The 45,614-nt window shown below is 67.4% G+C and carries 40 protein-coding genes and 1 pseudogene; 19 read left to right on the top strand and 22 right to left on the bottom strand.

What is annotated here, in order from left to right; genetic code table 11:
- Positions 1-81 precede the first annotated feature (81 nt).
- The 5 genes from DMX10_RS23600 to DMX10_RS23620 form a co-directional block, all read right to left on the bottom strand.
- Positions 82-1,383, bottom strand: coding sequence for a DUF4350 domain-containing protein (locus DMX10_RS23600; protein WP_111263373.1), 1,302 nt, complete (start codon positions 1,381-1,383; stop codon positions 82-84).
- A complete protein-coding gene (locus tag DMX10_RS23605) occupies positions 1,380-2,981 on the bottom strand; it encodes a DUF4129 domain-containing protein (RefSeq protein ID WP_111263374.1) in 1,602 nt (533 codons plus the stop codon). The genes DMX10_RS23600 and DMX10_RS23605 overlap by 4 nt, the downstream gene beginning before the upstream one ends.
- Positions 2,968-3,945 carry a stage II sporulation protein M gene (locus tag DMX10_RS23610; RefSeq protein ID WP_111263375.1) on the bottom strand — a complete coding sequence of 326 codons (978 nt, stop codon included), beginning with the start codon at positions 3,943-3,945 and terminating at the stop codon, positions 2,968-2,970. Before DMX10_RS23610 ends, DMX10_RS23605 begins: the two co-directional genes overlap by 14 nt.
- A complete protein-coding gene (locus DMX10_RS23615) occupies positions 3,942-4,679 on the bottom strand; it encodes an RDD family protein (protein ID WP_111263376.1) in 738 nt (245 codons plus the stop codon). The genes DMX10_RS23610 and DMX10_RS23615 overlap by 4 nt, the downstream gene beginning before the upstream one ends.
- Positions 4,680-4,769: 90 nt before the next feature.
- Entirely contained in the window at positions 4,770-5,522 is a 753-nt protein-coding gene (locus DMX10_RS23620) for a hypothetical protein (RefSeq protein WP_111263377.1), read from the bottom strand.
- A 181-nt stretch (positions 5,523-5,703) separates the two neighbouring features.
- Here DMX10_RS23620 and sbcB point away from each other — a divergent pair, with 181 nt between their 5' ends.
- The gene (gene sbcB / locus DMX10_RS23625) at positions 5,704-7,134 is read left to right on the top strand and encodes an exodeoxyribonuclease I (protein WP_111263378.1); all 1,431 of its coding nucleotides are present in this window, start codon (positions 5,704-5,706) and stop codon (positions 7,132-7,134) included.
- An 82-nt stretch (positions 7,135-7,216) separates the two neighbouring features.
- Here sbcB and mvaT read toward each other — a convergent pair whose 3' ends face one another.
- Positions 7,217-7,594 (bottom strand): histone-like nucleoid-structuring protein MvaT, encoded by a 378-nt coding sequence (gene mvaT, locus DMX10_RS23630; protein WP_111263379.1) that lies wholly within the window; start codon positions 7,592-7,594, stop codon positions 7,217-7,219.
- A gap of 309 nt (positions 7,595-7,903) precedes the next feature.
- On the opposite strand from mvaT, the gene purU reads away from it, so the two are divergent.
- Genes purU through DMX10_RS32995 form a run of 3 tightly spaced genes read left to right on the top strand, consistent with a single transcriptional unit; the run spans position 7,904 to position 9,390 of the window.
- A complete protein-coding gene (purU, locus tag DMX10_RS23635; RefSeq protein ID WP_111263380.1) occupies positions 7,904-8,755 on the top strand; it encodes a formyltetrahydrofolate deformylase in 852 nt (283 codons plus the stop codon).
- Positions 8,756-8,783: 28 nt separating this feature from the next.
- The gene (locus DMX10_RS23640; protein ID WP_111263381.1) at positions 8,784-9,203 is read left to right on the top strand and encodes a CBS domain-containing protein; all 420 of its coding nucleotides are present in this window, start codon (positions 8,784-8,786) and stop codon (positions 9,201-9,203) included.
- Positions 9,204-9,213: 10 nt separating this feature from the next.
- Entirely contained in the window at positions 9,214-9,390 is a 177-nt protein-coding gene (locus tag DMX10_RS32995) for a hypothetical protein (protein ID WP_021218046.1), read from the top strand.
- A gap of 25 nt (positions 9,391-9,415) precedes the next feature.
- Here DMX10_RS32995 and DMX10_RS33725 read toward each other — a convergent pair whose 3' ends face one another.
- Positions 9,416-10,180 (bottom strand): methyl-accepting chemotaxis protein, encoded by a 765-nt coding sequence (locus tag DMX10_RS33725; protein ID WP_371921724.1) that lies wholly within the window; start codon positions 10,178-10,180, stop codon positions 9,416-9,418.
- 90 nt (positions 10,181-10,270) lie between these two features.
- Positions 10,271-11,293, bottom strand: a pseudogene (locus tag DMX10_RS33730) (cache domain-containing protein); the annotation flags it as partial.
- Positions 11,294-11,411: 118 nt separating this feature from the next.
- Here DMX10_RS33730 and DMX10_RS23650 point away from each other — a divergent pair.
- A complete protein-coding gene (locus DMX10_RS23650) occupies positions 11,412-12,902 on the top strand; it encodes a helicase HerA-like domain-containing protein (protein WP_111263383.1) in 1,491 nt (496 codons plus the stop codon).
- A gap of 69 nt (positions 12,903-12,971) precedes the next feature.
- On the opposite strand, the gene DMX10_RS23655 is transcribed toward DMX10_RS23650, so the two are convergent.
- The 8 genes from DMX10_RS23655 to DMX10_RS23685 all read right to left on the bottom strand — a co-directional run bounded on the left by DMX10_RS23655 (position 12,972) and on the right by DMX10_RS23685 (position 21,418).
- On the bottom strand, positions 12,972-14,444 hold the full coding sequence (locus tag DMX10_RS23655) for an inorganic phosphate transporter (RefSeq protein WP_111263384.1): 1,473 nt from the start codon (positions 14,442-14,444) through the stop codon (positions 12,972-12,974).
- 154 nt (positions 14,445-14,598) lie between these two features.
- Positions 14,599-14,796, bottom strand: a complete 198-nt coding sequence (locus DMX10_RS23660; protein WP_111263385.1) for a hypothetical protein — start codon at positions 14,794-14,796, stop codon at positions 14,599-14,601.
- A gap of 312 nt (positions 14,797-15,108) precedes the next feature.
- A complete protein-coding gene (gene mapR, locus DMX10_RS23665; protein ID WP_111263410.1) occupies positions 15,109-16,518 on the bottom strand; it encodes a GntR family transcriptional regulator MpaR in 1,410 nt (469 codons plus the stop codon).
- Positions 16,519-16,595: 77 nt separating this feature from the next.
- Positions 16,596-18,014 carry a cytochrome c oxidase accessory protein CcoG gene (gene ccoG, locus DMX10_RS23670; protein ID WP_111263386.1) on the bottom strand — a complete coding sequence of 473 codons (1,419 nt, stop codon included), beginning with the start codon at positions 18,012-18,014 and terminating at the stop codon, positions 16,596-16,598.
- A gap of 185 nt (positions 18,015-18,199) precedes the next feature.
- A complete protein-coding gene (locus DMX10_RS32830) occupies positions 18,200-18,358 on the bottom strand; it encodes a hypothetical protein (protein ID WP_158545623.1) in 159 nt (52 codons plus the stop codon).
- An 86-nt stretch (positions 18,359-18,444) separates the two neighbouring features.
- Entirely contained in the window at positions 18,445-18,981 is a 537-nt protein-coding gene (gene nudE, locus DMX10_RS23675) for an ADP compounds hydrolase NudE (RefSeq protein ID WP_111263387.1), read from the bottom strand.
- 146 nt (positions 18,982-19,127) lie between these two features.
- Positions 19,128-20,258: a helix-turn-helix transcriptional regulator gene (locus DMX10_RS23680; protein ID WP_111263388.1), complete on the bottom strand. Its 1,131-nt coding sequence runs from the start codon at positions 20,256-20,258 to the stop codon at positions 19,128-19,130.
- Positions 20,259-20,371: 113 nt separating this feature from the next.
- A complete protein-coding gene (locus DMX10_RS23685) occupies positions 20,372-21,418 on the bottom strand; it encodes a Rieske 2Fe-2S domain-containing protein (RefSeq protein ID WP_111263389.1) in 1,047 nt (348 codons plus the stop codon).
- A 182-nt stretch (positions 21,419-21,600) separates the two neighbouring features.
- Here DMX10_RS23685 and DMX10_RS23690 point away from each other — a divergent pair, with 182 nt between their 5' ends.
- The 6 genes from DMX10_RS23690 to ribB all read left to right on the top strand — a co-directional run bounded on the left by DMX10_RS23690 (position 21,601) and on the right by ribB (position 26,492).
- Complete coding sequence (locus DMX10_RS23690; protein ID WP_111263390.1) at positions 21,601-21,933, top strand: hypothetical protein; 333 nt, start codon at positions 21,601-21,603, stop codon at positions 21,931-21,933.
- Positions 21,923-22,561: a Dabb family protein gene (locus DMX10_RS23695; RefSeq protein WP_111263391.1), complete on the top strand. Its 639-nt coding sequence runs from the start codon at positions 21,923-21,925 to the stop codon at positions 22,559-22,561. Before DMX10_RS23690 ends, DMX10_RS23695 begins: the two co-directional genes overlap by 11 nt.
- 14 nt (positions 22,562-22,575) lie before the next feature.
- Positions 22,576-23,550 carry an NADP-dependent oxidoreductase gene (locus DMX10_RS23700; protein ID WP_111263392.1) on the top strand — a complete coding sequence of 325 codons (975 nt, stop codon included), beginning with the start codon at positions 22,576-22,578 and terminating at the stop codon, positions 23,548-23,550.
- Positions 23,551-23,647: 97 nt separating this feature from the next.
- A complete protein-coding gene (locus DMX10_RS23705) occupies positions 23,648-24,463 on the top strand; it encodes an SDR family NAD(P)-dependent oxidoreductase (RefSeq protein WP_111263393.1) in 816 nt (271 codons plus the stop codon).
- A gap of 11 nt (positions 24,464-24,474) precedes the next feature.
- Positions 24,475-25,401 carry an alpha/beta hydrolase gene (locus DMX10_RS23710; protein ID WP_111263394.1) on the top strand — a complete coding sequence of 309 codons (927 nt, stop codon included), beginning with the start codon at positions 24,475-24,477 and terminating at the stop codon, positions 25,399-25,401.
- On the top strand, positions 25,401-26,492 hold the full coding sequence (ribB, locus tag DMX10_RS23715; RefSeq protein ID WP_111263395.1) for a 3,4-dihydroxy-2-butanone-4-phosphate synthase: 1,092 nt from the start codon (positions 25,401-25,403) through the stop codon (positions 26,490-26,492). Before DMX10_RS23710 ends, ribB begins: the two co-directional genes overlap by 1 nt.
- 526 nt (positions 26,493-27,018) lie before the next feature.
- Here ribB and surE read toward each other — a convergent pair.
- From surE to DMX10_RS23735, 4 genes are all read right to left on the bottom strand, one after another.
- A complete protein-coding gene (gene surE / locus DMX10_RS23720) occupies positions 27,019-28,008 on the bottom strand; it encodes a 5'/3'-nucleotidase SurE (protein WP_111263396.1) in 990 nt (329 codons plus the stop codon).
- Positions 28,009-28,137: 129 nt separating this feature from the next.
- Positions 28,138-29,517 carry a DUF1329 domain-containing protein gene (locus tag DMX10_RS23725; RefSeq protein ID WP_218281336.1) on the bottom strand — a complete coding sequence of 460 codons (1,380 nt, stop codon included), beginning with the start codon at positions 29,515-29,517 and terminating at the stop codon, positions 28,138-28,140.
- A gap of 84 nt (positions 29,518-29,601) precedes the next feature.
- Positions 29,602-30,978 carry a DUF1329 domain-containing protein gene (locus DMX10_RS23730; RefSeq protein WP_111263398.1) on the bottom strand — a complete coding sequence of 459 codons (1,377 nt, stop codon included), beginning with the start codon at positions 30,976-30,978 and terminating at the stop codon, positions 29,602-29,604.
- 23 nt (positions 30,979-31,001) lie between these two features.
- Positions 31,002-32,639: a DUF1302 domain-containing protein gene (locus DMX10_RS23735; protein ID WP_111263399.1), complete on the bottom strand. Its 1,638-nt coding sequence runs from the start codon at positions 32,637-32,639 to the stop codon at positions 31,002-31,004.
- A 234-nt stretch (positions 32,640-32,873) separates the two neighbouring features.
- Here DMX10_RS23735 and DMX10_RS23740 point away from each other — a divergent pair, with 234 nt between their 5' ends.
- Both DMX10_RS23740 and DMX10_RS23745 read left to right on the top strand, forming a co-directional pair.
- Positions 32,874-34,631 (top strand): FAD-dependent oxidoreductase, encoded by a 1,758-nt coding sequence (locus tag DMX10_RS23740; protein ID WP_111263400.1) that lies wholly within the window; start codon positions 32,874-32,876, stop codon positions 34,629-34,631.
- A gap of 68 nt (positions 34,632-34,699) precedes the next feature.
- Positions 34,700-35,578: an SDR family NAD(P)-dependent oxidoreductase gene (locus DMX10_RS23745; RefSeq protein ID WP_111263401.1), complete on the top strand. Its 879-nt coding sequence runs from the start codon at positions 34,700-34,702 to the stop codon at positions 35,576-35,578.
- A 1,004-nt stretch (positions 35,579-36,582) separates the two neighbouring features.
- Here DMX10_RS23745 and DMX10_RS23755 read toward each other — a convergent pair.
- Positions 36,583-37,707: an LLM class flavin-dependent oxidoreductase gene (locus tag DMX10_RS23755; protein WP_111263403.1), complete on the bottom strand. Its 1,125-nt coding sequence runs from the start codon at positions 37,705-37,707 to the stop codon at positions 36,583-36,585.
- A gap of 323 nt (positions 37,708-38,030) precedes the next feature.
- Positions 38,031-39,215 (bottom strand): flavin-dependent monooxygenase, encoded by a 1,185-nt coding sequence (locus DMX10_RS23760; RefSeq protein ID WP_111263404.1) that lies wholly within the window; start codon positions 39,213-39,215, stop codon positions 38,031-38,033.
- Between the two features lie 438 nt (positions 39,216-39,653).
- Here DMX10_RS23760 and DMX10_RS23765 point away from each other — a divergent pair, with 438 nt between their 5' ends.
- From DMX10_RS23765 to DMX10_RS23790, 6 genes are all read left to right on the top strand, one after another.
- A complete protein-coding gene (locus DMX10_RS23765; protein ID WP_111263405.1) occupies positions 39,654-40,160 on the top strand; it encodes a flavin reductase family protein in 507 nt (168 codons plus the stop codon).
- A gap of 7 nt (positions 40,161-40,167) precedes the next feature.
- Positions 40,168-41,844 carry an FAD-binding protein gene (locus DMX10_RS23770; RefSeq protein WP_111263406.1) on the top strand — a complete coding sequence of 559 codons (1,677 nt, stop codon included), beginning with the start codon at positions 40,168-40,170 and terminating at the stop codon, positions 41,842-41,844.
- Positions 41,841-42,599 (top strand): glucose 1-dehydrogenase, encoded by a 759-nt coding sequence (locus DMX10_RS23775; RefSeq protein WP_111263407.1) that lies wholly within the window; start codon positions 41,841-41,843, stop codon positions 42,597-42,599. Before DMX10_RS23770 ends, DMX10_RS23775 begins: the two co-directional genes overlap by 4 nt.
- Before the next feature lie 12 nt (positions 42,600-42,611).
- Positions 42,612-43,670 (top strand): ferredoxin--NADP reductase, encoded by a 1,059-nt coding sequence (locus DMX10_RS23780; protein ID WP_111263408.1) that lies wholly within the window; start codon positions 42,612-42,614, stop codon positions 43,668-43,670.
- A 289-nt stretch (positions 43,671-43,959) separates the two neighbouring features.
- On the top strand, positions 43,960-44,733 hold the full coding sequence (locus DMX10_RS23785; RefSeq protein ID WP_111263409.1) for an SDR family NAD(P)-dependent oxidoreductase: 774 nt from the start codon (positions 43,960-43,962) through the stop codon (positions 44,731-44,733).
- Positions 44,734-44,800: 67 nt separating this feature from the next.
- Positions 44,801-45,614, top strand: an 814-nt coding sequence (locus DMX10_RS23790; RefSeq protein WP_146603055.1) for an AMP-binding protein, incomplete at its 3' end; no start/stop codon positions are given.

The raw sequence follows: 45,614 nt of genomic DNA on the forward strand, positions 1-45,614 counted from the left end.
GGGCTTCGGGGGTGACGTCGGAAAGGTCCAGGTTCAGGCCTTCGGCTTCATCGTTGATCGGCTGATCGGGCGTCTGTTCGCTCATAGGGCATTCCTGAGGCTTTGCAGGTGGGCGACCTGGCGGGTGAATTCGGAGGCGCTGAGGCGCTGCTTGGGCAGCGGCCGCATGGCCTGGCTGATGGCGGCGGTGGGCATGCGGGTCAGGCGGCTGAGCACCTGCCACTGCTCGGCCACGCCGAGTCGTTCGAAACCGGGGTGACGGCGCCGCGCACGGCGCAGGATGTCGCGCTGCAGGCCCTGCAACAGCACGTGCTTGCCACTGCGGCGCAGGAGGAAGTCGGCGCTGGCGCGCAGGTGTTCCTCCAGCTGGCGACGCGAACGGCTGGCAGGCGCCAGTTGCGGCCCCTGGCGGCGACCGACGTGCCAGAGCACCAGGGCGATGAGCAGGGCCAGGGCCACCAGGGCCTCGGGGAAGTTGCGCCAGAGCAGTGCCGGGAGGTCGTCGCGTTCGGCCCTGTAGAGCAGCGTCACCTCGGTGTCCTGGGTCAGGTACCAGAGCAGCCAGGCGTTGTCGTGGCTGACGATGTTGCGGTTCTGCCAGATCCAGCTGTCGGTGAGCACGGTGATCAGGCCGTCGCCATGATTCATCTGCAGCATGTGGGTGGCGTTGGCGCTGTTGGCCCAGGCATGGGCGCGGTCTTCGCTGTCGTAGAGGTGGAAGCCGGTGTCGAAGTCGATGTACGCCGGCGCGTCCTCGTTCTCCAGGTAGAGCTTGGTCAGCTCGGGGTAGCGGTCTTCTTCCTCCGGCTCGGCGTCGGCCTCGGCCGGGGCTTCTTCCTCGGCCTGGGCCTGTTGCGGGTCATCCTCGGCCGCGTCGGTCTGGGCGTCCTCCTCGGTGGCGGCGTCTTCCTCGCCCTCGGTCGCCTCGCTCTGCTGGGCGTCCTCGCTGTCTTCCTCGTCGAGGTCTTCGGTCTCGAACTGCTGGATGCCGAGGCGATCCAGCAGCAGGTCGCCGCTCTCGCCTTCGTCCTCGTCGTACAGGGCTTCGGCGACGAACAGCACGTGGCCGCCGTGGGCCGCCCAGTCCAGCACGCGATCGGCCTGCCGCGGGGTCATGCGGCTGCGGTCGGCGAGCAGCAGCAGGGTATGGCCGGGGGCGGGCAGGTCGGCGAGGACCTCCAGGCCATCGGCGCGGCTGACCCTGAGCCCCTGCTTGCGCAGGAAGCTCTCGGCGGCGAGGTAGTCGTTGAAACGCGCCTCGGGCGAGGGGCCGTGGGTAAGGGTTTCCTGGTACGGCTCGATCTTGTTCAGCAGCCAGATGAGGAACAGGCCGAGCAACAGGACGATCAGGGCACCGAAGATGAAGCCGCCGCGACGGGTCATGCGCTGGCTCCCTTGGCGATCAGGCGGCGCCAGCCCTCGCAGAGGCCGCGCTTGAGGCTCTCCGGCGGCAACTGGTGGCCATAGGCGAGGTTCTGCCAGTGACGGGTGAGGACCTGGGCGAAGCGGGACAGCTCTTCACGCTGCAGGTTCTGCACCATGCGCAGCATTTCGCCTTCGGTGTGGGAGCCCTTGAGCGGCAGGCGGAAATCGTGGAGCAGGTGGCTGAGCAGCGCGCGGTAGAGCAGGCCGAGGGCCTCGCGCGGGTGCTCGGCCCAGAGCCGCTCGGCTTCGCTGGCGACGTCGTCTGGCAGGCTCTCGGGGGCGACTTCCAGGCCGAACAGCTGCAACGGCGCCTCGCGACGCCTGCGTTGGGGCAGGCCGATGCTGCCGACGAAGGTGGAGAGCCACTCGCGGTAGCGCCAGATGATCAGGGCGAGGAGGCTGATCAGCAGCCCCCAGAGCACGACCTTGATGATGAGCGCCAGCCAGGAGGTGCTGTTCCAGAGGTCGGCCAGCTTGAACAGGCCCTTGATGAAGTTGGTGAGGCTTTCCGCGTCCTCCTTGGAAAGCTCTTCCTTCTTCTTGTCCTTGGCGTCGGTGTCGGGGAAGCGCCAGCGGGTCACCGTCTCGCGGTTCTCGAAGGGGGGCTCGTCGAGCAGCTTGGCGATGCTCTCGCTGGCGGCCTGGCTGCTCAGTTCCTGGTGAGTGAGGCGCGGGGCGTCGGGGCCGTTGGGGTCTTCGACCGGGAGCGGGCAGCTGCCGGCGCCTTCGGCGGCCAGCACCGGCTGGGCGGGCAGGGCGGTCGCCAGGACCACGCCCATGCCCAGCACCAGGGCGTAGGCGAGGCCGGTCAGGCGCTGGCGCAGGCGGCGGAACACCAGTTCGATGTCCCAGGCTTCGAGTGCGGTGCGGCGGTTCAGGTAGAGGGTGAAGCCGCAGGCGACGTAGACCGGTTCCCAGATCATCAGCACGAAGAAGTACAGGCTGTTGGACAGGTGCTCCATCCACACCCAGTCGCCTTCGGCCTGCTGCAGCAGTTTCTGCCAGTCCCAGTCGGCCACCACCTGCTGCGGCAGCATCAGGTAGAGGAGGGTGATCAGGCCCATCCACAGGGCGGTTTCCAGGTGCATGCCGATGACGGTGAGCCAGGTGGCGCCGCCGGCATCGCGCTGGCCGAGGACCACCAGGCGCTGGCTGCGGGCCGCGCCGGAGAGGCCTTCGAGTTGCATCACCGGCATGTCGAAGCTGCGCGTGGGGCTGAAGCGGCGCCAGGTGAGGCTGGCGATCAGCTGTGGCTTGAGCAGGCGCGGGTAGGCCTTGAGCGCCTCCTTGAGCGTCGGCGTGTCGCCGAACAGCGCGCGGGAGAGGATGTACAGCGGCAGCCGCTCGAAGGCGGGCTTGAGCAGCCAGAAGACGAACATCGCCCAGCCGGAGTAGTTCCACAGCAGCAGGCTGAGCAGGAGGAACACCGGCAGGGTGATCAGCGCCCAGCTGGCCATGAGCAGGCCCATGTGGCGCCGGGCGAGCAGCACGCCGAGGTCCATGGCTTCCCAGGCACTGCGCGGGCGGATGGCGACGCTGGCATCAGTCAGGCGCATGGCGACTCCGACCGGCGAAGCAGAAATAGCTGCCCACCAGCAGCCACAGGCCCGCGCCCACGATGTACTTCACCTTGGGCGTGGTGAAGGTCATGGACGACCAGTAGGCCTCGATGAAGGCGGCGATCAGCAGCATGAGCATGGCGCCGGCGATCAGCTTGACGCTGTGGGTGGCGGCCAGGCGCAGGGATTCGGCGCGGGTCATCCGCCCGGGGGCGAGCAGCGACCAGCCCAGCTGCAGCCCGGCGGCACCGGCGAAGGTGATGGCGGTGAGCTCGAAGGCGCCATGGCCGATGACGAAGGACCAGAAGGTCTCTCCATAGCCGACCTGGGTCAGGTGCCCGGCGACGGCGCCGATCATCAGGCCGTTGAAGAACAGGAAGAACAGGCTGCCGAGTCCGAAGAGCAGGCCGCTGGCATAGGTCTGAAAGGCGATGCCGATGTTGTTCATGATGTAGTGGCCGAACATCATCCAGTCGTCGCCGGAGTCGCGTTCGCTGGCGCCGATGCGATGGGCGTCGGGCTCGTACATGGATTCCATCTCGGCCACCTGGTCCGGCGGCACCACGCTGTAGACGAGGTCTGGGAATTGGTGCACCAGCACGCCCATCACCGCCAGGCTGACGTAGAACAGCAGGCTGGCGATGAGGATGCTGCGCCACTGCTCGCGGACCAGGCGCGGGAAACCGCCGAGGACGAAGCCGAGGATCTGCGCGCCGAGGTGGCTGCGGTGGCGGTAGAACTGCTGGTGGCCGCGCATGGCCAGTTGCTGCAGCTGGTCGATCAGGTGGCTGCTGTAGCCACGCTCTTGGGCCAGCGCCAGTTGCTGGCAGAGGTGGCGGTAATCGGCGGCGAAGCCCTCGCAGGACTTGGCGTCGGCCTTGCCGCGCTCCAGGGCCTCGAGCTGGGCGCCGAAGCGTTCCCAGTCGGCCTGGTGGCGACGTTCGAACAGGCTCTGTTTCATGGACTTCCCAGTAGGCTCCTGGCGATGCCGTTGAGGCGGGCCTCGGCCTGTTCGGCCGGGACCTCCAGCGGCTCGGCGAGGATGCCCGCGAGCTCGGCGCGGCGACCGCTGGAGAGGCCGGCCTGGCGTTCGGCGTAGCCGAGGATGGCGCGCTGCTCGGCGAGGCTCAGGATGAAGGGCGCGCGTTGTGGCTCGGCGTCCGGCAGTTGCGGGCGCGAGGGCTTGTCCTCGCGGTACACCACCAGGGTGCCGGCGGCGAGGTCGCCGAGGCGCTTGAAGGCGGGGTGCATCAGTGTGCTGAGGATGCCCAGGGCATAGCCGAACGGCAGGATGTCGACGAAGCGCAGCAGGTTGCGCACCAAGGAGGAGGACCAGCCCACCGGCGTGCCGTCGTCGTGGACCACGCGCAGCCCCATCAGGTGCTTGCCCGGCGAACGGCCCTGGTTGAGCACCTCGAACAGCACCATGTACCACCAGGTGACGAGGAAGGTGACGATCAGCCCCAGGCCCATGCCGAACTGCCCGAGCAGCAGGAACACCGAATACAGCACCAGCAGCAGGATGCCGCGGATCAGCAGGTCCACCGTGTAGGCGAGGGCGCGGGGCAGGAGGCTGGCGGGGCGCAGCACGAGGTCGATGCCCTCGGGCGTTTCCACCTGGTAGCGGGTGTCCAGGGGGGCGGACTGACCCTGCTCATTTCCATATGGGCTGGTGGTGCGGGACGTCGATGTCATGGGTCGACTGCGTTGGGGAAAGCACGATGCTAGCGGAGCATCACTTGGCGAGGCAACCGACCCGCCGGTGGCGGGTCGGCACTAAGCGGATCACTGCGGCGGGGGCCGCACGCCGAAGATGGTGCGGTAGAGGATGCCGACCGCGATGATGAACATCGGGAAGGTCCAGATCAGGCCGATGCCCAGCGGGATCATGCTGAGCAACATGATCAGCGACAGCACCAGCATCAGGCCGAAGACCTTGAACCAGCGCTGGGTGATGGCCTTGCGCGAGGCTTCCAGGGCTTCCCAGGGCGACAGCTTGCGCTCCATCGCCAGGGGCAGGGCGAGCATATAGGCGATGGCCAGGTAGAAGCCGGGGATGAGCAGCAGCAGGAAGCCGATGTAGATCAGCACCGCCATCAGGATATTGAGGATGAACAGCGGTACGAACAGGTTGAAGTTGCTGAACAGCTCGTTGAAGTTCAGCGGCTGGCCGGCCGCCTGGCGGATGCCCAGCAGGTAGATGCCGCCGAGAACCGTGGCGCAGAGGCCGGAGCCGATGACGCCGCCGATGAAGGAAAGCACCGTGGCGGCGAGTTCACCGGCCATGCCGCCGATGAAGCCCAGGACCAGGCCGAGCAGTGTGGCCAGGACCTGGCTGGCGACACCGTAGACGATCATGCCGCAGACGATCATGCCCTTGGAGCCCTTGACCCGCTGCCAGGACTCGCTGATCACATCGCCGATATTGAAGTCGTAGCCACGGGCCAGGGCGGCCTCGATGCTCAGTTCGCCGCTGTCGACTGTTTCGACCAGGGCGCTCTGGGGCGCGGAATAGGGGTTTTCGGGGGTGCCTTGCATGGTCGCTTCCTTGTGAGTCGGTGCAGGAGGCTCAGGCCCGGGGCGGGCATGGCGCGAGCGCGATATTTTCTGGTTTCGGCAGGACGAATTCAATCGGCTGCGTCACTGTTTGGCGAATTGGCGGGCGCCGGCCCCGGCCGTCCGGGTGATAGACTCCGGCCCCTTGGCCATAGGAGGCAGCGTGACTTCCAGCATCTTCTGGTACGACTACGAAACCACCGGCATCAATCCGCGTTGCGACCGCCCCATCCAGGTGGCGGGCATCCGCACGGACGAGGCGCTCAACGAGATCGAGCAGCCGCTGAATCTCTATTGCCGGCTCAGCGACGACATTCTTCCCCACCCGGGCGCCTGTCTGGTCACCGGGATCCTTCCGCAGACCCTGCGCGAAAAGGGGCTGGACGAAGGCGAGTTCATCACCCGCGTGCACGCCGAGTTGTCGCGACCGGGCACCTGCGGCGCGGGCTACAACACCCTGCGTTTCGACGACGAGATGACCCGCTACAGCTTCTACCGCAACTTCCACGACCCCTATGCGCGGGAGTGGCAGGGCGGCAACAGCCGCTGGGACCTCATCGACACCTTGCGTACCGCCTACGCCCTGCGCCCGGAAGGCATCGAGTGGCCGACCGAGGAGGGGCGTGTGTCGCTGCGCCTCGAACGCCTGACCGCCGCCAACGGCATCGACCATGGCCAGGCCCACGACGCCCTTTCCGATGTGCGCGCCACCATCGCCCTGGCGCGCCTGGTGCGGGACCGGCAGCCGAGGTTGTACGACTTCCTCTTCCAGTTGCGCAGCAAGCACAAGGTGCAGGAGCAGATCCGCCTGCTGCAGCCGCTGGTGCATATATCCGGTCGTTTTTCGGCGGCACGGCATTACTTCTCCGTGGTAATGCCGCTCGCCTGGCATCCGAAGAACCGCAATGCATTGATAGTCTGCGACCTGTTATCGGATGTATCGCCGCTGCTGAACCTCGATGCGGAAACTCTGCGACGTCGCCTCTATACAAGGCGCGATGAATTGGCGGAGGGCGAAGTGCCGGTGCCGTTGAAACTCGTGCATATCAATCGTTGCCCGGTAGTGGCCCCGCTTAGTGTCCTGCGGGCGGCGGACCAGCAGCGCCTGCAAGTGGACTTGGCGGGGATTCAGGAAACGGCGCGACAACTTGCCGAGTTGCGCACGCAGTGGCAGGACAAGTTACCGGTCATTTACGCGGAGGACGCCTTTCCCGGAACCGAAGATCCGGAGCAGCAACTCTATGACGGTTTTATTGGTGATCGCGACAGGCGACTCTGCGAGCAAGTGCGAAATGCCGAACCGCTTCGCCTGGCGCGTGAACCCTGGCCATTCGATGATGTGCGTTTACCGGAGTTGCTCTTCCGTTACCGCGCTCGAAACTTCCCGGACACTTTGTCACCTGCGGAACAGGAACAATGGACGGCATTCTGCAGAAACCGGCTGGTTGATCCGGCCCTGGGCGCGCCCACTACCCTGGCGGCGTTCGATCAGGCCGTGCAGGAGCTGAGCGCGGGCGCCACGCCCGCCCAGTCGGCGATACTCCAGGCCTGGGCGGAACACGCCGCCGTATTGCGCCAGCGCTACCGGCTATGAAGGGATGCCCCTTTGCAACAAGGGGTTATTCCGGACAATAAAAAACGCCAGCTTTCGCTGGCGTTTTTCGTTCCGTTGGCAATTAGCCCAGCAGGGTGGCCCAGCTTTCAACGGTGTCGGCGCCCCACTTGGCTTTCCACTCTTTCAGTGTCTTGTGGTTGCCGCCTTTGGTTTCGATAACTTCGCCGGTGTGCGGGTTCTTGTATTGCTTGACCTTGCGGGCGCGTTTGCTGCCAGTGGTCTTGGCGGCAACACGCGGGGCCTTGGAAGTTTTGGAGTCCGGATCGAGCAGGGCGATGATATCGCGCAGGGACTTCTGGTATTCGCCCATCAGGGTGCGCAGTTTGCCTTCGAACTCCAGCTCTTTCTTCAGCTTGTCGTCTTGCGACAGGTTCTTCAGGCGCTCTTGCAGTTCTTTGATGGCTTCTTCGGTGGCGCGGTATTCGTTGATCAGCGACATGTCTGAGTCCCTTGGTGAAAATGGTGTTGGCGGCGGTGACTTGAATGTCAGGGATAATAGTCAGCGCGCTAATACAAGTAAACAGCGGGAAAAGTTTTGTCGGGATTATTTTCCCGACAGGCCGTTGTTTGAATTAATGCGCACTGTCCGAATCGATCGATCCGGAGGTTGGAACTTGCGTGCATCGGGGCCGCCCTCCGAGTTGGGACGATGGGGAGCATGCGGTGACGGGAAGTTCACGGGGCAGCTGAAGTTTTCACGGTGTGTGGATAGAATGGCCGCCTTTGCGAAGTATCTGGAGTTTCCCCCATGCGCACATTTCGTCTGGTGATCGCCTGTCCGGACGGCGTTGGCATCGTAGCCAAGGTCAGTAATTTCCTGGCTACTTATAACGGCTGGATTACCGAGGCGAGCCATCACTCCGACACACAGAGTGGATGGTTCTTCATGCGCCACGAGATTCGCGCCGATTCGCTGCCCTTCGACCTGGAGGGTTTCCGCCAGGCCTTCGCGCCCATCGCCCGTGAGTTCTCCATGGAGTGGCGCATCACCGACTCCGCCGTCAAGAAGCGCGTCGTGCTGATGGCCAGTCGCGAGTCCCACTGCCTGGCCGACCTGCTGCACCGCTGGCACAGCGGCGAGCTGGATTGCGAGATCCCCTGCGTGATCGCCAACCACGACGACCTGCGCAGCATGGTCGAATGGCACGGCATCCCGTACTTCCACGTGCCGGTGGACCCGAAGAACAAGCAGCCGGCCTTCGAGCAGGTCTCGCGCCTGATCGACGAGCACAAGGCCGACAACGTGGTGCTGGCGCGCTACATGCAGATCATCCCGCCGGACCTGTGCCAGAAGTACCGTCACCAGGTGATCAACATCCATCACAGCTTCCTGCCCTCGTTCATCGGTGCCAAGCCTTACCACCAGGCATCCCTGCGTGGCGTGAAGCTGATCGGTGCGACCTGCCACTACGTCACCGAGGAGCTGGACGCCGGCCCGATCATCGAACAGGACGTGGTGCGCATCAGCCACCGCGACAACATCGAGGACCTGGTGCGCCTCGGCAAGGACGTGGAGAAGCTGGTCCTGGCCCGCGGCCTGCGCTACCACCTGGAAGACCGCGTGCTGGTGCACGACAACAAGACCGTCGTCTTCGACTGATCGCGTAACAGGAACAAGGAACGATCCCATGCTCAAGTCCGTCCAGGTTCGTGACTACATGACCCATCACCAGGTGAGCTTCCGGCCGGACACCGACCTGTTCCTGGCCATCGAGCGCTTGCTGGAGCACCGCCTGAGCAGTGCCCCGGTGGTCGACGGCCAGGGCCACCTGCTAGGCATGCTGTCCGAGTCCGACTGCCTGCGCGGCATCCTTTCCGGTGCCTACTACGATGCCGTAGGGGGCGTGGTGGGCGCGTGCATGCAGGCGCAGCCGGGGAGCGTTTCCCCGGACGAGGACGTGGTCGATGTCTGCCAGCGCTTGCTGCGCGAGCAGCATGAGGCCTTGCCGGTCGTGGAAGGCGGTGTGCTGGTGGGCGTGCTCAGCCGTCGTGACGCCTTGCGCGCGATCAAGGCCTTCGCCCAGCACGATGCCGGCCGCCCGACCTAGGAGCTTGAGCATGTCCGACCCTCTCGACCGCGCGACATCGAAAGCCCCGCCCACCCTCGGCGAGGGATGCGTGCGGCGCTATGACCCCGAGGCGCTGGACGAGGAGGACGGCACCGACTTCCCGGATGCCGAGGCCCTCTGGAAGCAGATCCAGGACGAAGCCGACGAAACGAAAAAGGCGCCTTGAGGCGCCTTTTTCATGCCCGCGCGGTTCAGATGCGGAAACTGTCCACCAGGTGCTTCAACCGGGCAGCCTGCTGCTCCAGGTCGGCGCAGGCGCGCAGGGTGGCCTGGAGGTTCTCCACGCCTTCCTGGTTGAGCATGTTGATCTCGTTGATGTCCATGTTCAGCGACTCCACCACCGAGGTCTGTTCCTCGGTCGCGGTGGCCACGGACTGGTTCATCCCGTCGATCTCGCCGATGCGCTGGGTCACGCTGGAGAGGCGCTCGCCGGCGAGGTTGGCGATGGTCACGCTCTCCTCGCTGTAGCGCTGGCTCTCGGTCATGGTGTTGACCGCCTCGCGCGCGCCCACCTGCAGCTCCTCGATCATCTTCTGGATTTCCTGCGCCGACTCCTGGGTGCGGTGGGCGAGGTTGCGCACCTCGTCCGCCACCACCGCGAAGCCCCGGCCGGCTTCACCGGCACGGGCGGCTTCGATGGCGGCGTTGAGCGCCAGCAGGTTGGTCTGCTCGGAGATGCCCTTGATGACCTCGAGGATCTGCCCGATGTTCACCGTCTTGCTGTTCAGCGTCTCGATGTTGCCGCACGAGGCGCGGATCTTCCCGGACAGGTCGCTCATCGCCACGATGGTCTTCTCCACCACCTGGCGGCCGTCCTCGGACTGGTTGCGCGCATCGGACGCCTGGTGCGAGGCATCGGCGGCGTTGCGGGCGATCTCCTGGGCGGCGGCGCCCAGCTCGTTGATCGCCGCAGCGACGCTGTTGGTGCGCTGGGCCTGCTCGTCGGAGTTGCTCATCGACGAGTTGGAGGCCGACAGCACCAGCTTGGCCACTTCGTTGACCTGGCGCGTGGTGGCGGAAACCTCGCGGATGGAGGCGTGGATGCGCTCGACGAACCGGTTGAAGGACTGGGCCAGCTCGCCGAACTCGTCCTGGGAATGCACCTCCAGGCGGCGGGTCAGGTCGCCTTCGCCCTGGGCGATGTCCTGCATGGCGCGGCCCATCAGCAGCAGCGGCTGCATCAGCACGCGGATCAGCATGCCCAGCAGGGCGATGATGATCACGACGGCCACGACCGTGACGATGATCGCCGAGGTGCGGAACTCACGCAGCATCGAGAACGCCTCGGCCTTGTCGATGGACAGGCCGATGTACCACTTCACCGTCGGCAGGCCCTTGATCGGGGCGAAGGTGAGGATGCGTGCCTCGCCGTCCAGCTCGGCCTCGGAGAAATCGGTGCTGATGCGCGGGGTGTTCTGCGGGTAGAGATCCGCCAGCTTCTTCATCACCAGGTCCTTGTTGGGGTGGACCAGGATGGTGCCGTCCTCGCTGACCAGGAAGGCGTAGCCCATGCCCTGGAAATCCAGCGAATTGACGATCTGCTGCAGCGTATCCAGGCTCAGGTCGCCGCCGACCACGCCCTTGTCCCCGGCGGGGGTGGCGATGGTCATGATCAGCGCGCTGGTGGCGGCATCGATATAGGGCTCGGTCAGCGTGGTTCCGCCGGCGGCCATCGCGTCCTTGTACCAGGGGCGGGTACGTGGGTCGTAGCCTTCCGGCATGGCGCTGTCCGGGCGCATGGTGAAGGAGCCGTCCGAGCTGCCCAGGTAGGTGAAGGCGAAGGTCGAGGCCAGCACCTTCTGCTCCAGCAGCGAGGTCACGGACTCGGCCTCGGCATGCCGGGCGATGTTCTGCGCGACGTTCTCCACCAGCAGGATGCGGCCCGAAAGCCAGTTCTGGATGTTGCTGGCGGTCACGTCCCCCATTTCCCTGAGGTAGCTTTCAAGATCCTCGCGGATCGCATTCCGTTGCAAGTAGTCGTTGTAGAGCGTGAAGAGCGAGAACGCCGCTATCACTACCAGAGAGGCTGCCAGCAGGATCTTGTGGCTGAACTTCAGGTTCTTGGTCATGTCTTCTTGCGTCCGATTGAGGCAGGTACCAGTCTTGGCGGGCCACCGGTTTTTTATGAACGGATCCGGCGTTGAACACTGTGTCGGTAAAGAACCAGTAAAGCTTGAGGATGGCGAGATGCCTGCATCCAGATCGATAATTCTTGGCGCTGACCCCTCCGGTCAGCCGATCACCCAGGCGTTGCGCCTGGCCAACCGCCACGGCCTGGTCGCGGGCGCCACCGGAACCGGCAAGACAGTGACCCTGCAACGCCTCGCCGAAGCCTTCAGCGATGCGGGCGTGGCGGTCTTCGCGGCCGACATCAAGGGCGACTTGTGCGGCCTCGGTGCCGCTGGCGAGCCCCAGGGCAAGATCGCCGAACGCATCGCCTCGATGCCCTGGCTCGAACACCAGAGCAAGGCCTACCCGGTGACGCTCTGGGACGTTGCCGGCAAGAGCGGCCACCCGCTGCGCACCACCCTCAGCGAAATGGGCCCGCTGCTGCTGGGCAACCTGCTGGAACTCACCGACAGCCAGCAGGCCGCGCTCTACGCCGCCTTCCAGGTGGCCGACCGCGAGGGCCTGCTGCTGCTCGACCTCAAGGACCTGAAGGCGCTGCTCAACCACCTGCGCGAACACCCCGAACTGCTCGGCGAGGACCGCGCCCTGTTCGCCGGTGCCTCCGCCCAGGCACTGCTGCGGCGCCTGGCGACCCTGGAGCAGCAGGGCGCCGATGCCCTGTTCGGCGAGCCGGCGCTGCAACTGGAAGACATCCTCCACCCCGACCGCGACGGTCGTGGCCGCATCCACCTGCTCGATGCCAGCCGCCTGGTGCACGAGGCGCCGAAGGTCTACGCCACCTTCCTGCTCTGGCTGCTGGCCGAACTGTTCGAGCAGCTGCCCGAGCGCGGCGACGCCGAGCAACCGGTGCTGGCACTGTTCTTCGACGAGGCGCACCTGCTGTTCAACGACACGCCCCGGGCCCTGCAGGAACGCCTGGAGCAGGTGGTGAGGCTGATCCGCTCCAAGGGCGTTGGCGTCTATTTCGTCACCCAGTCCCCTGGCGACCTGCCCGACGAGGTGCTGGCCCAGCTCGGCCTGCGCATCCAGCACGGCTTGCGCGCCTTCACCGCCAAGGAGCAGAAATCCCTGCGCGCGGTCGCCGACGGCTTTCGTCCCAACCCGGCCTTCGACAGCCTCAGCGTGCTCACCGAGCTGGGCATCGGCGAAGCGCTGGTGAGCACGCTGGAGGAAAAGGGCACGCCGGCCATGGTGCAGCGCGTCGCCATCGCGCCACCGCAGTCGCGCATCGGGCCGCTCAGCGAGACCGAGCGCGCCGAGCGGGTGCGCAGCTCGCCCCAGGCCGGGCGCTACGACAAGCCGATCGACCGTGAGTCCGCCTACGAGATCCTCAGCGCCCGCGCCGCCGAGGCACCGGTCGCTCCCGAGGCCAAGGGCAAGGCCGGGCCCGCCGATCCGGACCCGGGGTTCGCCGGTGCCGCTGGCGAACTCCTGGGCAGTCTCGCCAGCCAGGCGATGAAGACCGCCGTGCGCCAGGCGGCCAACCAGCTGGGCCGCCAACTGGTGCGCGGCCTGATGGGATCGCTGCTGGGGGGCAAACGCCGCTAGTGCCCGCCAACCCGGGGGACACCGCAACGAAAAGGGCGCCCGTAGGCGCCCTTTCTTATAGCGGGGGGATCAGACGAAAAGCTTGGTCGAGATCCAGAACAGCCCAGCGGCCAGGGCCATGGAGGTGGGCAGGGTCAGCACCCAGGCCAGCAGGATGTTGCGCACGGTGCCGCCCTGCAGGCCGCTCTTGTTGGCGACCATGGTGCCGGCCACGCCGGAGGACAGCACGTGGGTGGTGGAAACCGGCAGGCTGTAGATGTTGGCCAGGCCGATGGCGGCGGCGGCGGTGATCTGCGCGCTCATGCCCTGGGCATAGCTCATGCCCTGCTTGCCGATCTTCTCGCCGACGGTGAGTACCACGCGCTTCCAGCCGACCATGGTGCCGATGCCGAGGGCCAGGGCCACCGCGATGATCACCCAGAAGGGCGCGTATTCGGTGGTGGCGGTCAGGTCCTTGCGCAGCTTCTCCAGGTCCGCCTTCTCGCGGGCCGGCAGGTCGGAAAGCTTGCCCACCTTCTTCGCGGTGTCGTCCAGGCAGAGCAGGTAGCGGCGGGTCTCGACGCGGGTTTCCTCGCTCATGTCGGCGTAGCTGGCGACGCCCTTGAGGTTGGTCAGCAGGCCATCGATGGTCGCTTCGGTCTGCTTGGGATCGCAACGGAACGCCTGCGGCATCTCGCTGGGGGTGGCCTTGCCCAGGGCCAGCATCTCACCGAGGGTGTCGTTGTGGCGCTGGTAGAACTGGCTCAGGTGGGTGGCCGCGTCACGGGTGCGTTCGATCTGATAGGTGGTGCTGTTCAGGTCGAGCACGAACTTGGCCGGCACGATGCCGATCAGCACCAGCATGATCAGGCCGATACCTTTCTGGCCATCGTTGGAGCCGTGCACGAAGCTCACGGCCATGGCCGAAAGCACCAGGACCAGGCGGTTCCAGAAGGGCGGGTGCTTCTTGTCGTCGACTTCCTTGCGGGTCTCCGGGGTCTTGTGCATCTTCGACGCCGGGTACAGCCACTTCAGCGACAGCAGCAGCAATGCCGCGACCATGAAGCCGGCGGCCGGCGAGAAGATCAGCGACAGGCCGATATCGATGGCCTTGCCCCAGTTCACGCCTTCGCCCAGCGGCAGGTCGCTGATCAGCGCGTTGGCCAGGCCGACGCCGAGGATCGAACCGATCAGGGTGTGCGAACTGGAGGCCGGGATACCGAAGTACCAGGTGCCGAGGTTCCAGGTGATGGCCGCTGCCAGCAGCGAGAACACCATGGCCAGGCCGTGGCCGGTGTTGACGTTGATCAGCAGCTCCACCGGCAGCAGGTGGACGATGGCGTAGGCGACGCCGACGCCGCCCAGCAGCACGCCGAGGAAGTTGAAGATGCCGGAGAGGACCACCGCGCGGTAGGGCGACATGGCCTTGGTGTAGATGACCGTGGCCACCGCGTTGGCGGTGTCATGGAAACCGTTGATGAACTCGAAGGTCAGGACGAATGCCAGGGCGAGCAACAGGCTCAGCACCAGCCAGGCATCAAGCCCGCTGAAGAGATCGAACATGAAGGTTTAGTGACAGGCTGGTTAGGGGGCGCGAATTATGCCAGAAAACCGGCCCGCGCCCAGCGTCCGACCGCTGATCGGTATCGGTTACCACTGCGTCACGGCAGCGCAGCCCAGTAAATCAGGGCCATGCAGGGCATTGTTCGAAATCGTTTCAGCTGTCCTGGCCGAGTTCTTTCTCGATTTTCTGGATTTCGCGCTCGAAGGCCTGGTCCTGGTAGGTGGGGCGCTTGCGCCAGGGTTTGCGTTCGGGTTCGGGCTGCGCGGCATAAGTGGTCACTTCGCCGCCGTAAACATCCTTGTAACGTTTTTCCTGGCGCTCGAGTTCGGCGCGCAGTTCGTCTTTCGTCACGTATTGATCCGCTTGGTCTGAATAATGGGTCTTGAGTTTCCGGCGATGGAGGGCGCGGGGGCCTTCTGCAACTTTCGCCTGTCATGGACTTGGGCCGGACGGCCGTTCCATTTTCTTCAGCGACCATCCCGGTCGGCTTTCATGCACCACCGAGAGCCAGGCGCATCGCGCCTTTGCGCAACTAAGCCGGATAACTTCGGAGGGGCGGCGAAGTATATAGGGAAACTCACCAGAAGCTCTATCGAATAGAAAGCCGAAGGCACGACGAGTTCAACTTTCGTTGCACTCGCCGTGCACGTCCCTGGTGCATGTTCAGAGGCTGCGGATGATGCGTCCGAGCGTTTCCATCGCCTGTTCGCTGCGTGTCGTCCAGGGGTGGCCGTAGTTCAGGCGTGCGCAATTGCTGAAACTCCGGGTCGCCGAGAAGATCGGCCCCGGCGCGATGCTGATGCCCTGGGCGAGCGCCAGCTGGAACAGGCGCAGCGAGTCCACCTGCTCGGGGAATTCCAGCCAGAGGAAGTAGCCCCCGTCCGGACGGCTCACCCGGGTCTGCTCCGGCAAATGGCGGGCGACTGCGGCGAGCATCGCGTTCTGCTGGCTTTCCAGGGCGTAGCGCAGGCGCCGCAGGTGGCGGTCGTAGCCGCCGTGCTGCAGGTAGTCGGCGATGGCCGCCTGGGCCGGGACCGAGGCGGAGATGCTGGTCATCAGCTTCAGCCGCTCGATCTCCCCGGCATAGCGCCCCCCGGACACCCAGCCGACCCGGTAGCCCGGTGCCAGGCTCTTGGAGAACGAACTGCAGTGCATCACCAGGCCCTCGCTGTCGAAGGCCTTCACCGGCTTGGGCGCCTGCTGGCCGAAGTACAGCTCGGCATAGACGTCGTCCTCGATCATCGGCACCTGGTATTGCTTGAGCAGTTCCGCCAGGCGTCGCTTGCGCGCTTCGGTCAGGCTCGCCCCCAGCGGGTTGTGGAAGTTGCTCATGAACCAGCAGGCCTTGATCGGCAACTGTTCGAGGCTGCGCTCCAGCACTTCCAGGTCGATGCCCTCGCGCGGGTGCACGGGGATCTCCACCGCCTTCAGCTTGAGCCGTTCCAGCACCTGCAGGCTGGCGTAGAAGGCCGGCGACTCGATGGCCACCAGGTCGCCCGGGCGGGTCACCACCTGCAGGCAGAGGTTGAGTGCCTCCAGCGCGCCGTTGGTGATCACCAGCTCCTCGATGGGCAGCGGCAGGCCGCCGACCATGTAGCGCAGGGCGATCTGCCGGCGCAGGGCGTGGTTGCCGGGCGTCATGTCGGCGACGGTGGAGCGCGGGTCCATCTCCCGCACCGCGTGGGACATGGAACGCGCCAGGCGTTGCAGGGGGAACAGCTCCGGGCTGGGGAAGGCCGAGCCGAAGGGCACGGTGTCCGGGTCCTTGATGGAGCTGAGCACCGAGAACACCAGCTCGCTGACGTCCACCTCGGTGGTGGCGGCCTCGCGGCTGGCCACCTCGGGCTCGCGCAGCGGGCGCTGCACGTGCTGGCAGACGAAGTAGCCGGAGCGTGCGCGGGCCATGATCAGGCCACGGCTTTCCAGCAGGTAGTAGGCCTGGAACACGGTGGAGGCGCTGACGCCGTAGGTGCGGCTGGCATGCCGCACCGAGGGCACCTTCTCCCCCGGGGCGAGCACGCCGGTACGGATCAGCTCGGCGATCTCGTCGGCGAATTTCTCGTAGCGCTTCATCTTGTCCTGCGGGTGGGCGGCCTGGGCCGCCCACTCTAAGCGCTGCGTCGGGACGCCGCCAGCTGCGCCATCCATGCTCAGCGCCTCGGGCTGACGAAGGTGCTGTCGGCGGTGGCGGTCGCCGTATCGCCCTCCAGGCTGGTGATGCGGAACACCAGCTCGCGGGAGCCGCCACCCAGGGTGTCGTCCTCCTGCGCCACCGAGACCGGCAGCTCGAGGATCTCGCCGGCCTCGATGCTCACCTCCGCCGGTGCCTGCAGGCGCAGGCCCTCGCCCTCGGCCAGCTCCAGGCGGTAGCGATGGCCGACCTGGGTCTTGTTGATCAGCTTCAGGTTGTAGATGTTCTCGATCTCGCCGGCGGCATTCTCGCGGAACATGCCGCGGTCCTTGATCACGTCCAGGGAGATTTCCGAACGCGAGGCCAGCAGCCAGCCGAACGCACCGATCATCAGCACCAGGGCCGTGGCGTAGCCGATCAGGCGTGGCCGCAGCAGATGGGTGTGGCCGCCCTCCAGGGCGCGTTCCGAGCTGTAGCCCACCAGGCCTCGGGCGTAGCCCATCTTGTCCATCACCGAATCACAGGCGTCCACGCAGGCCGCGCAGCCGATGCAGGCGATCTGCAGGCCGTCGCGGATGTCGATGCCGGTGGGGCAGACCTGCACGCACACCGTGCAATCGATGCAATCACCCAGGCCCTGGGCCTTCGGATCGCTGCCCTTCTTGCGTGCCCCACGGGACTCGCCCCGGGCGGCGTCGTAGGAAACGATCAGCGTGTCCTTGTCGAACATCACGCTCTGGAAGCGCGCGTAGGGGCACATGTGGATGCACACCTGCTCGCGCATCCAGCCGGCGTTGACGTAGGTGGCGGCGGTGAAGAACAGCACCCAGAACAGCGAGATGCCGCCGGCCTGGAAGGTCACCAGCTCGGTGGCCAGTTCGCGCACCGGGGTGAAGTAACCGACGAAGGTCACCGCCGTCGCCAGGCTGATGGCGAGCCACAGGCCGTGCTTGGCGACGTTGCGCGCCACCTTCTCCACGCCCCAGGGCGCGGCGGCCAGCTTGATGCGCTGGTTGCGATCGCCCTGGGTGCGCTGCTCGACCCACATGAACATCCAGGTCCACACGCTCTGTGGGCAGCTGTAGCCGCACCACACGCGCCCGGCGAACACCGTGATGAAGAACAGCCCGAAGGCGCAGATGATCAGCAGCCCCGAGAGCAGGATGAAATCCTGCGGCCAGAAGGTCGCGCCGAAGATGTAGAACTTGCTGTCCTCCAGGCTCCAGAGCACGGCCTGGCGGCCATCCCAGTCGAACCAGAGGGTGCCGAAGAACAACAGGCACAACAGCCCCGCGCCGAGCAGGCGGAAGTTGCGGAACCGCCCGGTGAAACTGCGGGTATGGATGGGGGCACTGGAGGCGTAAAGGGACTTGCTGGCGGCGGCGGGGCGACTCGGTTGGACGACCTCTACCTGCCTGACGGGAATCATCTCGCTCATGATGCTGGCCTTTTGGGCTATGACGGCGAGGCGGACTATAGGGAGAGGCTGATACTGGAAACAGATTCAGGTGAATGGGTAAAAACCGTATCAGATGGCGTGCGATGGCCGTCTGGCCCGCAAGATGCGTGGTTTCTGGCGGGGCACCAATGTGCCCTGCGCAAAGCGCGGCAATCGGTCGCGGGCTAGAAGCGCAGCGTCGGGCGGTAACAGGAATGGATCTGCGCCTGGCACGGGTTGACCCCGGCCAGGGGCGTCAGCAGGGGGCTCTGTAGCAGGCCGATGTAGGCGGCGCCCAGGGCGCAGGCGAGCAGGGTCAGGCACAGCTTCGTTCTTGTTGTCATGGTCGTTCCCCGGTGAGGTTGGACGCCGCTTTTGTTGTGCTGCCCACCCTAGGGCGCCCCGAGATACATCGCCTCGTCCGGACGGACTAGAGGCTCGCCAGGGCCATGAACAGTGCCGCGATCGCTCGCGCCTCGTGCAGCTCGCCGCTGGCCACCAGCCCGGCGACGCCCGCCAGCGGCACCCGCACCTGCTCCAGGGGCTCCGGCTCATCGCCCTCGGCAGTGGCGGGCTGCAGGTCCTCGGCCAGCACCACGGTGCAGCTGTGGCACAGGTGCCCGGGCGCCAGGCTCAGGGTGCCCAGCTCACGCAGGCGCCCGGCACGCAGGCCGACCTCCTCCATCAGCTCGCGATTGGCCGCCTGCAGGCAGGTCTCGCCCGGCTCCACGCCGCCCTTGGGCAGCCCCAGCACCCGCGCCTCCACCCCCACCGCGTACTCGCGCACCAGCAGCACGTGCTGTGGGGCGGGCAGGGCCACCACCAGCACCGACTGGTAGCCGGAACCGCGCAAGCGCTCATAGACCCGCCGCTGGCCGTTGCTGAATTCCAGGTGCAACGCCTCGATCTGGAACCACGCGCTGCGGGCCAGCAATTCGGTCTTGAGGATGGTGGGTGGGCGACGCATGGCAGGTTTCCCATAAAGGATCGACCACAGCCTCACCCCGCAGGGGCACAAGGGCATCGTCCGGACGGACTAGCGCCGAGCCCCAGCGTGCCGACGGTTGCGTAGGATGGCGTAGAGCGAAGCGAAACCCATCACGCGCCGCCCCTTCACCCCAAGGTCGCCACACTCCTCAGGATCAAGCGCACCAGCATGGTCTGGCGGGTCACCCCGGTCTTGGAAAAGGTCGAACGCAGGTGTGCCCGCGCGGTGTTGCGGCTGATGCCCAGGGCTTCCGAGGCTTCGTCGAGGGTCAGGCCGTTGGCCAGCAGCATGGCCAGCTGTGCCTCGGCCGGGGTCAGGTCGAACAGGGCCTTGACGATCTCCTGGGGTGCGCTGGATTCCTGCTCCGGGTCGCTGATGAAGATCACCACCGAGGGGCATTGCTTGCCCTCGTTCCAGGCCGAGAGCGGCACCGAGCGGACGATGATGCCCAGGTCCGCCTTGCCCGACGGGCGCTGCACCCGCAACGCCTCCACCACCGATGGCATGTTGTGCTTCTGCGACTGCAGCGCCTGCTTCACCAGGCGGCGGTACTCCTGGGTGTCGCGCGGGCTGCCCACCTGCAGCCCGTCGTTGACCAGCTTGAGGCCGTCCTTGTCCCGCAGCAGGCGTTCGGCCACGCGGTTGGTCTGCAGCACCTTGCCGTCCTCGTCGAGGATGATGGTGCCCACCGCCAGCTGGTCCACCGCGCCGGCATAGAGGTTGCGCTCGGTTTCGATGCGGTTGAGCTGCATGTGCAGCTTGATCGAGCGCTCCAGGTGCGGGACGAAGTGCGCGAGCAGCGCCTTGTCGCCCTCGTTGAACTCCGGGTCCTCGCGCCCGCGGCTGACGCGGATGCGGCACTGGGCACCGTCGCAGGTACGGATGTCGGCGCCGAGGATGTGGAACACCCCCACCGGCTCCAGGAAGCTCTTGAAGAACTCCGACTCCTCCCACGCCTGGCGCGAAAGGAACTCGCCCGTGGTGACCACCTGGCGATTGGGCAGGTCGACGAAGGGGTCGAGGGCGAAGAAGTGCTTGTTGTAGGACGCGGTCACCTCCGAGGAGCTGCCCGTGGTGTTCACTATCAGGCCCTCCGCGTGCTCGCTCGGCGGCCGCAGGATGAAGGTCACGTATTTGCTTTGCAGGTACTGGTTCAACTGGTTGAGGAAAGTGGCCCACGGAATGTCTTCGAGTGGCCCCTGGTAGAGGTCGCCGAGCATCCCGCTGAATTCATCGAGCGTGAGTGTGTGTGCCATGTCTGAACCAAGTTTTTATTTTTGTAGGGGGATTCTTACCGGCTGGAGGGTTATTTCAGCAAGGCAGATTCGTCTCCTTCTGTAAGAAGGAGGCGAGCCAGCCGGTAACGCGCTTATGCGGTTTCGGTGATGTCCAGTACGACGAAGGAGCGGGGTTCGGCGAGGTTGCCGGGCAGGTCGGCGATATTGGTGTAGAACTGCTCGTACCACTTGCGCAGCTGATAGACCGGGCCATCGCCGTCGCACAGCAGCGGGTTGTCGACACGGGTCTTGCTGTGCCAGATGGCCACGTCCTCGTAGAAGGCGTCCTGGGCCTGCTTCACGTAGGCCCTGGCCATCTCGCGGTTCTGCTCCTCGGTGAGGCCCGGCACCTTCTTCACCAGCACCCCGTAGCGCAGGGTGAAACTGTTCAGGTCGATCGGTACATGGCAATTGAGCAGGATCGAATGGATGGGCACGCCGTCCATCGCTCCGGTCATCTCCGTGATCTGGTAGGCCGGGCCGTAGTAGGTGGCCACCGTGGTCAGCTCGCTGTCGCCGGACAGCCGCGCACTGCTGCCGCGCATCACCTGCACCGCCATGTGCCGCTCGAAGGTGTTGCTGAAGTGGTTGAGGTCGGTGCCGTGCACCGCGTCGAAGTGCGCCATGTCCGACACGTTGTCGATCAGCTCGCGGCAGTGGGTGTCGATCTTCAGTTCCGCCACTTCCCATTCGGCCCAGGCCTCGTCGAAGCAGGCCTCGATGCGCGGGATGGCCTGCTCGGCGATGGGCGGGTTGCCTTCCGGGTCGTTCCAGACGAACAGCAGCCTGTTCTGCTCGCACACCGGCCAGGCCTTGATCTTCGCGCGGGGTGGAATGCGCTTGGCGTAGGGGATGTCGTCGCACACGCCGTCGGCGCGCCAGCGCCATTCATGGAAGGGGCAGCGGATGGCGTCGCCCTCCACGCAACCCTGGCTCAGGTCCGCGCCCATGTGCGGGCAATAGCCGTCGAGGATGCGGATCTGCCCATCGTCCCCGGCGAAGGCCACCAGGCGGGTGCCGAACACATCCAGGCGGTGGGCCTTGCCGTCGCGGTAGGTGGAGGCCAGGCCCAGGCAGTGCCAGCCCCGTGCGTAGCGGGGTTCCAGGGGCTTGGTTTCGATGCGGTGCAACGTACTCATCTTCTTGTTCTCCCGTCGGGGGTTCTCGAGGGCTGCCGGTGGCTCAGGCAAGCCATCGCAGCGAACGCGCTGCATCGGATTCTGCGGCGCCTGCATTTCCCGGCATCGTCTGATCGGACGATGGCCCCGGGTCGCTGCACCGCTTAACTGCGGGGCGACATGACCATCAGGAGCATTGGACGATGATCCTCATACTCGATGAGATTCCGCTCGACCCCGGGCGGATCGGCCCGGTGCTGGATGCGCTGGAGACGGGCTACCTGCCGGCGTGCGCCGCCCGCGGGCTGACCCTGAAGCAGCGTTGGGTATCGCCGCCCGTGCAAGTGCCCGGGCAGCTCAACACCCTCTGGCTGCTCTGGAGCGTGGCCGATGTCGCGGCCTACTACGCCATGCGTGGCGCTGCGGGCGCCGAGGTCAGGGCCTTCTGGGAGCGGGTGGAGGAGGCCGGCAGCGGCCGTCGACGGCATGTGCTCGGCCCGGCTGAACAGCCCCTGGAGGCGCCTCATGTCCAGTGAGTCGCTGCAGCTGAACCTCTCCGACGGGACCGACCCCGCACTGTTCGAACTCCGACTGCGCGAGTGCTTGCAGGGCGTGCCCGGCCTCCTGCACCTCAGCTTCGGCCGCAACCTGCCCGGCAGCTGGGGGGCGGCCGACTGCACGCTCGACCTGCTGTTCGCCGGTGCGGCCCCCGCCAACCTGGATGCCCTGCTCGGCCGGCTGCCCGGCATCGCCCATTTCGAACGCCTGGCGTACCGGCGCATTGGCGGTGGATTGCGAGAACCGGGCCTGGAGGGTGGCATCTGGCGCACCTTGCTGCTGCATGTTCGCCAGCAGGCGAGCGTGGCGCAGCGCGAAGCCCTGGAGCGGGACCTGCTGCGGATGCCCGACTACATCCTCGGTATCCGCAACTGGCAACTGGCCCGGGTTTCGACCCCGGGGCGCTGGACCCACGTCTGGCAGCAGGAATTCACCCGCGCCGACGACCTGCTGGGCGAGTACCTCGCGCACCCCTACCACTGGGCCTGGGTAGACCGCTGGTTCGACCCCGATTGCCCGGATTGGGCGGTGGATGCCATCGCCCATGCCTTCTGCCCCCAGCAGACCAGCCTGCTCGGGCGAGCGACCCTCTATCCAGACCACTGAACAGGGATACCTGCATGCGCGCAATCGTCATGGAACGACTCGGCGGAGCCGAGGTTCTGCAACTCAAGGACGTCGAAACACCGCGTCCCGGCCCCGGCCAAGTCCGGGTTCGAGTGGCCTGCGCCGGGGTCAACCCGGCGGACTGGAAGTGCCGTGAGGGCTACCTCGGCGCCTTCTTCGCCTACCGTTTCCCCTTCGTGCCCGGCTTCGACCTGGCCGGTACGGTCGAAGCCCTGGGCGAGGGCATCGAAGACCTGGCCCTGGGCACCCGTGTCTTCGGCCAGAGCGATGTCGGCGCGGGCAAATGGGGCTCCTACGCCGAGTACGCCTGCGTGTCCCGGGCCTCCCTGGTGCCCATTCCGGACAACCTGGACTTCCCTGCCGCCGCAGCCGTCCCGACCCCGGCCCTGGCGGCCTGGTCCGGCCTGTTCGATGAGGGCGGCCTGGTGCCCGGGCAACGCGTGCTGATCCACGGCGGCGCTAGCGCGGTGGGTGGCTTTGCCATCCAGCTCGCTCGTGTTGCGGGGGCGCGCATCGCCACCACGTGCAGCGCCGGTAACGCCGACCAGGCGCGGGCCAGGGGCGCCGAGATCGCGATCGACTACCGCGCGGAGGACATCCACGGCGCCTTGCGCCAATGGGCGCCCGATGGTGTCGACCTCGTGCTCGACTGCATCGGCAGCGGCAGCCTTCCCGGCGGCCTCGACCTCTTGCACCCGGGCGGCATCCTGGTCGCCATCCTCACCCTGATGCCGGGGGACAGCGGCCCCGACCACGCCGAAGCGGCGCGTCGGGGGCTGCGTACAGCCGTGGCCTACAGCCGCATGCCCAGCGGCGAGTGCCTGGGGCGTATCGCCAGCCTGCTGGCGGCGGAGCGGGTACGCCCGCCGGCCATCGAGCTGTTGCCCCTGGCCGAGGTCGCCGAAGCCCACGAGCGTCTCCAGCAGGGGCGCGCCCGGTGCAAGCAGGTGCTCAAGGTCTCCGGCTGAGGCAGGCCTCGTCCGCATGGACGAGGCCCGTTCCTGTGCAAGCCGCTCTACTGGCGCGCACGACAGCTACAGACAACAACAGGAAAGGGAGTCACGCATGCAGATCGAAGCGGGTCAGGTGGCAGTGATCACGGGGGCGGCCGGCGGCATCGGCCGTGGGCTGGCGGAAGAAGCCGCCGCGCGCGGGCTGCGCCTGGTGCTGAGCGATGTGGACGGGCAACGCCTGGCGGCCCTGGCCGAGGTGTTGCAAGGGCAGGGCACGGAGGTCGCCACGCAGGTGGGCGACGTCGGCGACCCGCAGCAGGTGGAGGCCCTGCGCGATCTCGCGGTGCAGCGTTTCGGCGGCGTCGACCTGCTGTTCAACAATGCCGGGGTGATGCAGACCGGCTTCAGCTGGGAGATCGACGCCGCGCAATGGCGACGCCTGCTGGACATCAACCTCGGCGGCGTGGTCAACGGCGTCCGCAGCTTCGTGCCCCTGCTGCTGGCCCAGGGCCGCCCCGCACAGGTGGTGAACACTGCCTCCCTCGCCGGCCTGGTCTGCAGCCCCCTGCTCGGGCCCTACACCGTCAGCAAGCAGGCGGTGGTCGCGCTCTCGGAAACCCTGCACTACGAACTCGCCCTGCAGCAGTCGCAGGTGGCCGTCTCGGTGCTCTGCCCGGGCCCGGTGGCCAGCGACATCATGGGGTCCAACAGCCCCTTAGGCGCGGCCACCCGGCAGCTCGACGCGCTGCTCGACAGCAGCATCCGCCAGGGCATGGCCCCGCGCGAGCTGGCCCGCGAGGTGTTCGCCGGCATCGCCGCCGGGCGCTTCTGGCTGCTGCCGCACAAGAGCTTCAAGCCGGCGCTGGAGCGGCGCATGGCGAGCATCCTCGAGGAGACCAACCCGGTCTTCCAGATGGCCGACATATAAGGAGCGCCTCCATGTCCCTCGATCCCCAGATCGCCGCCGTGCTCCAGCAGTTCGCCGGCATGCCGCAGCCCGACTACGGCCAGCTCGACCCGCAGCAGTACCGCCAGTTCTGCGACAACCTCATGCCGCCGGTGCCTGGCGAGCGCCTGTTCGAGGTGCGCAACCTCAAGCTCGCTGGCGCCGATGGCCCGCTGGATGCCCGCCTGTACCGGCCCGAGGACAGCGACAGCCTGCCGCTGGTGGTGTTCTTCCATGGCGGCGGCTTCGTCATCGGCAACCTCGACACCCACGACAACCTCTGCCGCAGCCTCGCCCGCCTGTGCGGCGCGGTGGTGGTCTCGGTGGCCTACCGCCTGGCGCCGGAGGCGCGCTTCCCGGCGGCGCCGGAGGATGGCTACGCCGCCACCTGCGACCTGGTCGGCCGCGCCCGGGAGCTGGGTTTCGATGCCAGCCGCCTGGCCGTGGCCGGTGACAGCGCCGGCGGCAACCTGGCCATCGCCGTCAGCCAACTGGCACAGGCGCGGCAGGGCCCGCGCATCGCCTACCAGTGCCTGTTCTACCCGGTCACCGACGCCGCCTGCGACAGCGCTTCCTACAACGAATTCGCCGAAGGCTACTTCCTCACCCGCGAGCAGATGCGCTGGTTCTGGAGCCAGTACCTGCAAGCCCCCGAACAGGGCGACGAGCCCCTGGCCTCGCCCCTGCGCGCCGAAAGCCTCGCCGGCCTGCCGCCCACCACCCTGCTCAGCGCCGGGTTCGACCCGCTGCGCGACGAGGGCGAAGCCTTCGCCCGGCGTTTGCAGGAGGCGGGTGTGAAGACCCGCCTGCAACGCTGCGCCGGCATGATCCACGGCTTCGTCAGCATGGCCGCCTTCGTCACCGCCGCCCAGGCGGCGTTGGAGTCCGCCGCCGCCGACCTGCGCCAGGCACTGAACTGATGGACGGCCCGCAACGCCTCATCGAAGCCATGGCCAGCGGCGGCATGCTGGTGATCACCGATGACCAGGACGAAGGCGAAGGCTCGCTGGTGATCGCCGCCGGCCACGCCGACGCCGAGGCCATCAATTTCATGGCCCGGGATGCGCGCGGGCTGATCTGCCTGGCACTCACCGAGGAGCGCTGCCGGGCGCTGGGGCTGGAGCTGATGGTGCCCCACTCGCGAGCGCGTCACGGCATGGGCTTCACCCTGTCGATCGAGGCGCGCAGCGGTGTCACCACCGGCATCTCCGCCGCCGACCGCGCGCGCACCATCGCCGTGGCGGTGGACCCGGCCAGCGTCGCCACCGACCTGGTGCAGCCCGGGCACGTGTTCCCCTTGCGAGCCCAGCCCGGCGGGGTGATGCAGCGCGCCGGGCATGTCGAGGCGGCCTGCGACCTGGCTCGCCTGGCCGGGCTCATGCCCGCCGCCGTGCTGGTGGGCATCCTCGACGAGCAGGGCGAGCCGGCCCGTGGCCAGGCCCTGCGCGACTTCGCCCAGCGTCATGGCCTGCCGCTCGGCAGCGTGGCCGACCTGATCCACTACCGCATCCTCCACGAAGGCACCATCCGCCGCTCCGGCGAGTACCCCCTGCAGACCCGCCACGGCGAATTCCAGGTGCTGACCTACCTCGACGACTACCAGGGCCAGCTGCACCTGGCCCTGGTGCGCGGCGAAGTGCGCCGCGACAAGCCGGCACTGGTTCGGGTACAGGCGGTGGAAACCCTGCGTGACCTCCTGGACAGCCACCCCGGCCAATGGAACCTCGACCGCTCCCTGGCGCGAGTGGCCGAGGAGGGCGCCGGCGTCGTGGTGCTGCTGGCCCAGCAGGAAGCCCCCGAGGCGGTGATCGAGCAGTTGCAACAGGGCACGCAGAAGCCCCGGCCGCCGAGTTTTCCCCAGCGCACCCTGGGCATCGGCGCGCAGATCCTGCGCGACGTCGGCGTGCGCCGCATGCGCCTGCTGAGCTTCCCGGTCAGCTACAAGGCGGTCTCCGGCTTCGAGCTGGAGGTCGCCGAATTCATTCCCTTCAGCCCAGCGGAGCCGGAGTAAAAATCCACGTTCTTAGAACGTGGCTTTGCTTTTGGCCCCCTAGAAGGGGCGCAATCAGACCTCGGAGCACGCAGCCGCCGCTCACTTCGGACGTAGGGTGTGCTGCGCGCACCTCGGACTCGCCGGAAGCACCGTGCTGGCGGTGATGGGTTTCGCTGCGCTCTACACCATCCTACGGTTCGTGCTTGCAGGTGGCAGTTGCGTTTGGCCCAGCTCCGGGGTTGACCGGGATGTAGGGTGGATGACGCTCCTTTCATCCACCAAGCGATGTCGCCGGAAAGCACATTGCATTGGCTCGAGGATGGGGCCCAACGCGCCCTCGCTCGGCCTTGCACCGTTGGGCTTCGTCCCTCAACCCAACCGACAAAACCCGAACCGCGCGTAGGGTGGACCCCGCTCCACCGGTCCACCATCGGTGCGCCATGTCGCGCCGGGTTTCACCCGACCTGCACAGCCGATCGTGAATTCATCCACCCAACAAAAAGCCCCCATGCGGGGGCTTCCTGTCACGCGTTCATCGCAGCGATCAGGGCTTCACGCCCAGCAGCATCAGCCTGGTCTGCACCTGCACCAAGGGTGCGGCGGTGTAGTTGCCGTCGATGGGGGTGATCACCGCCTTGCCGAGGGACAGCTGCCAGGCGTCGCCCTGCTTCTGTTCGGCGGTGGGGGCGGGCGGGGCGACCAGGTTGACCCGCACCACACCGTCCGGGCCTTGCTGCGGGGCGAACACCACGTTGCCCCAATCGCTGATGGGGGCGAAGGCCACGCCCGTCACCTGGCCGGCTTCCAGGGCCGGGTAGTTGATGTTCAGCCCGGTGTTGCCCGGCAGGCCGATGACATTGGTGTCGCAATAGGCCTTGGCCTTGCCGTGGCTCTTCTCGCACACGCGGCGCGCTTCGGCGCCGATGGCGGCGGCGCGGCCGATCACCCGGGTGGCGAAGCGCGCGGTGTCGTCCATGGCGTCGAGGGTCTTCTTGTAGCCGGCCTGCGGGTCCTGGGCGATCAGCTTGAGGTCGATGGCGGTGGACACGGCCACCGCCGGCACGCCCTTGTACATGGCGCGCACGGCGGCGTTGACGGTGCCGGACATCTGCGTCAGCGGGCCGACGTTGTCGCCGAAGTTGGTGCCGGAGACCACCAGATCCGGGCGGTTGTCCTTGAGCAGCAGGTCGAGGCCGACGTTCACCGCGTCCACCGGGGTGCCGATGGCCGAGGTCTTGCCGGCTGGCGGCACGTAGCCGGCGGGGGCGCCGACGCAGTACTTGCCCTGGGCCAGCTGGGTGATGGCCACGGCCTGGCCGGGCACCACGATGCTGGCGGCGCCGATGCCGCTGCTGTCGTTCTGCGGGCCGACCAGGGTCACCTGGTGGCCGGCGGCGATCAGCGCCTGGTACACGGCCTCGATGCCGGGGGCGCGGCAACCGTCGTCGTTGGTCAGGAGAATGTTCAAGGCATTGGCCTGCAGGGACAGGCCGAGAACGGCCAGGCCGATGCTGGCGCGGAGCAGTGTTGTCATTGTTGTTTTCCTCTCGTTGGATGGGCTCGGTAAAAAGCTGACCTTAAAGTCCATTTGTTACAGGTCGTCGAGGTGCGACTGCGGCGCCAGAGGGCGCCTGTGCGGCGCCCGCCGACGTCATGCCCGGGATCAGCGGCCCTGCTTGCGCAGGCTCGCCACGGTGAAGTCGCCGGCATCGAAATCGCTGGCGTTTAGCCTCGGCGCGCTCTGGTCGTTGATCAGGCGGTCGGCCAGGTAGGAGCCGGCGATCAGGTCGTGGTAGACCGCCACGCGGGCATGGAAGGCCTGCAGCTCATAGGCGTAGATCGAGGCCTGCATGTTGGTGCGCCAGAGGTTGCCCTTGCCGTCGTAGTTGTCGGCCAGGGCGGCGGCCCAGGTGTCCTCGTCCAGGTACATCACGCGCTTGCCGTAGATATGGCGCTTGCCCGGCTTGAGGGTGGCCTCCAGCACCCACACGCGATGCTTCTCGTAGCGCATGTAATCGGGGTTGAGGTGGCCCTTGGTGGCCAACAGCTGGTCGAGCGTCACCGCCGGGTCGTCGAGGCGGTAGTTGTGGTAGGGGATGAACAGCTCCTTCTTGCCCACCAGCTTCCAGTCGTAGCGATCCGGCGCGCCGTTGAACAGGCGGTCCTCGTCCATCACGCGGAAGCCGCCGGCGCCGTAGGGCGTGTCATAGGCCACGGTGGGCGCGCGGCGCACGCGGCGGTTGCCGGGCAGGTACTGCCAGCTCTGGCGGGGCTGGGCCAGCGGGTCGCTGTACTCGTTGCCGAGGAAGATCTCGCCCTTCTTCCGGCTCGGCTCCAGGGTGGTGATCATGAAATGCGCCTGGGTGCCGTCGAAGCTCGCGGCGTTGCCGTTGGGGTCGGTCCAGGGCGAGAGGATCTTGTAGTTCACCAGCTCGAACTGGCGGCTCCCGTTGGCCAGGGTCAGGGCCATCTTGTAGTTGGCGTCTTCCTTCCAGGCCACGGTGTGCAGGTTGTGGTTCCACATCAGTTCGAAGCCGTTCTGCGGGATCGGGAAGGGCGGGCCGGCATAGGCCCTGGTCACGCCGTTGCCGTCGTTGACCAGCTCGGCCTGAAGCGCGTTCTGCCTGATCGCGTCCTCCACCCACTGGGCGTAGCGGAAGTCCCGGTGGCTGGGGTAGACCGGCATGCGGAAGCTCTGTGGATAACGCGTGAACAGCGCCTTCTGGCCGTCGGAAAGCTGGTCGGCGTACTGCGCCACGTTCTCGGCGGTGATGGTGAACAGCGGCTGCTCGCCGGCGTAAGGGTCGGGGTGCCTGGTGCCGCTGCCGGCGAACTGCACCTGGGGTGGGGCGCCGCGCCATTTGCCGCTCCAGGCGGGGATGCTGCCGTCGGCGTTGCCGGCTTGCTCGGCGCCGGTGGGGGTCAGGTCCTGGCCCAGGCGGGCGGCTTCCTCGGGCGTGACCCGGGCCTGTGCCGGGAGGCTGGCGAGGCTGGCGAGGCTGGTGGCGAGCAGGGCGCCTGCCAGGGGCAAAAATGATCTCATCGACATCGTTGGGGGGCTTCCGGTTGGGTCAGGGGGTGCCCCGGCCCGGCCGATGGGGTCGGCAGGTACCGGGGCGGTGCCGGATCACTTGCCCAGCTTGCGCAGGCTCGCGGCGGTGAAGTAGCTGGCGTCGAAGGTGGCGTCATTGAGCCGGGCCGGCGCCAGGCCGTTGACCAGGCGATCGGCCAGGTAGGAGCCGGCGAGCAGGTCGTGGTAGATGGCGACGCGGGCGTGGAAGGCTTCCACCTCGTAGGCGTAGACCGAGGTCTGGATGTTGGTGCGCCAGAGCTGGCCCTTGCCGTCGTAGTTGTCCCCGAGGGCTGCTGCCCAGCTGTCCTCGTCGATGTAGAAGCGGCGTTTGCCGTAGACGTGGCGCTTGCCTTCCCTGAGGTTGGCCTCCAGCACCCACACGCGGTGCAGCTCGAAGCGCACGTGGTCGGGGTTGAGGTGGCCGGTGCCGGCGGTCAGCTCGCTGACCGGCTGGTCGGGGTCGTCCAGGGCGTAGTTGTTGTAGGGGATGACCATCTCCTGCTTGCCCACCAGCTTCCAGTCGTAGCGGTCGGGGGCGCCGTTGAACAGGCGGTCCTCGTCCATCACGCGGAAGCCGCCGGCACCGTAGGGGGTGTCGTAGCCGATGGTGGGCGCGCGGCGCACGCGACGGTTGCCGGGCAGGTACTGCCAGGACTGGCGCGGCTTGGCCACCGGGTCGCTGGAGTCGCAGCTGAGGATGATCTCGCCCTTCTTCCGGGCCGGTTCCTGGGTGCTGATCATGGCGCAGGCCTGGGTGCCATCGAAGGTCGCCACCGAGCCGCTGGGGTCGTCCCACAGCGAGAGGATCTGGTAGCCGACCTTCTCCTCCACCCGATTGTTGTTGGCCAGTACCAGGGCCATCTTGTAGGTGGCTTCCTCCTTCCAGGCGCGGGCCGGCAGGTTCTGGTTCCACATCAGCTCGAAGCCGTTCTTGGGAATGGGGAAGGGCGAGCCGCCGTAGGCGTTGACCACCCCATAGCCATCGTTCACCAGTTCGGCGTCGAGGGCGTTCTGGCGGATGTTGGCCTCCACCACCGGGGAGTAGCGGAAGTCGCGATGGCTGGGGTACACGCGGATGCGGTAGGTGTCCGGGTAGCGCTTGAGCAGCGCCACCTGGCCCTCCGAGAGCTTGTCCCTGTACTGCTCCAGGTTGGCGGCGGTGATGGTGAACAGCGGCTGCTCGCCGGCATAGGGATCGGGGCGCTTGTGGCCGGTGCCGTCGAACTTCACATGGGGCGGTGCGCCAAGCCACTTGCCGCTCCAGGCGGGGATGCTGCCGTCGGCGTTGCCGGCTCTCTCGGCGCCCATGGGCGTCAGGTCCTGATCCAGGCGTGCGGCCTCTTCGGGGCTGACCTTGGCGAGCACCGGGGTGCTGGCCAGGGTGGCGCTGAAGAGGACGGCGAGGAGCGGTTTGTGTGGGTAAGCGTGCATCTCGACTCTCCTGCTGCGGTGGCTCAGAAGCTGTATTTGGCGCTGATGCCGACGTTGTCGCGGTCGGCCAGCGGGGTGTCGCCGGCATCGCCCAGGAAGGCGTTGTAGCGGGCCTCGAGGGTGAAGTTGTTGAGGTAGCGCCAGGTGGTGCCGATGCCCAGGCGGTCATCGCCTTCGCCCATGCCGAAGCTGCCGGCCAGCGACGAATCGCCACCCAGGGACTGGCTGTAGATCAGCGGGATGGTCAGGTCCCAGCCCTCGAAGAGGTTCAGGTATTCCAGCGACAGGTTGAGGGTGTAGCCCCAGGCGCTCTTGTCGTTGTAGAGCCTGTCGGTGTTCGCGGTGGTGATGGGGATGGCACCGCCCTGGCCGTCCGGGACGAAGACGTTGAAGCTCGGCGCGCGGTCGTTGTCGAGCACCTCGTTGTAGCCCAGCTCGCCGGTCAGGGTGGTGTTGTCGGCGATGGGCAGGTTGCCGAAGGCGTGGATGAAGGACACCTGCGCCTGCACGGTCTTGGCCCGCACGGCGTGCGGGGTCAGCCCGGTGTCCACCAGCACCGGCTGGCCGTCGCGGTAGCTCACCTCGCCGCTGACGTTGGTCTCGCCCACCACCGTGGAGAAGCTGGCGCCGTAGAGGTCGATGTCGTCGAAGTAGCGCACCTGGTACTCGCCGCTGTTCCAGTGGCTGAGGAAGTCCAGGGTCGGCGCCTTGTCGTGGAAGCGGATGTAGTACAGGCCGAACTCGGTGTTGTTCAGCGATTCGGCCACGTAGGTCATGGCCACGCCGTACTGGCCGCTGTCGCCGGGCTTGTCGTCGTGCAGGCGGCGGGTCATGCCGAAGGCGTCGGTGAAGCCGCCTTCGTCCATCTGGTCGGTGACCGAGAAGAAGCTGCCCACGCCGTCGATCTCGGTCTTCTCCCACTCGTACTGGTAGTACGCCTGCAGGCCGAGGTTGTCGGTGAGGCTGATCTGGCCGAACACCTGGCCCACCGGCAGGAAGATCTCCTTCACCTCCACGCCCGGGGTGTTGGCCTTGGTGCCGTCGGCCGGCGCCATGGCCGAAGAGATGCCGTTGCTGATGAACAGGCTCTCGCCCCAGCTCACCACCTGGTCGCCCACGCGCAGGTTGAGGTCGTGGCCGCCCATGTCCCAGGCGCCATAGAGGTAGTTGTCCAGCAGGCGGATGTCGCGGCCGTGCTGGTCGACGGTGTCGTCGGAGAAGCGGTTGGGCTTCGTGCACTGGCCGCCGGCGTAGCAGTTGGAGGTGCCGGTGTCGTTGTCGTTGCTGCGGTTGTAGACGTCGTCGTAGAAGCCGCTGGCGCGGATGAACAGGCCGAAGTCGCCGCGCCAGTTGAAGTTGGCCTCGGTGAGGAAGCTGGCGCGGTTGGTGATCAGGCTGCCCCGGTCGAAGGCGTTGTTGCCGTCGTCGATGTTGGCGATGCCGGCGTTGGGGTAGCCCCGCGACAGCGCGTGATCGCGGGCTTCGGTACGCCAGGCCAGGGCGTAGGTCAGGGTGGTGTCCCAGGAGATCTTCAGGTCATCGCTGGGCTGGAAGGCCAGCGCGTGGCCCTGCCCGGCGTATCCCAGGGCGAGGCCCAGGGCGGCGAGGCGGACGGCGTGATGCAGCGGTGCAAGCAGCAGGCGTTTTCTTGTTCTTGTCATTGTTTTCGCTCTCGGCGTGTCTGGGCACGGCTCGGACTGCCAGGCCCAGGGGTGAGTGGGTGTGGCGGGCCGACTATGTGGTCACCGAATGCACGGAGCATCGTCCGATAGGACTAACTGGAACGGTCGATCCGCTGTCTGTCGCCGCTAGTCCCATCGGACGATGTTGGCGTGTGGGTGGCTGCCGAGAATCCATCGGGACTGCGCAAACAGAACAACAAGGGGAGTGACCCGATGAGCGCGAACAGCCTGCGGTGGGACGACACCTGCGACGTACTGGTGGTGGGCTCGGGCGCAGGGGCGATGACTGCCGCCCTGCGTGCCCGCGACCTTGGCTCCAGGGTGCTGGTGATCGAGAAGAGCGACCGCTACGGCGGCACCTCGGCGGTTTCCGGCGGTGGCATCTGGGTGCCCTGCAACCACCGTATCGCCGCGCTGGGCGGGCAGGATTCGGCGGCCGAGGCCATCGCCTATATCCGCGCCGTGACCCACGGCGAGATCGATGACGGACGCATCGAGGCCTACGTGGAACACGGCCACCAGGTGGTCAGCTACCTCGAGGAGCACTCCCACGTGCGCTTCGAGGCCCAGCCGCACTACGCCGACTACTACCCGGAGGTACCCGGCGGCAAGCCGGGCTACCGCTCCATGGACCCGCTGCCCTTCGATGCGCGCCTCCTGGGCGACGAGTTCGCCCGCATGCGCGAGCCGTCCCCCGGCACCCTGATGATGGGCCGCGCGGCCATGACCATGAAGGAGGCCCAGGTCCTGCTCTGTCGCGGCCCCGGCTGGCTGGGCCTGACCCTGAAGATCCTCGGGCGCTACTGGTGCGACCTGCCCGGGCGCCTGCGCTCCAGGCGCGACCGCTTCCTCACCCTGGGCAACGCCCTGGTCGCCGCGCTGCGTCGCTCGCTGCTGGACCGTAACGTGCCTCTCTGGCTGGAGTGCCGCCTGGAGCGGCTGATCGAGGAGGGCGGCCGCGTGGTCGGCGCCGAGGTGGTGCGCGAGGGCAAGCGCCTGCTGATCGAGGCCCGCCGGGGCGTGGTGCTGGGCGCCGGCGGCTTCGAACGCAACCAGGCCATGCGCAGCCAGTACCACCCGCAGCCCTCGCGCAGCGACTGGAGCGCCACGCCGCCCTATAACACCGGCGATGCCATCCGCGCGGGCCAGGCCCTGGGGGCTGCCACGGCGCTGATGGAGCACAGCTGGTGGGCGCCGACCACCCAGGTGCAGGGCGAAGAGAAGCAGCGCGCGCTGTTCGTCGAACGCACCCTGCCGGGCTGCATCCTGGTGGACTCGGCCGGCCAGCGCTTCGTCAACGAAGCCGCGCCCTACACCGACATCGTCTACGCCATGTACGAGCACGACAGCGAGGCCGCCACCAGCGTGCCCTGCTGGCTGGTGTTCGACGCCGAGTTCCGCCGCAAATACCCCTGCGGCGCCTTGCTGCCGGGCTATGCCATGCCCGACCAGCGCTTGCCCAGGCACCTGCAGGGCTACTTCCACAAGGCCGACAGCTTTGGCGAACTGGCCCGGCAGATCGGCATCGATGCCGGCGGCCTGCTGCGCACCGTCGAGCGCTTCAACCCTATGGCGGTGGCCGGCCGCGACGAGGACTTCCACAAGGGCGAGTCGCTGTTCGACCGCTACTACGGCGACCCCACCGTGCAGCCCAACCCCTGCCTGGCGCCGCTGCTGAAACCGCCGTTCTACGCGGTGCAGGTGAATGCCGGCGACATCGGCACCAAGGGCGGCCTGCTCACCGACCCGCACGCCCGCGTGCTGCGCGAGGACCGCACGCCCATCGCCGGGCTCTACGCCATCGGCAACAGCGCCGCCTCGATGATGGGCCGCACCTACCCCGGCGCCGGCTCCACCATCGGCCCGGCCATGGTCTTCGGCTTCCTCGCGGCCAGCCATATCCACGGTGGGGACGAACGATCGGTAGGAGCGAATTCATTCGCGAAGCAGGCTGCAAGCCTGCCCTCCTGAACCTCCATGGGGCCGCTGCGCGGCCCTTTTCGCGAATGAATTCGCTCCCACGAAGAGGAACAATCCCGATGACTGCAAACACCCCCCAAATCGCCCTGGTCACCGGCGCCAGCCGTGGCGTCGGCAAGGGCATTGCCATCGCCCTCGGCGCGGCGGGCATGACCGTCTACCTCAGCGGCCGCTCCGCCAGCCAGAGCGCCAGCCGCCTGCGCGGCCAGCTGCTGCCCGGCAGCCTCGCGGAAACCGCCGAGGCGGTGAACCGCGCGGGCGGCCAGGGCATCGCCGTGCCCTGCGACCACCGTGACGACGCGCAGGTGCGCGAACTCTTCGCCCGCATCGAACGCGAGCAGGGCCGGCTCGATCTGCTGGTGAACAACGCCGCCCTGCTCCACGAGAACCTCATCGACCCCGGCCCCTTCTGGGAGAAGCCCCTGGAGCTGGTGGACATCCTCGACGTTGGCCTGCGCTCGGCCTATGTCGCCAGCTACCACGCAGCGCCGCTGCTGCTGAAGAGCGGCCGTGGGCTGATCGCCTTCGTCTCCTCCTACGGCGCCGGCTGCTACATGCACGGCCCAGCCTATGGCGCGCAGAAGGCGGGCGTGGACAAGTTCGCCGCCGACATGGCGGTGGACTTCGAAGGCACCGGCGTCGCCGCCGTCTCCCTGTGGCTCGGCCCCCAGCGCACCGAACGCACCGCCATCGCCGGCGCCGCCCGTGCCGACCAGTACGAAGCCTTCCTCGCCCAGGCGGAAACCCCGGAGTTCAACGGCCGCGTCATCCACGCGCTGCTGCAGGACCCGCAACTGCAAACGCTCTCCGGCCAGACCCTGGTCACCGCCGAGCTGGCCCAGGGCTACGGCATCAGCGAAGCCGAAGGCCGCCAGCCGCCGTCCTACCGCGAGATGCTAGGCGAACCGCGCACGCAGCACCCGGCACGGGTGATCTGAAGGTTATCCACAGCCGCCCGGCGTCGTCCGGGCGGTTCTTTCGCTTCTCTGTGAACCCCCTTCGCAAATGAATTCGCTCCCACGAGAGCGGCGGCGCTGCGCACCGCTTGGCGAATGAATTGGCTCTGCCTGCGTTAGCTGTTGTGGTTTTAATGCAGGCGCTCAAGCACGGTGCTTTCCGGGCGCCGGGGTATTTCTGCCACCTTCACCGCATGGGTTTCGCTTCGCTCTACACCATCCTACGAAAGCCTGTGCGCACCTGTGGTGATGCGCTGGACGAAGAAAGTTGGAGCAGCCGCCAACGCCCCTCCAGGAGGCCGAACGCAGTCGTTGCGCCGGGGGACGAGCGGCATGGATGCCGCGAGAGGCGCGCCAGGCCATGGATGGCCCATCGCGCCGGCCCCCAGAGCGACGATGGAGTGAGGGAACCCCGGCGAAGCCGGGGCCGGATGATGGGGCAAGCCTTTTTGGTTCCTTTTAAGGCGATTGTTAAAAGGGACTCGCCCGGGTGGGCGAAACCAGAAACATCACCAGAACTCGCCAATCAGCTGGACTCAAATCCCCTAGCAACACTTAACGCAGACAGAGCCAATGAATTCGCCCCTACACGTACCCTCATGCCTCCGCGCGGACATGACCGCTACGTAGGGTGGAGGTCGCTCTTTACCTCCACCAGGCGGAGTCGAACCTGAAACTCCGCAGCGCTGCTGTGCACGCACCATCCGGCTTTCGTAGGGTGGGCTTCAGCCCACCAAAGGCCATGCACACGACGAACCCGGGTAGGTCGCAAAAGGGCAGGGGCAGACCTTGGATTTCCCCGGCCATCAGCAGAGCCCAAAAACGGCCAGGCACCGGGCGGATCGAAAAGCGGTGGGCTGAAGCTCACCCTACGCGCTGTGTACGGACCATACGGCTCTCATAGGGTGGGCCGGGCGCCACCTCGCGAATCGTCGCCCAATAAAAAACGGGCCTCATGGAGGCCCGTTGGGTATTCCTGGCAGCGGTCAACTGCGCTTGCGGAAGTACGGGATCACATGCTCGCCGATGTTCTTCAGCGTCTCGATCTGTGCCCATTGCGGCACGGTGCCCATCTGGCAGATGAAGAGGATCTCGTCGGCGCCGGCGTCGATCAGGCGCTGCACGTAGCCGATGCAGTCCTGCACGGTGCCGTAGGCGTGGTTGGGGTTCATCATCGCCATGGTCGGGTCGGAAAAGTCCACGGTGACCTCCTCCGAGGCGAAGCGCGACTTGATCACCGCCTGGCCGCTGCCGTCGACGAAGGTATCGTCCTTCCACTTTTCCGGGTCCGGGCGCTCGCCACCGGCGTACCAGTACGCCAGGGACTCCATGAAGTAGCGCTGGCCACGGATGCCGATGGCGCGGGCCTTCTCGTTGTCATCCAGGACGATGGCCGGGCACAGCGCGGCGATGTGGCGGTTGGGGCGGAAGCCCACCTGCTGCTTCGCGTCGCGGTTGTCCCAGGCCTCGTGGTACACGGCCACCTTCTTGGCGATCTCCTCGGGGCCGCCGAAGCCCAGTACCAGGGCGCCCATGCCACGGTCGCCGGCGTTCTTCAGCGACTCGGTGTTGGTGCAGGCCAGGTACATCGGCGGGTGCGGGTCCTGGTAGGGCTTGGGGTGGATGGGGCGGCGGGGGATCTTCACGAAGTCGCCGTTATGTTCGATCTCGTCCTGCACGAACATCTTCGGGATCAGGTACATGGCCTCGTCGATCTGCGGCTGCAGGGTCGCCAGGTCGTAGCCGAAGGTGCCGGCTTCCTGCTGGGTGCCGCCCTTGCCCACGCCGAAGTGCACGCGGCCCTTGGACAGCAGGTCGAGGGTGGCGATGCGTTCGGCCACCTTCACCGGGTGGTTCATCGCCGGGGGCAGGCAGACCACGCCGTGGCCGATGCCGATGCGCTCGGTCTTGCCGGCGACGAAGGCGAGCATGGTCTCCGGGGCGGACATGTGCGAGTAGTTGGTCAGCGCGGTGTGTTCCACGCACCAGAAGGTGTCGAAGCCGAGCTGGTCGGCGAGCACCGCCTGCTCGACGGTTTCGTCGAAGATGCGACGGTCGCCCTCGCGGCTGGCGTCGATCGTCTGTGCCTCGTAGATCAGGGAAAATTTCATGCGCTTTGGCCCTTGTCGTTCTTGGTCTGGTCGGCCCGGAACATCGGGCCTTGGGCGCATGGTGTGGCAAGCAAAACGGGGCTGAATCCCCCAAACAGACTAATCCCCCGCAGGTCTCCCGAACGGCACGACGCCCGCGCAGGGCGGGCGTCGTGGCAGGTGTTGTGAGGGGCGGGCACGGCACGCCGAGGATGGATGAAAAGCGTGACCCCTTGTGTAGGGTGGACAGCGCCTTTCCTGTCCACCAGGCGGTGCCGAACCGAACTCCGACGGTGGATGAGAAGAGCGTCATCCACCCGACGAAGAGCGTGACCTCATGGGTATCAGAGGAAGAAGTCGCTGCTCTCCAGGCCCATGCCCACCGCGCCGAGGTTGAGGGCGTATTTGCCGGGGCAGTTGGCGACGTGGGCGCGGCCGGTGTGGATATCGCGGAAGGCGCGGTTGATGCCGTGCTGGCGGAAGATGGTCGAGGCGCCGCTGTTGTACATCAGCGTCTCCACCGCCTGGGCGCACTTGTCCGGGACGATGGCCGAGTCGTAGCGCATCTTCACCCGCTCGGCCATGGTCAGCGGCTCGCCAGCGCGGGCGCGCTGCATCATCAGCTCGAAGTTGCGCAGCAGCACGCTGCGGCATTCGTCCACCGTGACCATGGCGTTGGCCAGGGCGCTCTGGGCGCCGGGGTCCTGGACGATCTTGCGGCCGTCGTTGACGCCGATGCGGTTCCTGTTGGCCTCGACGAACAGGTCGATGGCGCCCTGCAGCGCACCGATGGTGGCGGACGACACCGCGCGCACGAAGATCTGCCCGAACGGCAGGCGGAACAGCGGCGCGGTGTTCACCGCGTTGCCCGGGCTGTTCTGCAGGAAGCCGTCGATGGAGCGGTGGGTGCGGTATTCCGGTACGAAGGCGTCCTGCACCTGCACGTCGTGGGAGCCGGTGGCCTCCAGGCCCATTACGTCCCAGTTGTCGAGGATCTGGTAGTCGCTGCGCGGCACCAGGAAGGTGCGGTAGTCCGGGGCGTCACCGTCCTTTTCCGGCGGCACCATGGCGCCGAGGAAGGCCCACTGGCAATGCCTGCTGCCGGAGGAGAAGCCCCAGCGCCCGCTGAGGCGGAAGCCGCCCTCCACCCGGGTGACCTTGCCCACCGGCATATAGGACGAGGAGATCAGCACGCTGGAATCCGCGCCCCAGACATCCTGCGCGGCGCGGTCGTCGAACAGCGCCAGCTGCCAGTTGTGGATGGCCACCACCCCCAGCACCCAGGCCGAGGACATGCAGCCTTCGGCCAGGGTCATCTGCACGTCGAAGAAGTCGCCGGGCTCCAGCTCGTAACCTTCCCAGCGCGCGGGCTGCAGCATGCGGAAGAACCCCGCCTCCTGGAGGTCGCGCAGGGTTTCCTCGTGCAGCTGGCCACGCTTCGCAGCCAGCGGCGCGCGCTCGCGCAGCACCGGCACCAGTTCACGGGCACGTTGTTTCAGGCGTTGGCGGATCAGGTCGTGGTCGAGCATTTCTGTTGTCCTCCGGTTAAGGGCTTGCCGCCTCTCGCGGGCATTCAAGCAACCGCAAAAACGCAGGGCATCCCTCAAACGGACCATATGCCGGCGCACGCACGGTAGGAGCGAGCGCTGCTCGCGAAGCTTTCCGTCACCCTGAAGCCCAGGCTACGCAGCTGGCTTTCCCGTGGGAGCGAATTCATTCGCGATGCTTCGTAGGGTGGGCCGGGCGGCGCTCCGCTTCAGCCCACCGTTCTTCCCGCTCGGCTCTGGATGGAGCCCTGTAGCCCCGCGCCGACCTGGCCCCGCCTGGTGGAGGTAAAAAGCGACCGCCACCCTACGCAGCGGTCATGCCTCTGCCCCTCCTCACCCAACTAGTCCCCTCGGACGATGACCGGTCCCGGGCGCTGGCGAAGAATCGACGGCACCTGAGAACCACAAGAGGGCAGTGCCATGAGCCAGGCCGAACTGAAGGGCGAGATGCTCCAGGCGATGCGTCGCCTGGCCAAGTCCGTGACCATCATCACCACCAGCAATGGCCGCGAGCGGTTCGCCATGTCGGCCACGGCGGTGGACTCGCTCTCCACCGAGCCGCCGTCGCTGCTGATCTGCGTGAACAAGACCGCTTCCCTGCACGCCGTGCTGGAGGCCGGGGCGGATTTCTGCGTGAACATCCTCGGGCTGGAGCAGGAAGAGCTGTCGCACCTGTGCAGCGGCCCGGTGAAGGGCGAGGCGCGGTTCCAGCGCGGCGACTGGCGCACCGGCCCCGGCGGCATCCCCTACCTGGGCGATGCCCAGTCGGCGATCCTCTGCCAGCAGGACGGGCGCTTCAGCTACGGCACCCACACCGTGTTCATCGGGCGCATCGTCGAGATCCACAACAGCGCCGAGATCAGCCCGCTGGTCTACCTCGACGGCGCCTACACCACCACCGCCTCTGCGCTGGCCGTGGCGAGCTGAGCGCGCCATGACGGCCATGGCGCAGGACCCGCACGCCCCGCTGCGCGTGCATGACGCCGCGCAGCTGGACTGGGACGACAGCGCCGACCTGCTGGTGGTCGGCTTCGGCGGCGCGGGTGCGTGCGCCGCCATCGAGGCTGCCGAGCAGGGGCTGTCGGTGCTGGCGCTGGACCGTTTCGCCGGCGGCGGCGCCACCGCCCGCAGCGGCGGGGTGGTCTACGCCGGCGGGGGCACGCCGCAGCAGGCCGAGGCCGGGGTCGAAGACACGCCCGAGGCCATGTACGCCTACCTGCGCGAAGAGGTGGGCGAGGCGGTGAGCGCCGAGACCCTGCGCGGGTTCTGCGACGCCAGCCGCGCCAACCTCGCCTGGCTGGAGCGCCAGGGCGCCGCCTTCCAGGGCAGCGTGCCGCCGCTGAAGACCTCCTACCCCAGCGACCGGTACTTCCTCTACTACTCCGGCAACGAAGCGGTGCCCGAATACGCCGCCAAGGCCCGGCCGGCGCCCCGTGGCCATCGCGCCCTGGGCTCGGGCATGTCCGGCATCAACCTGTTCCGCCCCCTGGCCGCCAGCGCGCTGCGCCTGGGCGTGCGCCTGCGCAGCCAGTGCGAAGTGCAGCGCCTGGTGCTGGATGCGTCCGGCACCGTGATCGGCGTCGAGGCCTGGGAGCTGCCCATCGGCAGCCGTGCCGCGAAGCGGCATGCGCGGTTGTCACGCTGGACCGACGCCATCCACCCCTACGCGCCGGCCCTGGCCGAACGCTGGCGCCGCCGCCTGCGCAGCCTGGAACGCGAGCATGCACGGCGCCGGCTGATCCGCGCCGAGCACGGCGTGTTGCTCAGTGCCGGCGGCTTCGTCTTCAACCGCGCCATGCTCGGCGTGCACGCGCCGCGCTACCTCGACGGCCTGCCCCTGGGTACCAGCGGTTGCGACGGCAGCGGCATCCGCCTGGGCATCAGCGCCGGTGGCCGCACCGAACGCATGGAGCGGGCCAGCGCCTGGCGCTTCATCAACCCGCCGCTGGCCTGGGCCCGTGGGGTGATCGTCAACGACCAGGGCCTGCGCTACTGCAACGAAGAGGTCTACGGCGCCAAGCTCGGCCACGTCATGGTGGAGGAGCAGGGCGGCCGTGCCGTGCTCATCCTCAACCGCGCGCTGATCAAGGAGGCCTTCGCCCAGGTCGGCCCCGGCAAGGTGTGGAGCTTCCAGCGCCTGCCGGCGGTGCTCAACATGCTGTTCAACGCCCGCCGTGGCGACTCGCTGGCGCAGCTGAGCGAGCGCAGCGGGCTGCCGCTGGGCAACCTGCGGCGCACCCTCGCCGACTACGGCGCCGCGGCCCGTGGCGAGTGCGAGGACCCGCTGGGCAAGTCGCGCGGCTTCCTCGCCGAGCTGGACGCCGGGCCCTGGTACGCCCTGGACCTGTCCTTCGCCAGCAGGCTTTTCCCCTGCCCGGTGATCACCCTCGGCGGCCTCGCCGTGTGCGAGCGCAGCGGCCAGGTGCTCGGTGCCGACAACCAGCCGGTCGCCGGCCTGTTCGCCGCCGGCCGCAACGCCGTGGGGGTCGCTTCCAATTTCTATGTATCCGGCCTGTCGCTGGCCGACTGCGTCCATTCCGGGCGTCGGGTCGGCGCCCATGTGGCGGGCCTGGTTCGTGCCGCTCTGGCTTATCAAGGAGAACAACGATGAAACGAGTCGAAGGCAAGGTCTGCATCGTCACCGGCGCCGCCAGTGGCGTCGGTCGCGAAGACGCGCTGCTGCTGGCCAGCGAAGGCGCCAGGGTGGTGCTCACCGACCTCAACGAAGAGGCCGGCCGCCAGGTGGCCGCCGAAATCGGGGGCGAGGCGCTGTTCATCCGCCAGGACATCGCCAGCGAGGCGGATTGGCAGAACGTCATCAAGCTCACCCTGGAGAAATTTGGCCGCCTCGACGTGCTGGTGAACAACGCCGCCATCCTCGCCGTCGGCAGCGTCGAGGACACCAGCCTGGAGCTGTGGCAGAAGGTGCAGCGCATCAACAGCGACGGCTACTTCCTCGGCTGCAAGTACGCCATCGGCGCCATGAAGGACAGTGGCGGCGGCTCCATCGTCAACATGTCCTCGGTAGCGGCCCTGGGCGGCATGCCGGCCTTCTGCGCCTATTCCGCCTCCAAGGGCGCGGTGGCGGCGCTGACCCGTTCCGTGGCGCTGCACTGCAAGCACCAGGGCTACCGTATCCGCTGCAACAGCGTGCACCCGGACGGCATCAATACGCCGATGACCCAGGCCCTGACCGGGTTCCAGTCGATCCCCCAGGAAGAACTGGACAAGGACCCGCTGAACCGCATGTGCTCGCCCCGGGATATCGCCGCCCTGGTGCTGTTCCTCGCCTCCGACGAGTCGCGCTTCATCAGCGGCAGCGAGCTGCGCATCGACAACGCGCAGACCATCAGCGGCCTGCTCTGAACGGAGATGGCCATGGGCAGCGCGCAGCCACTCGTGATCGAAACCCAGCAGTCCGGCGCCTTCCACCTGGAGGTGGCCGAGGTGATCGCCGAGACCCACGACAGCCGTTCCCTGGTGTTGCGGGTGCCGGCCGAGCTGCAGGAGCGCTTCCGCTACAAGCCGGGGCAGTACCTCGGCTTTCGCGTGGACCTCGGCGGCAAGCGGCTGACGCGCTGCTATTCCATGTCCAGCTCGCCGGATTGCGACGCCCTGCCCAAGGTCACCATCAAGCGGGTGGACGGCGGGCGGGTGTCCAACTGGTTCAACGACCGGGTGCAGCCCGGCGACCGGCTGGAGGTGCTGCCGCCCGCCGGGCATTTCCACCTGCGCCCGGGCGAGCACGACCTGGTGCTGTTCGGCGGCGGCTCGGGCATCACCCCGGTGTTCTCCATCCTCAAGTCGGCCCTGAAGACCAGCACGCGGCGCATCAAGCTGGTGTACGCCAACCGCGACGAGGCCTCGGTGATCTTCCGCGACGAGCTGCGCGCCATCGCCCGCGCCCACATCGAGCGGCTGGAGGTGGTGCACGTGCTGGACTCGGTGCAGGGCTTCCTCGACCAGGGCCAGGTGCGCCAGCTGGTGCGCGGCCATGCCGGCGCGGAGTTCTACATCTGCGGGCCGGGCCCCTTCATGGACACCGTGGAGCGGGCGTTGCTGGGGTTGGGGGAGGATGCCGCGCGCATCCATGTGGAGCGCTTCGTCTCGCCGCCCGACCCGGACGCCGGCGAGCCCCTGCCGGTGCCCGACGGCGCTGCCGTGGAACAGCTGCTGGTGGAGCTGGACGGCCAACTCACCGAGGTGCCGGTGCAGCCGGGGCACACCCTGCTGCAAAGCTGCCGCGCCGCCGGTCTGGACGTGCCTTTCTCCTGCGAGGAGGGCTTCTGCGGCGCCTGCATGTGCCAGGTGCAAGAGGGCGAGGTGCTGCTCGCCCGCAACGATATCCTCAGCCCCGCCGAACTCGCCGAAGGCTGGACCCTGGCATGCCAGGGCCGCGCCGGCAGCGCGCGGCTGAAACTCAAGTTCCCGGGGTGACAGCCGGGTGCTACCGCCCTGCGGGGCGGTGTTGAGCCTGTAGTTCTGTGCCAATTTTCGCCCGGCTCCGGCCGGGATTTTTTCTTGGTTTACCTACGGCACCAGGCCTAGGAGTCATGTAGCCCGGGCTTCAGCCCGGGGAGCGGAGCCAGGCATGCCCGGACTGAAGTCCGGGCTACCACGCTTGGCCACGAACGCCGGCTAGTCCCAACGGACGATCATCACGCCTTTCGCCTTGGGTAGACTGCGCCGCAAACCCCATTCCAAGAACAAGCAAGGAGGTTTCCCCATGGCACGTCTGTCGAACAAGGTCGCCGTCATCACCGGTGCCGCATCGGGCATCGGCCTGGCCTGCGTCCGCCGCTTCGCCGCCGAGGGCGCGCAGGTGGTCGGGCTGGATATCGGCGAGCCGCGCGCGGACATCGCCGCGAGCCTCGAAGGGGTCAGCCCGGCGCCGCTGTTCATGAGCCTGGATGTGCGCGACGAGGCGCGGGTCGAGGCGGTGATGCAGGAGGTGGTCAGCCGCTTCGGCCGCATCGACGCCCTGGTCAACGCCGCCGGCATCGCCAGCCGCGGCAGCATCACCGAGACCAGCACCGAGGAATGGCGCCGGGTGCTGGATATCCACCTCACCGGCAGCATGCTCACCAGCAAGCACGCGCTGCCGGCGATGCTGGCCCAGCGCAGCGGCTCGATCATCAACTTCGGCTCGATCTTCGGGCTCCAGGGGTGCGACGGCAATGCCGCCTACAACACCGCCAAGGGCGGCATCACCCAGCTCACCCGCTCCATGGCCATCGACTACGGCCACGCCAATGTGCGGGTCAACGGCCTGTGCCCGGGGCTGATCGACACGCCCATGACGCAGATGGTCAAGGAGCAGGAAGCCTTCCACGCCTTCTTCGCCTCGCAGCACATGCTCTGCCGCGCCGGGCAGCCGGACGAGGTGGCCGGCGTGGCGCTGTTCCTCGCCTCGGACGATGCCTCCTTCGTCAGCGGGCAGATGATCGCCGTGGACGGCGGCTTCTCCGCCGGCCGTCGCTTCGCACCGCCGCAGGCCTGATCCACCTTCCCCAACCACGGCCGGGCCCTGTGCCCGGCCGCTGCCCCGTCGCGCCCGAGAAACGCCCATGCCCAACCTGGAAAGCACCTTGACCATCCCCCAGTTGCTGGCCGCTGCGGCGGTTCGTTACGACCAAGCCCCGGCCATCGAGGACGACGGCACCCGCCTCAGCTACCACCAGCTCGACCGCCTGCGCTGCCAGGCCGCCCGTGCCCTGCTGGCGCTGGAGGTGGGCCATGGCGAGCGCGTGGCCATCTGGGCGCCCAACATCCACGAATGGATCATCGCCGCCATCGCCCTGCAGAGCGTCGGCGCGGTGCTGGTGCCGCTGAACACGCGGATGAAGGGCGCCGAGGCGGGCTACATCCTGCGCGAGAGCGGCGCCAGCCTGCTGTTCGTCATCGGCGAATTCCTCGGCAGCGACTACCCGGCGCTGCTGGCGGGCGAGCACCTGCCGGCGCTGCGCCGGCGCGTGTGCCTGCGCGGCACGGCGGAGGGCTGCCTGGAGTGGGAGGCCTTCCTGGCCCTGGGCGAGGCGGTAGCGCCGGCGCAGCTGGCGCGGCGCGAGGCGCAGGTGGACGGCGACAGCCTCTGCGACCTGCTGTTCACCTCCGGCACCACCGGCAAGCCCAAGGGGGTGATGAGCGCCCACGGGCAGAACCTGCGCATCGTCCGCGACTGGAGCGCCATGGTCGGCCTGCGCCCGGGCGACCGCTACCTGATCGTCAACCCCTTCTTCCACAGCTTCGGCTACAAGGCCGGCTGGCTGGCTGCGCTGATGGGCGGCTGCTGCATCCTGCCGCAGCAGGTGTTCGACGTGCCGGCGATGCTCGAGCGCATCGCCCAGGAAAAGGTCAGCGTGCTGCCCGGCCCGCCCACCC

It is taken from the genome of Pseudomonas sp. 57B-090624, assembly GCF_003234055.1.
Classification (GTDB): Bacteria; Pseudomonadota; Gammaproteobacteria; order Pseudomonadales; family Pseudomonadaceae; genus Metapseudomonas; species Metapseudomonas tohonis.

Bases quoted from the DNA above. Each gene is read 5' to 3' on its own strand.
- DMX10_RS23695 (WP_111263391.1), top strand. From the start codon at position 21,923: ATGTCCAGTGAGTCGCTGCAGCTGAACCTCTCCGACGGGACCGACCCC.
- DMX10_RS23730 (WP_111263398.1), bottom strand. From the start codon at position 30,978: ATGCACGCTTACCCACACAAACCGCTCCTCGCCGTCCTCTTCAGCGCC.
- DMX10_RS23755 (WP_111263403.1), bottom strand. From the start codon at position 37,707: ATGAAATTTTCCCTGATCTACGAGGCACAGACGATCGACGCCAGCCGC.
- nudE (WP_111263387.1), bottom strand. From the start codon at position 18,981: ATGCGTCGCCCACCCACCATCCTCAAGACCGAATTGCTGGCCCGCAGC.
- DMX10_RS23775 (WP_111263407.1), top strand. From the start codon at position 41,841: ATGAAACGAGTCGAAGGCAAGGTCTGCATCGTCACCGGCGCCGCCAGT.
- DMX10_RS23785 (WP_111263409.1), top strand. From the start codon at position 43,960: ATGGCACGTCTGTCGAACAAGGTCGCCGTCATCACCGGTGCCGCATCG.
- mvaT (WP_111263379.1), bottom strand. From the start codon at position 7,594: ATGTCGCTGATCAACGAATACCGCGCCACCGAAGAAGCCATCAAAGAA.
- DMX10_RS32830 (WP_158545623.1), bottom strand. From the start codon at position 18,358: ATGACAACAAGAACGAAGCTGTGCCTGACCCTGCTCGCCTGCGCCCTG.
- DMX10_RS23725 (WP_218281336.1), bottom strand. From the start codon at position 29,517: ATGAGATCATTTTTGCCCCTGGCAGGCGCCCTGCTCGCCACCAGCCTC.
- DMX10_RS23770 (WP_111263406.1), top strand. From the start codon at position 40,168: ATGACGGCCATGGCGCAGGACCCGCACGCCCCGCTGCGCGTGCATGAC.
- DMX10_RS23735 (WP_111263399.1), bottom strand. From the start codon at position 32,639: ATGACAAGAACAAGAAAACGCCTGCTGCTTGCACCGCTGCATCACGCC.
- DMX10_RS23610 (WP_111263375.1), bottom strand. From the start codon at position 3,945: ATGAAACAGAGCCTGTTCGAACGTCGCCACCAGGCCGACTGGGAACGC.
- purU (WP_111263380.1), top strand. From the start codon at position 7,904: ATGCGCACATTTCGTCTGGTGATCGCCTGTCCGGACGGCGTTGGCATC.
- ccoG (WP_111263386.1), bottom strand. From the start codon at position 18,014: ATGAGCGAGATGATTCCCGTCAGGCAGGTAGAGGTCGTCCAACCGAGT.
- DMX10_RS23640 (WP_111263381.1), top strand. From the start codon at position 8,784: ATGCTCAAGTCCGTCCAGGTTCGTGACTACATGACCCATCACCAGGTG.
- DMX10_RS33725 (WP_371921724.1), bottom strand. From the start codon at position 10,180: ATGAGCAACTCCGACGAGCAGGCCCAGCGCACCAACAGCGTCGCTGCG.
- DMX10_RS23600 (WP_111263373.1), bottom strand. From the start codon at position 1,383: ATGACCCGTCGCGGCGGCTTCATCTTCGGTGCCCTGATCGTCCTGTTG.
- DMX10_RS23740 (WP_111263400.1), top strand. From the start codon at position 32,874: ATGAGCGCGAACAGCCTGCGGTGGGACGACACCTGCGACGTACTGGTG.
- DMX10_RS32995 (WP_021218046.1), top strand. From the start codon at position 9,214: ATGTCCGACCCTCTCGACCGCGCGACATCGAAAGCCCCGCCCACCCTC.
- DMX10_RS23780 (WP_111263408.1), top strand. From the start codon at position 42,612: ATGGGCAGCGCGCAGCCACTCGTGATCGAAACCCAGCAGTCCGGCGCC.
- ribB (WP_111263395.1), top strand. From the start codon at position 25,401: ATGGACGGCCCGCAACGCCTCATCGAAGCCATGGCCAGCGGCGGCATG.
- DMX10_RS23615 (WP_111263376.1), bottom strand. From the start codon at position 4,679: ATGACATCGACGTCCCGCACCACCAGCCCATATGGAAATGAGCAGGGT.
- DMX10_RS23745 (WP_111263401.1), top strand. From the start codon at position 34,700: ATGACTGCAAACACCCCCCAAATCGCCCTGGTCACCGGCGCCAGCCGT.
- mapR (WP_111263410.1), bottom strand. From the start codon at position 16,518: ATGAAGCGCTACGAGAAATTCGCCGACGAGATCGCCGAGCTGATCCGT.
- DMX10_RS23605 (WP_111263374.1), bottom strand. From the start codon at position 2,981: ATGCGCCTGACTGATGCCAGCGTCGCCATCCGCCCGCGCAGTGCCTGG.
- DMX10_RS23685 (WP_111263389.1), bottom strand. From the start codon at position 21,418: ATGAGTACGTTGCACCGCATCGAAACCAAGCCCCTGGAACCCCGCTAC.
- DMX10_RS23760 (WP_111263404.1), bottom strand. From the start codon at position 39,215: ATGCTCGACCACGACCTGATCCGCCAACGCCTGAAACAACGTGCCCGT.
- DMX10_RS23765 (WP_111263405.1), top strand. From the start codon at position 39,654: ATGAGCCAGGCCGAACTGAAGGGCGAGATGCTCCAGGCGATGCGTCGC.
- surE (WP_111263396.1), bottom strand. From the start codon at position 28,008: ATGACAACACTGCTCCGCGCCAGCATCGGCCTGGCCGTTCTCGGCCTG.
- DMX10_RS23655 (WP_111263384.1), bottom strand. From the start codon at position 14,444: ATGTTCGATCTCTTCAGCGGGCTTGATGCCTGGCTGGTGCTGAGCCTG.
- DMX10_RS23620 (WP_111263377.1), bottom strand. From the start codon at position 5,522: ATGCAAGGCACCCCCGAAAACCCCTATTCCGCGCCCCAGAGCGCCCTG.
- DMX10_RS23650 (WP_111263383.1), top strand. From the start codon at position 11,412: ATGCCTGCATCCAGATCGATAATTCTTGGCGCTGACCCCTCCGGTCAG.
- DMX10_RS23700 (WP_111263392.1), top strand. From the start codon at position 22,576: ATGCGCGCAATCGTCATGGAACGACTCGGCGGAGCCGAGGTTCTGCAA.
- DMX10_RS23705 (WP_111263393.1), top strand. From the start codon at position 23,648: ATGCAGATCGAAGCGGGTCAGGTGGCAGTGATCACGGGGGCGGCCGGC.
- DMX10_RS23690 (WP_111263390.1), top strand. From the start codon at position 21,601: ATGATCCTCATACTCGATGAGATTCCGCTCGACCCCGGGCGGATCGGC.
- DMX10_RS23680 (WP_111263388.1), bottom strand. From the start codon at position 20,258: ATGGCACACACACTCACGCTCGATGAATTCAGCGGGATGCTCGGCGAC.
- DMX10_RS23710 (WP_111263394.1), top strand. From the start codon at position 24,475: ATGTCCCTCGATCCCCAGATCGCCGCCGTGCTCCAGCAGTTCGCCGGC.